Origin of the sequence: Borreliella japonica, assembly GCF_030438115.2 — a bacterium.
GTDB classification, from domain to species: domain Bacteria; phylum Spirochaetota; class Spirochaetia; order Borreliales; family Borreliaceae; genus Borreliella; species Borreliella japonica.
Genome location: NZ_CP124061.1, coordinates 1 through 57671 on the forward strand (window position 1 = coordinate 1; position 57671 = coordinate 57671).

66 protein-coding genes and 3 pseudogenes are annotated in these 57671 nt (G+C 27.0%); 48 read left to right on the plus strand and 21 right to left on the minus strand.

All coding sequences use genetic code 11. From position 1 onward, the window contains the following. Positions 1–254: 254 nt before the first annotated feature. Together QIA21_RS00265 and QIA21_RS00270 are read right to left on the minus strand one after the other, a co-directional pair. A complete protein-coding gene (locus QIA21_RS00265; RefSeq protein WP_301392653.1) occupies positions 255–1139 on the minus strand; it encodes a P12 family lipoprotein in 885 nt (294 codons plus the stop codon). Between the two features lie 536 nt (positions 1140–1675). Then, positions 1676–2384, minus strand: a pseudogene (locus QIA21_RS00270) (class I SAM-dependent DNA methyltransferase); the annotation flags it as partial. A 649-nt stretch (positions 2385–3033) separates the two neighbouring features. Between QIA21_RS00270 and QIA21_RS00275 the strand changes: the two are divergent. Together QIA21_RS00275 and QIA21_RS00280 are read left to right on the plus strand one after the other, a co-directional pair. After that, a pseudogene (locus QIA21_RS00275) lies at positions 3034–3518 on the plus strand (P13 family porin). Between the two features lie 326 nt (positions 3519–3844). Beyond that, complete coding sequence (locus QIA21_RS00280; protein WP_301392654.1) at positions 3845–4366, plus strand: BBA03 family outer surface lipoprotein; 522 nt, start codon at positions 3845–3847, stop codon at positions 4364–4366. 78 nt (positions 4367–4444) lie between these two features. Here the strand turns inward: QIA21_RS00280 and QIA21_RS00285 are convergent, their stop codons facing one another. The 3 genes from QIA21_RS00285 to QIA21_RS00295 all read right to left on the minus strand — a co-directional run bounded on the left by QIA21_RS00285 (position 4445) and on the right by QIA21_RS00295 (position 7541). Continuing rightward, on the minus strand, positions 4445–5305 hold the full coding sequence (locus QIA21_RS00285) for a S2/P23 family protein (RefSeq protein ID WP_301392655.1): 861 nt from the start codon (positions 5303–5305) through the stop codon (positions 4445–4447). Positions 5306–5406: 101 nt separating this feature from the next. After that, positions 5407–6669, minus strand: a complete 1263-nt coding sequence (locus QIA21_RS00290) for a hypothetical protein (RefSeq protein WP_301392656.1) — start codon at positions 6667–6669, stop codon at positions 5407–5409. Positions 6670–7076: 407 nt separating this feature from the next. After that, positions 7077–7541, minus strand: a complete 465-nt coding sequence (locus QIA21_RS00295) for a BBA07 family lipoprotein (protein ID WP_301392657.1) — start codon at positions 7539–7541, stop codon at positions 7077–7079. A gap of 171 nt (positions 7542–7712) precedes the next feature. Here QIA21_RS00295 and QIA21_RS00300 point away from each other — a divergent pair, with 171 nt between their 5' ends. From QIA21_RS00300 to QIA21_RS00365, 14 genes are all read left to right on the plus strand, one after another. Further along, positions 7713–8048 carry a contractile injection system sheath initiator gene (locus QIA21_RS00300; RefSeq protein ID WP_301392658.1) on the plus strand — a complete coding sequence of 112 codons (336 nt, stop codon included), beginning with the start codon at positions 7713–7715 and terminating at the stop codon, positions 8046–8048. Continuing rightward, positions 8045–8917, plus strand: coding sequence for a DUF276 domain-containing protein (locus QIA21_RS00305; RefSeq protein WP_301392659.1), 873 nt, complete (start codon positions 8045–8047; stop codon positions 8915–8917). Before QIA21_RS00300 ends, QIA21_RS00305 begins: the two co-directional genes overlap by 4 nt. A gap of 2 nt (positions 8918–8919) precedes the next feature. After that, a complete protein-coding gene (locus QIA21_RS00310) occupies positions 8920–9546 on the plus strand; it encodes a DUF735 family protein (protein WP_301392660.1) in 627 nt (208 codons plus the stop codon). Positions 9547–9599: 53 nt separating this feature from the next. Further along, positions 9600–10634 carry a DUF685 domain-containing protein gene (locus tag QIA21_RS00315; RefSeq protein ID WP_301392661.1) on the plus strand — a complete coding sequence of 345 codons (1035 nt, stop codon included), beginning with the start codon at positions 9600–9602 and terminating at the stop codon, positions 10632–10634. Positions 10635–10656: 22 nt separating this feature from the next. Further along, on the plus strand, positions 10657–10836 hold the full coding sequence (locus QIA21_RS00320; protein ID WP_301392662.1) for a BlyA family holin: 180 nt from the start codon (positions 10657–10659) through the stop codon (positions 10834–10836). Next, positions 10833–11252 (plus strand): BlyB family putative holin accessory protein, encoded by a 420-nt coding sequence (locus tag QIA21_RS00325; protein ID WP_091973357.1) that lies wholly within the window; start codon positions 10833–10835, stop codon positions 11250–11252. Before QIA21_RS00320 ends, QIA21_RS00325 begins: the two co-directional genes overlap by 4 nt. Then, on the plus strand, positions 11242–11607 hold the full coding sequence (locus QIA21_RS00330; RefSeq protein WP_091973360.1) for a BBA14 family lipoprotein: 366 nt from the start codon (positions 11242–11244) through the stop codon (positions 11605–11607). The genes QIA21_RS00325 and QIA21_RS00330 overlap by 11 nt, the downstream gene beginning before the upstream one ends. 200 nt (positions 11608–11807) lie before the next feature. Beyond that, positions 11808–12629 (plus strand): outer surface lipoprotein OspA, encoded by an 822-nt coding sequence (ospA, locus tag QIA21_RS00335; RefSeq protein ID WP_301392663.1) that lies wholly within the window; start codon positions 11808–11810, stop codon positions 12627–12629. Between the two features lie 9 nt (positions 12630–12638). After that, complete coding sequence (gene ospB, locus QIA21_RS00340) at positions 12639–13532, plus strand: outer surface lipoprotein OspB (protein WP_301392664.1); 894 nt, start codon at positions 12639–12641, stop codon at positions 13530–13532. A gap of 559 nt (positions 13533–14091) precedes the next feature. After that, on the plus strand, positions 14092–15288 hold the full coding sequence (locus tag QIA21_RS00345) for a plasmid maintenance protein (protein WP_301392665.1): 1197 nt from the start codon (positions 14092–14094) through the stop codon (positions 15286–15288). A gap of 47 nt (positions 15289–15335) precedes the next feature. Further along, entirely contained in the window at positions 15336–15920 is a 585-nt protein-coding gene (locus QIA21_RS00350; RefSeq protein WP_091973371.1) for a DUF226 domain-containing protein, read from the plus strand. After that, the gene (locus tag QIA21_RS00355) at positions 15896–16648 is read left to right on the plus strand and encodes a ParA family protein (protein WP_301392667.1); all 753 of its coding nucleotides are present in this window, start codon (positions 15896–15898) and stop codon (positions 16646–16648) included. The genes QIA21_RS00350 and QIA21_RS00355 overlap by 25 nt, the downstream gene beginning before the upstream one ends. Positions 16649–16677: 29 nt before the next feature. After that, the gene (locus QIA21_RS00360) at positions 16678–17223 is read left to right on the plus strand and encodes a chromosome replication/partitioning protein (RefSeq protein ID WP_301392669.1); all 546 of its coding nucleotides are present in this window, start codon (positions 16678–16680) and stop codon (positions 17221–17223) included. Between the two features lie 789 nt (positions 17224–18012). Next, positions 18013–18444: a DUF261 domain-containing protein gene (locus QIA21_RS00365; RefSeq protein WP_301392672.1), complete on the plus strand. Its 432-nt coding sequence runs from the start codon at positions 18013–18015 to the stop codon at positions 18442–18444. Positions 18445–18594: 150 nt separating this feature from the next. Here the strand turns inward: QIA21_RS00365 and dbpA are convergent, their stop codons facing one another. The 3 genes from dbpA to QIA21_RS00380 form a co-directional block, all read right to left on the minus strand. Then, on the minus strand, positions 18595–19164 hold the full coding sequence (gene dbpA, locus QIA21_RS00370; protein WP_301392673.1) for a decorin-binding protein DbpA: 570 nt from the start codon (positions 19162–19164) through the stop codon (positions 18595–18597). Positions 19165–19382: 218 nt separating this feature from the next. Continuing rightward, positions 19383–19757: a DbpA/DbpB family decorin-binding adhesin gene (locus tag QIA21_RS00375; RefSeq protein ID WP_363323795.1), complete on the minus strand. Its 375-nt coding sequence runs from the start codon at positions 19755–19757 to the stop codon at positions 19383–19385. 471 nt (positions 19758–20228) lie between these two features. After that, on the minus strand, positions 20229–20519 hold the full coding sequence (locus QIA21_RS00380) for a hypothetical protein (RefSeq protein ID WP_418905518.1): 291 nt from the start codon (positions 20517–20519) through the stop codon (positions 20229–20231). 124 nt (positions 20520–20643) lie between these two features. On the opposite strand from QIA21_RS00380, the gene QIA21_RS00385 reads away from it, so the two are divergent. From QIA21_RS00385 to QIA21_RS00405, 5 genes are all read left to right on the plus strand, one after another. Then, positions 20644–21237 carry a hypothetical protein gene (locus QIA21_RS00385; RefSeq protein ID WP_301392678.1) on the plus strand — a complete coding sequence of 198 codons (594 nt, stop codon included), beginning with the start codon at positions 20644–20646 and terminating at the stop codon, positions 21235–21237. 3 nt (positions 21238–21240) lie between these two features. Further along, complete coding sequence (locus tag QIA21_RS00390; RefSeq protein WP_301392680.1) at positions 21241–22593, plus strand: PBSX family phage terminase large subunit; 1353 nt, start codon at positions 21241–21243, stop codon at positions 22591–22593. Between the two features lie 299 nt (positions 22594–22892). Beyond that, entirely contained in the window at positions 22893–23309 is a 417-nt protein-coding gene (locus QIA21_RS00395) for a hypothetical protein (RefSeq protein WP_301392682.1), read from the plus strand. 132 nt (positions 23310–23441) lie between these two features. Further along, the gene (locus tag QIA21_RS00400; protein WP_091973400.1) at positions 23442–23636 is read left to right on the plus strand and encodes a hypothetical protein; all 195 of its coding nucleotides are present in this window, start codon (positions 23442–23444) and stop codon (positions 23634–23636) included. A gap of 175 nt (positions 23637–23811) precedes the next feature. Continuing rightward, the gene (locus QIA21_RS00405) at positions 23812–24351 is read left to right on the plus strand and encodes a hypothetical protein (RefSeq protein WP_301392685.1); all 540 of its coding nucleotides are present in this window, start codon (positions 23812–23814) and stop codon (positions 24349–24351) included. A 146-nt stretch (positions 24352–24497) separates the two neighbouring features. Here the strand turns inward: QIA21_RS00405 and QIA21_RS00410 are convergent, their stop codons facing one another. After that, positions 24498–26084: a peptide ABC transporter substrate-binding protein gene (locus QIA21_RS00410; protein WP_301392687.1), complete on the minus strand. Its 1587-nt coding sequence runs from the start codon at positions 26082–26084 to the stop codon at positions 24498–24500. Between the two features lie 392 nt (positions 26085–26476). Here QIA21_RS00410 and QIA21_RS00415 point away from each other — a divergent pair, with 392 nt between their 5' ends. The 19 genes from QIA21_RS00415 (at position 26477) to QIA21_RS00505 (ending at position 40309) form a co-directional block, all read left to right on the plus strand. Then, positions 26477–27118 (plus strand): hypothetical protein, encoded by a 642-nt coding sequence (locus QIA21_RS00415; protein WP_301392689.1) that lies wholly within the window; start codon positions 26477–26479, stop codon positions 27116–27118. Positions 27119–27226: 108 nt separating this feature from the next. Next, the gene (locus tag QIA21_RS00420) at positions 27227–27865 is read left to right on the plus strand and encodes a hypothetical protein (protein ID WP_301392691.1); all 639 of its coding nucleotides are present in this window, start codon (positions 27227–27229) and stop codon (positions 27863–27865) included. A gap of 319 nt (positions 27866–28184) precedes the next feature. Further along, entirely contained in the window at positions 28185–29429 is a 1245-nt protein-coding gene (locus QIA21_RS00425; RefSeq protein WP_418905519.1) for an anti-CBASS protein Acb1 family protein, read from the plus strand. Between the two features lie 11 nt (positions 29430–29440). Further along, a complete protein-coding gene (locus QIA21_RS00430) occupies positions 29441–30040 on the plus strand; it encodes a DUF1357 family protein (protein ID WP_091973413.1) in 600 nt (199 codons plus the stop codon). A 57-nt stretch (positions 30041–30097) separates the two neighbouring features. Continuing rightward, positions 30098–30706, plus strand: coding sequence for a DUF228 domain-containing protein (locus tag QIA21_RS00435; protein ID WP_301392696.1), 609 nt, complete (start codon positions 30098–30100; stop codon positions 30704–30706). 16 nt (positions 30707–30722) lie between these two features. Further along, entirely contained in the window at positions 30723–31640 is a 918-nt protein-coding gene (locus tag QIA21_RS00440; RefSeq protein ID WP_301392697.1) for a hypothetical protein, read from the plus strand. Between the two features lie 3 nt (positions 31641–31643). After that, entirely contained in the window at positions 31644–32096 is a 453-nt protein-coding gene (locus QIA21_RS00445; protein ID WP_301392698.1) for a DUF3890 domain-containing protein, read from the plus strand. Continuing rightward, positions 32093–32467: a hypothetical protein gene (locus QIA21_RS00450; protein WP_091973422.1), complete on the plus strand. Its 375-nt coding sequence runs from the start codon at positions 32093–32095 to the stop codon at positions 32465–32467. The genes QIA21_RS00445 and QIA21_RS00450 overlap by 4 nt, the downstream gene beginning before the upstream one ends. Next, a complete protein-coding gene (locus QIA21_RS00455; RefSeq protein WP_301392699.1) occupies positions 32464–32811 on the plus strand; it encodes a hypothetical protein in 348 nt (115 codons plus the stop codon). Before QIA21_RS00450 ends, QIA21_RS00455 begins: the two co-directional genes overlap by 4 nt. Next, the gene (locus tag QIA21_RS00460; RefSeq protein WP_301392700.1) at positions 32808–33347 is read left to right on the plus strand and encodes a DUF764 family protein; all 540 of its coding nucleotides are present in this window, start codon (positions 32808–32810) and stop codon (positions 33345–33347) included. Before QIA21_RS00455 ends, QIA21_RS00460 begins: the two co-directional genes overlap by 4 nt. 34 nt (positions 33348–33381) lie before the next feature. Then, complete coding sequence (locus tag QIA21_RS00465; protein WP_091973431.1) at positions 33382–34449, plus strand: DUF787 family protein; 1068 nt, start codon at positions 33382–33384, stop codon at positions 34447–34449. Then, a complete protein-coding gene (locus tag QIA21_RS00470) occupies positions 34449–34871 on the plus strand; it encodes a DUF1463 family protein (protein ID WP_091973434.1) in 423 nt (140 codons plus the stop codon). Before QIA21_RS00465 ends, QIA21_RS00470 begins: the two co-directional genes overlap by 1 nt. 42 nt (positions 34872–34913) lie before the next feature. After that, entirely contained in the window at positions 34914–35405 is a 492-nt protein-coding gene (locus QIA21_RS00475; RefSeq protein WP_091973437.1) for a DUF1473 family protein, read from the plus strand. After that, positions 35398–35613 carry a DUF1322 family protein gene (locus QIA21_RS00480; RefSeq protein ID WP_091973440.1) on the plus strand — a complete coding sequence of 72 codons (216 nt, stop codon included), beginning with the start codon at positions 35398–35400 and terminating at the stop codon, positions 35611–35613. The genes QIA21_RS00475 and QIA21_RS00480 overlap by 8 nt, the downstream gene beginning before the upstream one ends. Positions 35614–35621: 8 nt before the next feature. Beyond that, the gene (locus QIA21_RS00485; RefSeq protein WP_301392704.1) at positions 35622–36998 is read left to right on the plus strand and encodes a hypothetical protein; all 1377 of its coding nucleotides are present in this window, start codon (positions 35622–35624) and stop codon (positions 36996–36998) included. 19 nt (positions 36999–37017) lie between these two features. Next, positions 37018–37581 (plus strand): DUF792 family protein, encoded by a 564-nt coding sequence (locus tag QIA21_RS00490; protein WP_301392705.1) that lies wholly within the window; start codon positions 37018–37020, stop codon positions 37579–37581. A 36-nt stretch (positions 37582–37617) separates the two neighbouring features. After that, on the plus strand, positions 37618–38397 hold the full coding sequence (locus QIA21_RS00495; protein WP_301392707.1) for a hypothetical protein: 780 nt from the start codon (positions 37618–37620) through the stop codon (positions 38395–38397). Positions 38398–38805: 408 nt separating this feature from the next. Next, the gene (locus tag QIA21_RS00500) at positions 38806–39750 is read left to right on the plus strand and encodes a DUF693 family protein (protein WP_301392709.1); all 945 of its coding nucleotides are present in this window, start codon (positions 38806–38808) and stop codon (positions 39748–39750) included. Then, positions 39734–40309 (plus strand): DUF777 family protein, encoded by a 576-nt coding sequence (locus QIA21_RS00505; RefSeq protein WP_301392712.1) that lies wholly within the window; start codon positions 39734–39736, stop codon positions 40307–40309. Before QIA21_RS00500 ends, QIA21_RS00505 begins: the two co-directional genes overlap by 17 nt. 55 nt (positions 40310–40364) lie before the next feature. On the opposite strand, the gene QIA21_RS00510 is transcribed toward QIA21_RS00505, so the two are convergent. The 5 genes from QIA21_RS00510 to QIA21_RS00530 all read right to left on the minus strand — a co-directional run bounded on the left by QIA21_RS00510 (position 40365) and on the right by QIA21_RS00530 (position 44206). Beyond that, a complete protein-coding gene (locus QIA21_RS00510; RefSeq protein WP_301392713.1) occupies positions 40365–41579 on the minus strand; it encodes a hypothetical protein in 1215 nt (404 codons plus the stop codon). Positions 41580–42116: 537 nt separating this feature from the next. Next, entirely contained in the window at positions 42117–42335 is a 219-nt protein-coding gene (locus tag QIA21_RS00515) for a hypothetical protein (protein ID WP_301392715.1), read from the minus strand. 97 nt (positions 42336–42432) lie between these two features. Then, the gene (locus QIA21_RS00520; RefSeq protein ID WP_301392717.1) at positions 42433–42735 is read right to left on the minus strand and encodes a hypothetical protein; all 303 of its coding nucleotides are present in this window, start codon (positions 42733–42735) and stop codon (positions 42433–42435) included. A gap of 38 nt (positions 42736–42773) precedes the next feature. After that, entirely contained in the window at positions 42774–43220 is a 447-nt protein-coding gene (locus QIA21_RS00525; protein WP_301392718.1) for a hypothetical protein, read from the minus strand. 362 nt (positions 43221–43582) lie between these two features. Continuing rightward, complete coding sequence (locus QIA21_RS00530) at positions 43583–44206, minus strand: hypothetical protein (protein ID WP_301392720.1); 624 nt, start codon at positions 44204–44206, stop codon at positions 43583–43585. A gap of 246 nt (positions 44207–44452) precedes the next feature. Here QIA21_RS00530 and QIA21_RS00535 point away from each other — a divergent pair, with 246 nt between their 5' ends. Continuing rightward, positions 44453–44629, plus strand: coding sequence for an Lp6.6 family lipoprotein (locus tag QIA21_RS00535; RefSeq protein ID WP_301392722.1), 177 nt, complete (start codon positions 44453–44455; stop codon positions 44627–44629). A gap of 127 nt (positions 44630–44756) precedes the next feature. Here the strand turns inward: QIA21_RS00535 and QIA21_RS00540 are convergent. From QIA21_RS00540 to QIA21_RS00555, 4 genes and pseudogenes are all read right to left on the minus strand, one after another. Beyond that, positions 44757–45728 (minus strand): annotated as a pseudogene (locus tag QIA21_RS00540) (complement regulator-acquiring protein); the annotation flags it as partial. Between the two features lie 177 nt (positions 45729–45905). After that, entirely contained in the window at positions 45906–46634 is a 729-nt protein-coding gene (locus QIA21_RS00545; protein ID WP_363323796.1) for a complement regulator-acquiring protein, read from the minus strand. Positions 46635–46940: 306 nt separating this feature from the next. Then, positions 46941–47681, minus strand: a complete 741-nt coding sequence (locus QIA21_RS00550; protein ID WP_363323794.1) for a complement regulator-acquiring protein — start codon at positions 47679–47681, stop codon at positions 46941–46943. 32 nt (positions 47682–47713) lie between these two features. After that, positions 47714–48064, minus strand: a complete 351-nt coding sequence (locus QIA21_RS00555; RefSeq protein ID WP_301392726.1) for a hypothetical protein — start codon at positions 48062–48064, stop codon at positions 47714–47716. On the opposite strand from QIA21_RS00555, the gene QIA21_RS00560 reads away from it, so the two are divergent. The 3 genes from QIA21_RS00560 (at position 48045) to QIA21_RS00570 (ending at position 51393) form a co-directional block, all read left to right on the plus strand. Continuing rightward, complete coding sequence (locus QIA21_RS00560; protein WP_301392728.1) at positions 48045–49205, plus strand: complement regulator-acquiring protein; 1161 nt, start codon at positions 48045–48047, stop codon at positions 49203–49205. The genes QIA21_RS00555 and QIA21_RS00560 overlap by 20 nt on opposite strands. A 171-nt stretch (positions 49206–49376) precedes the next feature. Continuing rightward, entirely contained in the window at positions 49377–50243 is an 867-nt protein-coding gene (locus QIA21_RS00565; protein ID WP_301392730.1) for a complement regulator-acquiring protein, read from the plus strand. 163 nt (positions 50244–50406) lie between these two features. After that, entirely contained in the window at positions 50407–51393 is a 987-nt protein-coding gene (locus QIA21_RS00570; protein ID WP_301392731.1) for a complement regulator-acquiring protein, read from the plus strand. Positions 51394–51521: 128 nt separating this feature from the next. On the opposite strand, the gene QIA21_RS00575 is transcribed toward QIA21_RS00570, so the two are convergent. After that, the gene (locus QIA21_RS00575; RefSeq protein ID WP_301392722.1) at positions 51522–51698 is read right to left on the minus strand and encodes an Lp6.6 family lipoprotein; all 177 of its coding nucleotides are present in this window, start codon (positions 51696–51698) and stop codon (positions 51522–51524) included. Between the two features lie 247 nt (positions 51699–51945). On the opposite strand from QIA21_RS00575, the gene QIA21_RS00580 reads away from it, so the two are divergent. The 4 genes from QIA21_RS00580 to QIA21_RS00595 all read left to right on the plus strand — a co-directional run bounded on the left by QIA21_RS00580 (position 51946) and on the right by QIA21_RS00595 (position 55788). Continuing rightward, positions 51946–52569 (plus strand): hypothetical protein, encoded by a 624-nt coding sequence (locus tag QIA21_RS00580; protein WP_301392720.1) that lies wholly within the window; start codon positions 51946–51948, stop codon positions 52567–52569. Between the two features lie 362 nt (positions 52570–52931). Then, the gene (locus tag QIA21_RS00585; RefSeq protein WP_301392733.1) at positions 52932–53720 is read left to right on the plus strand and encodes a hypothetical protein; all 789 of its coding nucleotides are present in this window, start codon (positions 52932–52934) and stop codon (positions 53718–53720) included. A gap of 97 nt (positions 53721–53817) precedes the next feature. After that, on the plus strand, positions 53818–54036 hold the full coding sequence (locus QIA21_RS00590; protein ID WP_301392715.1) for a hypothetical protein: 219 nt from the start codon (positions 53818–53820) through the stop codon (positions 54034–54036). 537 nt (positions 54037–54573) lie between these two features. Continuing rightward, complete coding sequence (locus tag QIA21_RS00595; protein ID WP_301392713.1) at positions 54574–55788, plus strand: hypothetical protein; 1215 nt, start codon at positions 54574–54576, stop codon at positions 55786–55788. 55 nt (positions 55789–55843) lie between these two features. On the opposite strand, the gene QIA21_RS00600 is transcribed toward QIA21_RS00595, so the two are convergent. Next, the gene (locus tag QIA21_RS00600; RefSeq protein WP_301392712.1) at positions 55844–56419 is read right to left on the minus strand and encodes a DUF777 family protein; all 576 of its coding nucleotides are present in this window, start codon (positions 56417–56419) and stop codon (positions 55844–55846) included. After that, complete coding sequence (locus tag QIA21_RS00605; RefSeq protein ID WP_301392709.1) at positions 56403–57347, minus strand: DUF693 family protein; 945 nt, start codon at positions 57345–57347, stop codon at positions 56403–56405. Before QIA21_RS00605 ends, QIA21_RS00600 begins: the two co-directional genes overlap by 17 nt. Between the last annotated feature and the right edge of the window lie 324 nt (positions 57348–57671).

The window sequence follows — 57671 nt, forward strand, 5'->3', positions numbered from 1 at the left end:
TAATAATTTTTTAATAGTATAAATATTTTAACTCTATAAATATAAATTAACCCTCAATAACTCAACATTTAAACATTTAACCTAAAAACTAAAACCTTAGCCCAAAAAACTCTAACTTTTAAATTGAATTTTTCACGAAACTTAAACTTTGCCTATAAAACTAAAACTCAAAATTTTTGAACTTTTTGCAAAAAGTAATTAGAGTCTTTTTAAAAAGACTCTAATATTAATATTTTTATATATTTTTTTACCTTTTACCCATTAACACTTGCTAAAACGGTTTTTGCATTTTCAATAAGCTCTTTTATATTTTTCTTGATGCCTAGTGCCTCATTTATTTTTAAAGAAGAAGCTTCTAAATTACTTAAAGAGCTGCTTGCATCCATTTGAGCTTGTCTAGATAATTGTAATGCATAAGATGCATTTTTTTTGCTCTCCAATCTTTTAATAATACTTTCTTTTAACCTTTTTTGAGCGCTATCAAAAAAGAACTCTGCAGATCTTATTTCATTTTCTGCTATATCGATCTTATTTATAAGTTGATCAGGTTCAATATGTTGTTTATTTAACTCATTTTGCAATTGTGTTAATCTCCTTATCTTATCTCTGTTGTTCTTATAATTTTCCATTAATAATGTTTTTTTATTTTGAATCTTTCCTATCACATCATAAAAATCATATTTTATTAAAGCATATTCATCTTTAAGTACACACACATTCTTGATTAACTCAGAAAATCCAGAGTCTCCAAGAATATTCTCTAGATATTTAATTGATTCATCTGCTTTCTTTTCTTCATTAGTAGAAGGAATTAAATCCTCTTTTTTTTGAACATGCCCAATTGAAATATTTGATATACCAATCTTATTATTCAATGATTCCAAAGACACCCCAGACTCTACAGGAACAATTAAATCCTCTAAATCATTAAATTTCCGTTCTCCAAAATTTTTAGTAAAAACTTTTTGCTTTTCTTGATTACTATATAAATTATTAAAAGCATCTTCCTGAACACTATCTGAAAATTCTTTTACATCATTGTTATTTTTTTGTCCTTTATTACCGGATAATTTAGAATCTAGATTACAAGACATCAAGCCTATCATTAATAATACATATAAAAGCAAATTTTTTTTCATAAAAATACTCTCCTCTTCTCCAATCAAGAATACATATCATAAATAATAATTATTCTTAATTAAGATTATATATCACTTTGTTTAAATTACAATAAAGTATGAATATAATTATTGATATTTTATATTTATGCTTATTAAGAATTCGGAAAATATCTGATAAACTGTGAACTACTATTTCTATAATCTAAAAGATTATAGAAATAGTAGTTCACTAAAACATTTAGAATGTTTACAAATTATTTAATGTATTTTTTCATTTTTTGAAACAATATTGTTATAACTTAGTTTAATAAGAAATTTGATTTCTTAAATTTGGAAATCCGATGTACACAGAATCTGAATATCTCCTCCACCCCCCATTTACCAATATCCATAACATATCTAGCAAAGCCTTCTTTTAAGTTATTTGATTAAAAGAAACAGTAACAACAATACAATAATATTTATTTTATTTGCCCTGGGTCTAAAGCTAAACTCTGCAAAATAATCACCATGTACTTTATCTTCGATTACTGAAAGATCGCAAATTATTGAAAAAGAACGCTAATCATTGTTCTTTCATTTGAGTTTCTTGCAAACTTTCTAAAGAATACTCTTTCAGTTTGACATTGGTTATCCTTAGCTAATACTTTTTCTAAGTCTTCTTTACTTATCCACAGCAATTTAGAACTTTCTTTTGCACCTTTATCTTGAAAAAATCTTGAATTAAATTGGTGAATATTAGCCCCCACAATATAGAAATATACGGTTTTCATCATTGCATTCTTTTATTAAAAATTTGAGCTTATTCATAGCTGTTGTGCTCAAACCCCCTATGAAGTTCATACAATATTCTGAAAAAAAAAGTACTAAATCGACTAAACATCTTATCAATAAGCTTAAGCTCAGCGCTATCTCTAAATTTTATTATTGACTCTTGAATAAGAGATAGTCTTTTGATTTGAGCTATATCCAATTCAATTCCCTTATAAGCATTTTCATTACCTTCTTCCAGATCACTGGTTATTTCTTTCATGATATTATCGCACTCTGAATAACAAATTTTACTCTAAATTTTGTTGTGGGTTCTTTAGTATTACTGATCTGAAATATTGCAAATTTGCAATCGGAGTTCATGGCCCTAAACCTTTTCTGATTTTCAAACTGATACACATAATTAAGTTTGTAATTTAAAAATATATGCTTTCTCAGTGTCTTAGAGATGAATTCGCACCACAAACCGGAAGGGATCAAATAAATTACATTTACTATTACAAACTATATCTAAAATTTTTTTCTTAATTATCGTGAATGAAAAATTATAGTTATAGACAACTTCTCTATTTGAAAAATCTAGTAATTAACTATATAACAAAAGATATAAAATAGTATTAGAATCGGGACACCACTGCTAATACTACAATGATACTTTTAATATAAATTGCTACTTGTTAGCATTATTATATCAAATAAGCTTTTTAACTTCTTGGTCAAAAAATCTCAAAGAGTATGTATAACTGGTAGATAGTACTATTTTTGTAAAAAAATTGTAACTATATTAAGTTACAATTTTAGTCTCTAAAGCTATATTGAAAATTGAATTTACACATTTTTTACATTTTTTAATCCTTATAGTCTTGTTGTCATCCTTATATCAAATAATTAAAAATCTCTTTTTAAAATCTTTCTATTTTGTCTTTAATAATAACAAACATTATAAAAAATGCATCAAATTTGGGTTTCAAAACAAAAAGCTTATTAATCGCTTACTTGCAAAGTAAAATTACAAAGTAAAAAATTAATTTTAGCAAATTATATTTTTTTTTGCTTGCAACAAACTGATATTAATTTATTATAAATTGCGCTAATATTTTATTTGTCAAAACTAAACTTATTACTAGGAGATAATAAAAACATGAAAAAAATTTTCACATTAATACTAATTTTTGGTTTGACAATCCAAATCTTTGCCACAAAAGATAAGCAAACTAGAATTGAAAAGGGTATTGAAAGTTTCAATAAATATGATAAAGAAAAATAAATCCAATAGGACCATTTCTTTTGAATTTATTTTTACCTTTTGGAATAGGATCTTTTGTCCAGGAGAATTATATTGGTGGTAGCTTTGTACTTGGATTTAATTTACTAGGAGCAGTCCTTTGGGGAACAGGAATTATTCTTAACAATCGTGAAACACAATTAACCGGATCCATACTAATAGGAGTAGGCGCAAGCATGTTTGTAATATCCTATGTAACCTCACTTATTATTCCATTTACATTTGCAAATTGGTACAATGAAAATCTTAAAAAAAGACTTAGCGCTGAGCTTGCAGGTTTTGAACCCAATTTTAATATTGGAATAAGCGGAGTCCAACTGTCTTTTAAAAAAAGTTATTAAATAAATATAAGACAACAATTTTTTAGATCTAATATTAAAAATCAATAATCCTAGGAAGAAAGCATTTATCTAGATGCTTTCTTCCTAGGATTATTGATTGAACGTAAAATATCTTTAAAACTCTTGAGAATACCAAAAACTCTTACAAAATTAAACTTATATGATGTTTAAACCCAATTAAGAAAATATTCTATATGCTAAATTAATACAATATTTTTAACAATTAATAATTATAATTATTAATTAAAATGTTCTAAACATTGTATTAAAATGATATAATTTTTAATTATTATTAATAATTAAAACTACTTTTTAAGGAGACTATTTTGAAAAAAACTATTTTTATATTTACCATATTAGCATTTTTGTTTAATTGCACAAACAAAACTAATGACGACGGACTAAACAATGGACTAGATGAAGAATCTCAAAAATTACAATCCAAATCAAATCTAGTTGATGAGGATAGAATTGAATTTAGCAAAACAACGCCTTTAGAAAAATTAATAAGCAAATTAAATTTAAACTATACTGAAAAAGAAACACTAACATTCTTAACAAACTTATTAAAAGAAAAACTAGTAGACCCAAATATTGGCTTACATTTTAAAAATACCGGTGGGGATGAAAGCAAAATAGAAGAAACTGTATACAAATTTCTATCAGATCTAAAAGAAGATGAAATAAAAGAAATGCTTGCAAAAATTAAAGAAAATAAAGATACAAAAGAAAAAGATCCTGAAAAGTTAGCCACTTATAAAACTGTAATTGCTAGCGGATTCGATGGAATTTTTAGTCAAGAATCAAATTCCAAAACCATATTCAACAACCTTAAAGACGCTGCATAACGCCAAACCAAATCTAAGATTTGCAATTCATTTTTTAAAGCTAGCGGTTAAGAACACCGCTGGCTTTAAAAATATTTTTTAGTCAATCAATGAATTAAATGTAAGACTTTTATTTTTTATATTAGGATATTTTTCAATTATTTTTTTCATAGTAACATTAAAAAGCTTAGAATCAAGTGAAATTCTGTAAACTTTTTCATTTTGTGGATACTGCTTAGACTTAATGGTGATCTCAGCAATCATACCGCTCCAAATTTCATTACTATAAAGAGAAGAAAAAGCCTCAACTACTTTTTTAGGATCACTAGAACCAAAAGGATATGCGGTTACAAGCCCAGATTCAACTGATTTTTCCAACATTGGAATTCCTCCAAAAAATCCAGTCTTATTTTCATTAAAATTTATATTGCTTCCCTTGCTTATCAATTTAAATCCAGAAACAGAATAAAGCGGATCACTCTCTCTAGTAGTCTCAAAAACAATCAAAGGCATAGCATAAGAAATGTAGCTTCCATCAACAGGAGAAACAAGATATGAATACTTAATACCCTTAAGCTCTTTAATAAAACTTCCACTCTCATTAAACAAATCTCTAGCTTTAATTTTTATCCAACGAACATAAATTGGAAGAAATAACACAGTAATTGATTTTGTTCCTTCTAAAAATTCTATTTGGTTGTAATCAATAAATTTATTTTTATTCTCAAGCGCTTTTAAAGTCTCATAATTTTGAAAATCAGACACCAAACCAGAATCACCAGACAACAGCCTAAAATTCATTAAACCTAAGTTCATCTTCTCTTTACCTGAAATATCTGAACCTGGAATATCTAATCCATTTTCTCCAATAAGCCTGCTACCCTCTTTCTCCATTTTTGAATTATTATCTAAATGACAACCTAGAATTAAAACCACAACGGATACAATGAATCTCTTCAAAACGCTCCCCCTTTAAAACTTTTCTCTAATATTAAAATTTTTAAATTTATATTATTAGAAGCAAATGTAGAGCAACTAGAGAAAAAGGCAAAATGAAAAACTTAGTGCCTACTAATCTCTTTTATCAAACTGTTTAAAATGCGATTTACATAATCATAAAGTTTTTTATCCTTACCAATATTGTTGTAATAAAGTTTAAAAATTTCTAAAAAAGTATTTCTAACTTTAAGAATTGATACTCTTCTGTTTTTATTCCTAATTAAGCCTAATGCTTGTTTGAAAGATTTACGTGATTTTTCCATTTCTTTTAAAAAAGCAGCAACATCATAATTTAATGTTATTTCCTCTAGCTTTCTTAATATCAATCTGGAATATTCCTTTCCAAGTCTTTTAAACAAATCGTCAAGATTCTCAAAATCTAATTCTCCATCTAGCAAAACTCTGCAAAATTGCAACGTTTCGTCTTCTTCATCTGTTAAATTACGCTTCCAATTTAAATGCCAATCAAGCTCTGACTTTGTAGTAAGAGAAAAATTTTTTAATTCAAGAAGCTCTTTGCTAACACTGCTAATTTGTTGATCAATTGTTTTTTCAAGAGCAACAAGAATGTCTGAGTTTGAACCATTGGCATTAATTTTAGTCAAATAAAACTGTTGACACAAATTCATATCTAAAAGAGAAATTTCATCTTCTCTATCACTCTTATCAGAATAATTTTCAATCAATCGCACTAAAATGCTCATTTTAGAAGACAAATCTCCCCATCGCTTTTTTCCTATATCAATCAAAAATTGATTAACATCTTTTTCACTGTATCTATACTTTGCCAACACTTCATCATTATTTAAAAGCCATCCACCAAGAGCATATCTATTCTCATCATTTTGCAAAGATTTCTTGAAAAACTCAAAATTTTTGTCCTCTTCTAAGTTTAAACGGGGAATCCAAATCTCATCATGAGCATTTTTCAGCAAAGCTTTACCGTGTCTTGACTTACCAATACTACGCTTTGGATAAGTTTTTTGCAAAGACCCAGAATTATCTAAATTAGACAAATCATCACCAGTCTGATCCAAGTCTAACGACATTGAATTTTCAGAATTTTCCAAAATCTTCAAATCTTTTTTAAGGTCTTTAAATTCTTTTGAACTTGCTCGGCCATTCTTTTTGTTCTTTTTGCTTTCCAAATTCAAATTGGAGTCTTTAAGCTTATTATTTTCAAGCTCTAAAGATTTTTTTTCATTACCTATTAAATCTTGTTTATTGTTAGAAATGGTAGTTTTTAAATCTTCTTCTAAAGACTTGCTATTACAATTAACAAAAAGCAGAAAGCTAATACCAAATGCAATTCCTATTTTATTCATAAATTAAATTTCCTCTATTTAATTATAGATTTAAATAAAAATATAGCTCACTTTACATACACTAAATGTATACATTATTTTAATTCTTACCATACAAGAAATTAGGACTAAAATTATTTTAATAATTATTTTTTTAAAATAAAAAAACGAATTAAAATAGCGATAATAAAGCATTAAGCCTAAATTATTCTAATAACACCTTTTAAAATAATATGGTATTAATAATACCATATTATTTTAATACGTTGAAAATTTCACAAGTAAATCAAAAACATTAACGTCAACCAAATCATTATAATTTAAATCTTCAATTCTAGACGTACTTACAACACAATAAAAAACAAATATAAACAGAAAGATTAACTCCCCTTTGAAGAGTTAATCAAACATTAATTAACACAAGAAAGTTAAAACGAAGCAGATACATCATAGTTTTTCACAAGATTACAAGCCTCTTCAATGTTTTTAGCAGTTGTAAAAGATTGTCTCAAATTATCTATGTAAACTTTTTCAACTTGTAACAACTGCTGCTTAGCATTAGCAACATTTGCATCATTTGAGCGCTCAAGAGCTATTTTGGCATTTCTTTTGGCTTGCAAACACTTAACAACAGTGGCAAGCATTTCTTTTACTTTGTCTTCATTTAAATTAAAAATTTGATTAAACTTATCAGGATTGCTATCAAGAACCACTTGTTCAATAAAAAACAAAGCTTCTTTTTGGTCATCATTTAAAGAATCAACAAAAGACGTTTTAAACTCTCTATTTACTGCGCCATTAGAAGACTTTAAAGACCTTCTCCTAATATCAGGATAATTAAATTCTTTACAAGAAAAAAATAATAAAATAAAAAATAATAAAATATTTTTCATACGATCTCCCACACCGTGATTACATCAATTAATTAAATTTAAAAATTTAATTAATTTTTTTTAAAAAAAATATAAATTATAATATATCTCAACATTTAAAATAATAAACATTTTATAAAACTTTATAGCAATATCGAATAAAATATGTTAGAATGATCTTGGTAGTTAAAAATGGATATTAAAATTGACGAAAAATTTAATATAGTATTTAGCAATGATCTTAAGTTAGCAGAAAACATTGAAGAGCAAAAACAGCGTTTATTCTTTTATCTTAAGACACCAAAAGGCAGTTTAAAAGAAAATCCAAATTATGGGTTTGACTCTAACTTTTACTTTAAAATTTGCAAAGCTAATAAAATAGAATCTATTAAAAATTTTTTCTTAAACCTTTCAAAAGAACTCAAAATAGATCTTATTAATGTTAAGCCAAGTATTAATAATAAAACAATAACAATAAAATTTTTCTTTTTAGGAAAAGACACTTTAAAAATGGATTTTAAAATATGAGTATAATTTTCGATAAAAACTTAGGAATTTTGGAAAAAACAATAGAAGAAATTCAAAATGAAAAAAAACATACTTTAAGGACAAAATATGGCATAAACATTAAAGATAATTCAATTTACGACATAATAAACTTTCCAAGCTCAAGCATTGACAAACAAATATCAGAAGTCTTAAAAGAACTTTTTTTAAAAATAAAAGAAAATGGAAGCTATTTTAATGCACTCAAAGAAGACTTAAGTACTCCTAAAAGCTCAACTTACGAAGCTGTAAGAAAAGCTTTGTTAAATGTTTCAGGCGTTAAGCACATAAACATTTTAAGTGGACCTGGAACAATTAATCTCTATTTAATACTAGAAGACAATTGTTTTAAAGACAAAGAAAAAAATCAGATTAAAATTGAAACAAAACAAAATATTTGGCAAGCAATATACTATACAGCGCCAAGCGGAACTGTTTTTAAAGGTGACATTGAGATTGAGTTTTTAAACAAACACAATCAAAAAAAAATATACAAATTCAGCCTGGGTGAAAAAAAATATGCATATCTAAAAGCAATCTATAAAACAGAGGCAAAAGACGCAATCTACAAAGAAATAGATGCTCAAATTAGAGAAATTTACAATAAAATATTAACCGAAAAATACATTGAAATGGGAACATCTCTTAGATACCAAGACTTTCTTGCACCAGTTAGCATTATCAGGGGAATAAAAGAACTAAAAATTGGAACTTGTATTAAAAGTGATGACACAAAAAAAATCACAGAACTTAGTGAGAGTGATTTTAAATTCAATAAAGACGAAAACGCCAAAGAAAATGAAATCATTATTTTTGATACAAATAAAAGACTGCTTATTAATAGAGAATAAAAATGAACAAAGAGATACCAAAATTTTTAGAAAATACCCAAATTGAAAAGTTCATTTACAATGAGCTTGATTACAAAAAAGAAATATTAAAAGAACTAAAAGAACTGCTTGAAAACTTTAAAACAATCAATGTTAAAGACAGCATTAACTCTAAGTATATTGCATTACTAATGCTTTCAATATTTAACGCCTTTCACTTTAAAAAAGAGCTAGACAAAAATCTTGTCAATTCTTTAAACGCCATTATTTTTGCAATCAAATCTATTGGCACTGACGAGAGCTTTATTGTGCTGTTTAAAGCTTTTTTGCATGCAAATGTAGAAGTAAGCTCAAACGAAAATACTCCAGGTGAAATAATAATAAAATTGCTTGGAAACATTAAATCTCCTGTTGAATTTAACATTGCAGCGAAAAACCAAAAGAATCTAAAAAAACTAACTGTAAAACACGCTGGGTTTAAAAAAACTCTTGTTTCCAACTATATGCCTAAAGATTACAAAAATTCGGTATATGAATTTATTAAGATATTAATTCCTATAGGAAGAATAGTAAAAATAATAGACAAAGAACAAATAGAAATAAAAAGCACAAGAATACAAAAATTTTATAAAGTAGATAATTTTTTTTGATCTACTAAAGTATAAATAAATTTAAAACTAAAAGAAATTTAAAAGGAGAATTTATGAATACCGACGAACCACAAGAAAGCGTACAAATAAAGGATTTAAATAGAAAAACAAAAGTTAATCAAAGTGATCTTATTCCTGTTGATGATATAGTAGAAGATACTTGTGCAATCACATATAAACATCTCCTAGAACAAATACAAAACGATACATTTTACAACAGCGAATTTCACTGCTTTAAAAAAGCAATAAAAGAGGTAATTAGCAAAGAACTCTTAGAAAACAAAGAATATATAAAAAACATTTACATTAAAGTAATCTCAAAGCTTTTAGGGCTAAGTACACCACTTGAAAATATAGATTTTGATACTGTTTTTAGAAAAGTTAAATCTACGTTTATTTCAAGCTTAAAACACACAAACACAAAGCTACCTTCAAACAAAATTTCAATTTATAACTCAACCACGAAAGATCTTGAACTTATTCAATTTGAAATCTTTATTGAAAGCTTAAAAGAAGTTCTTGCAGAAAAATCTGAAATAAATCAACTCAAAAACGACTTAACCAATTATTTACAAATAAAAGATTTTACAGATAAATTTAAAGACTCTTTCAAATCAATACCTAAAAACACTTTTGACACAAAAAATGAACAACTTGTAAGCTGTTATCAAAACGGAATTCCACAAATCGTAAACACTCCTATTTGGTGGCAAGGAAAACCACATGACTTTGGGGGACTACATACAATAGTCGATGACACTGCAATACTAGAATTCCAATATAAGAATAAAGCCACAACCATTGTACTTAAAAATAAAAGCAGCGCATCAATCGTGATAAACGAATCATACAAAGACAACTACATTTACTTGCAAATTGACGCGGAAATTAGGCATTCAAGCTCAACAGAAGATCACAATAAACAATTTTACCTTCAATTTGCAAAAAGCTCTGCCAAAATACTAATAGCCTCATTCTCTTCGCAAAACATGCCCACACTTAAAACACCAATTTACAATGGTTGGTACTACGTTGGATCAGGCAGCCTGAACAAAGGACAATTGATGCCAATACTAAACAAAGTATAAAAATAAATTAAAAGGAGATATTATGGATACAATACTTATTTTTTTGTCAACAATTGACAACACAAAACTCATTATATTAGGAGGATTTATAGTGCTAGCAATAATGCCAATGATTTTAGCAATAAAGCCTCAGTTTAGAGAAAATTTAAACTTGCTCATAGAAAAGCTCTTAAAAAATATAAATAAAAAGGAAACAAAATGAACAGTAAAATAAATATCAACTTTGGTGTTGAAGCTTTAAACAATTTATATGATTTTCTAAAAAGTAGTGATTCTCCAACAGAAATCAGAGTAGAAAAGGGAATATATTTAGGACTCAATCTTTACAACCTAATAATGAGCATCTACAAAGAAAAAATCAGCACTCTTGAGAAAGAAGAATCAATAAAAATATTAAATGAAATTGAAAATATTAATAATAAAATTACTCAACTTATATCAAGCATTAATGACGAGAGAGATGCAAATATTATTGAAAATTTAAGAGCAGAAAGAAACCAACTAATGGAAATCAAAACCAAAACACTCCAAGAACAAATAAAAGGATTCTCAGAAGATTTGCAAAACAGCTCTAGTAACAATGAGAAAGACTTAAAAGGAGATAAAATTGAAAATTAAAAATTCCTCTTTTTTATTTTTATTAAGCATGCTTCTAATCTTTTCATGCTCTACAATAGCAAACCTTCCAGAAGAACCACCATACCCAAAAGAGTCAACATTAAAGGCTTTAAGCCTATATGAAGCGCATCTTTCAAGCTACATCATGTATTTGCAAACATTTCTTATAAAAACTAAACAAAAAGTAAATAATAAAAATTATCCTGAGTTTGAACTTTTTGACACCAGCAAACTAGAAAAAGATCAAACTCTAAAATCAATCAAAACAAACATTTCTAATTTAAAAAATTACATTGACAAAATAAAACCAATTGCAATGCAGATTTACAAAAAATATTCAAAAAATATACCTTAAGGTTGTTTGATTTTCCTTTTTTCCAAAAGTCCCAATTATGGGACTTTTTTAAAAAAATAAAAAGTCTATATTTGTTTCATACTTAATTAAAATTAATATCATTTTATTTTTTTTTAATTTTCTATTTGTTATTTTTGATCTTATACTATAATTGTATTTGTATTAAGTTATATTAATATAATATAAAAGGAGAATATATTATGAAAAAATATTTATTGGGAATAGGTCTAATATTAGCCTTAATAGCATGTAAGCAAAATGTTAGCAAGCTCGATGATAAAAACAGCACTTCAGTAGACTTGCCTGGTGGCGTGAAAGTTCTTGTAAGCAAAGAAAAAGACAAGGACGGTAAATACACCCTAATGGCAACAGTAGACAAGCTTGAGTTAAAAGGAACTTCTGATAAAAACAACGGTTCTGGAACACTTGAAGGTGCAAAAACTGACAAAAGTAAAGTAAAATTAACAATTTCTGACGATCTAAGTAAAACCACACTTGAAACTCTAAAAGAAGATGGCAAAACATTAGTATCAAGAAAAGTAAACTCTAAAGACATGTCATCAGAAGAAGAAAAATTCAATGACAAAGGTGAATTAGCTGAAAAAGTAATTCTAAGAGATAACGGAACCAGACTTGAATACACAGAAATAAAAAGCGATGGAACCGGAAAAGCTAAAGAAGTTTTAAAAAACTTTACTCTTGAAGGAACTCTAGCTAATGACAAAACAACATTGACAGTCGTAGAAGCAACAGTTACTTTAAACAAGCACATTGAAAAATCTGGAAAAATAACAGTTGATCTTAATGATACTTCAACTACTGCTGCGACTAAAAAAACAGCAGAATGGGATCCAAATAATTCTACTTTAACAATTTCTATTAACAACAAAAAAACTACACAACTTGTATTTACAAAGCAAGACACAATAACTATGCAAAAATACAACACAAATGGTGACGCTTTAGAAGGTGTAGCAGTAGAAATTACAACACTTGACGCACTTAAAAACGCTTTAAAATAAGGAGAATTTATGAAACAATATTTACTAGGATTTGCTTTAGTATTAGCTTTAATAGGATGTGCACAAAAAGGCGCTGAGCAAAAAAACACTTCACAAGATCACAATGATCAAGAAATTTTTGATTCCAGCAAAGTATCAAAGGACTCTAAACAATCTATTCCTTTGACAACAGAAAACTCTGTGTCTTTATTTAATGGTGATAACATTTTCATAAGCAAAGAAAAAAATAACGCTGGTAAATATGACTTAAGAGCGGTGATTGACAAGATCGAATTTAAGGGAACATCTGACAAAAATAACGGATCTGGAAGTCTTGAAGCTTTAAAAGCTGACAAAAGTAAAATAAAAATATCTATTTCTGACGATCTAAATTCAGTAACTACAGAAACATATGATGCTGGCAACAAAAAGGTTTCAAGCAAAGTTATTAAAAAACAAGGATTGCTAACAGAAGAAAATTTCAAAGCTAATAAATTAGACTCAAAAAAAATAACAAGATCAAACGATACTACACTTGAATATACAGAAATGACAGATGCTGAAAATGCTGTAAAAGCAGTAGAAACTCTAAAAAATAGCATTAAGTTTGAAGGAAATCTTGTAGGTAACAAAACATCAGTTAGCGTAACAGAAGGTACTGTTACATTAACAAGAGAAATTCAAGATGGAAAATTAAAAATCTTCTTAAATGACACCGCATCTGGTTCTAATAAAAAAACAGCAACATGGCAAGAAACTGCTCAAACCTTGACAATTACTGTTGATAGTAAAAAAACTAAAAACCTTGTGTTCTTATCAGATGGTACAATTACAGTGCAAAATTATGACTCAAATGGTACTAATCTTGAAGGCAAACCAAAGGAAATTAAAGATCTTGCAGAACTTAAAGCTGCTTTAAAATAACATATAAATAAACCTCCTACAAAGGAATTATCCTATAGGGGGTTACATATTCCAATCTAAAAATTGAATTTATATATTTTTCAATTTGTTACTTCTAGAAAAAGTCTCTTAAGAGACTTTTTCTCTCTTTATAAGAGAAAAAACAATAATATACAAATCAAACCATTTGACTTTTTAAAATCAAAATAAAAAGCTCTAATAAACTAAATGTACAGCTAAAATTAAGAAAACTAATGGGGCTAATTCCTTCACTCAAGTCTAACTCTTGAATGAAGGATAAAATAAAAAAATAATCTAAATTCTTAATAAAATTAAACCCATCGCTAATAAGCTTACTATTTTAAATAAAAATTAACGCGTAAAAATAATTTACTCTTAATATAAGTCAATTCTTTTTTATATTTTATTACAAAAACTTAATTTTGTAAAGTATATTTAACAAATATGCATTAAATATACTTTTTTTTTATTTTTTATATAAAAATACTTTACTTTTTTAAGAAACTGTACTATTAATTAATTTAGAATTAAAGAAATTACTTATATTAGGAGTATAAAATTGAAAGAATCAAAACAAAAATCACTAAACACTACAAAAAAGGTAAAAAAAACTACAAAGAATTTCCAACACAACTTGATTGTATTAATCTCTACTCTCAACTTTATAAACTCAAACTTTAAAAAATACACACAAAAAAACATACTCTATTTTCTAAATAAAAACCTTGAAAGGAATAAACAAAAACCCATAAAACTAAAAACACTACAAAACTATTTATATACACTAGAGAAAAAATTTAAAGTCACACTAAACTACTGCAAACATTTGGGAAAAAATTCTGGAAGTGAAACTTACTATAAACTGAAATATGAAAAAGAAAAATGCTATTCAATAATTAATACATACTTTAAAGAAAAAACAACTAATAAAATTAACGAATTTATGCAAAGAATAAAAAAATTCAATCAAATAAATGGTAGTGTTAAATGGGAGTGTATTAATAATACTAATAATATATATAAATATAAAGAATATAGAAATATATACCAAAATTACAAAAAAACAACAAATAATGACATGCTAAAAAAATATTTAAGCAAGTGTAATTTTAAGACAGAAATTCCAAATCTAATAATGGCTTTAGAAACTACACATAAGTCTAAAATCTACCATTTAAGAAACCTAAAGCATATTGAAAACGATCTAAAAGAAATAGATGCAAAAAGCATTGAAAAGCATCTATCAAATGTAATAAAAGAAAACAAAAATAACCCGGGATACCTATGTAAATTTTTTAAAAACAACGGATACAAAAAGCTAATAAATAAAATAAAAGAAAAAAATAAAAAATACAAAAACAAAAAAGAAATTTTAAAAAAAATACTTGAAGAGAAAATAATAGATTTAGAAAATGAGAAATATAAAAAAGAAGATCTCGATAAGTTTTTCAGCAAAACGTACGAAATTTACAAAACAAAGCCACATTTCATAATAGAACACAAAAAATATCCAGATTTAGATAAGTTGGTCAAAAGGGCAAAAACAGAAGTTCCAAAAATTCAAGACAAAAAAGAAAGACTTAAAAGTATAAAAAACAACATTTTTAGTATATTATTAGAACAGTTAAGGCATAAAGTAGATAATGATAAATTAATTCCTACTTTAAAGACATTCATTGAGAATGAGCCCGATCTTAAATATAGCAAGGTATTTGATAATTCCTACTATAATGATTTGATTAAAATAGTGAGCTGAAAATAAAATGCAAAGTTTAGCTCTGTTATTAAGGAAAAAGGAAAAAAATGACGGCTTTACTTGAACGATTAAAGCAAAAACAAAAAGAACTAAAATTAAACATAGATAATAAATCAAAGTTTAAAAAAGAAAAAAAGGCCAATGTCTTTTCTAAGATTGAGGAGGTTAAAGGTAGAAAAATATACCATACTAAGATTTTTAATGACTTTTATACATTTGGAATAAGTAAAAACGAACCCACAAAATTTTTCCTTTCTTTAAGGGGAATCTTTAACATAGAAGACATAAGTATGTTTCATTTATTCTCTTTAAGAGAAGACGATGAATTTATAGGAATTTATTATGGAATAAGAAAGCTTGATAAAGCATTTATTGTAAAGAATTTCAACAAAAAAGAAACTTATACCTTAAGAAAATGTGAATATATTGAATTTAAGTTTAAAAAAGGGTCTGTTTTTTGTTATTTAAACGGTCTTCATATTTTACTTAAAAAGGATAGGGTCAATAGCCCTTATTACAACACGCTTTTAAATATTCTTCTAGAATTAGAAAACGAACTATACATTTTTTATAACAAAAAATTATCAAAAGGGGGAATTATTCCTGAATGGATAAAAAAGAGACAAAAGTAGTAACGATTGCAAGCATAAAAGGTGGTGTTGGTAAGAGCACAACAAGTTTAATTTTTGCTACATTACTTTCAATCAAATGTAAAGTTCTTTTAATAGATATTGATACTCAAGCTTCAACAACAAGTTATTTTTTTAAAAAAATTAAAGACAGCAATGTAGATCTAATAAACAAAAATATATACGAAGTATTGATATCAAATTTACATATAGATAATGCATTAATAACTATTAACAAAAACTTGGATTTAATTCCAAGCTATTTGACATTACATAAATTTAATTCAGAGTCTATTCCTTATAAAGAATTTAAATTAAAAGAACAGCTGAAATTACTTAGCAATCATTATGATTATATAATACTTGATACGAATCCCAGCTTAGATTTTACTTTAACAAATGCTCTTGTGTGCAGTAATTATATAATAATACCAATAACAGCAGAAAAATGGGCAGTTGAGAGTTTAGATCTTTTTACTTTTTTTATGAACAAGCTATTATTAACTTTGCCAATGTATTTGATCAATACTAAATTTAAAAAAAACAACACTCATAAGGAACTTTTAAAGGTTTTAGAAAAAAATAGTAATTTTTTAGGGACAGTGTCTGAGAGAGAAGATTTGAACAAAAGAATAGCAAAAAATGACATATTTGATTTGACGAAGGATTACATAATAGAGTACCAAAACACGCTTACTGCGTTTTTAAATAAATCAGGTTACGTACACTAAGTGTACTCAGTTGTAAAGGAGAAACACAAGTGGATATAAAAATAAATAAAAGAAATTTATCTGAGAGTGTTAGAGAAGAAGAACAGGCGCTTGTTCATTACAACAAGCTTAAAGAAAAATTAAAAATCAATTTTCAAAAAGAAATTTACTGCAAACTAGAAGCAATGAAAGTTTTAAAAGAAATTAAAGATAAAGAATATTATAAACTTGACAACTATTCTAGTTTTGATGATTTTGCAAAAGACTACAGACTTGCTAGAACTCAAACATATAAATATCTCAAAATTGCAACAGCAATAGAAGAAGGGTTAATTGAAGAAAAGTATGTAGTTAAAAACGGGATTAATGAGACAATTTGTTTGCTTAAAACAAAAGAAAGTCCGAGTTTAAAAAAATCTAACCAAAACCCAATAAAACCACTAAGATTCCAGCTCAAAAAGGAAGAATCTTATTCTTTTTATAAAAAAAATGCTAAGCTTACTAGCTTTCTTTTGGAAAAAATTTTTTTTGAGGAAAAAGATTTTTTATTAAAAATAATTGAAGAATTTGAAACTTCAAGAAGCAAACGAAAATGAAATATTTATTTGCAAAACTTGAAAAGTTAGTGTATACTTTATAGGTACAGACTGACACGCAATGTGTCGCTCTTAATATAAGGACCTGTTACCTTAAAGGGTTTATTGGGGATTCTTTAGAAAGAAAATCCAATAAACCCTTTAACTTTTGATTGGAAGTTTTTATTTTTAAGAGTAATTTTAGAAAAATTTAGAAAAATTTAGAAAAGTATTTACAAAACACAAATTTTTTTATACTATAATATTAGTAAAAAACTTATATTAGGGGTTAAGATGATAAGGCTTAATAAGATTAAAAGGAAAGAATGTTACAAATTTTTAATTAAAGCTTTTGCTATTAAAACAATGTGTTTGAGTGGCTTGGTTTTAGTAATATTAAAGATTATTCTTAAAACCAAATATTTTCTTATTAAGCTTTTAGATTCTAAATTGAGATTTATTATTGATGTGCAGTCCATTAAAATGTAAAAACAAAATATTAGATTATCAATGTTTTAGAGATTTTAATGGCGTGTCTTTATAAGAGATCTCAAATGTTTGTTCTTTGTAAATAAAAATGGACAGGCATGTTCAGTTATTTAAAAATTGTATTTAAAAATTGTTTATTTTAAGATACATGAAAAACAAATTGTGAGTACACTCACAATTTGTTTTAAGTTTTTTATTCAAATATGAGTAAAAGTAAAGCACCAAAATTCATAGTTTTAGCGACTTGATTAATGGGTTTCAAGGAGTTTGATTTTAAATAGTAAACATTTTTACGATTTAAAATCTTAGGAGAATTAAAAAATGTTTATTGAAAAAATATTACAAAGCAATAAAGATCTGTTTAAAGACATTCAAAAGTCTGGATGTTATTTTTTGTCTTTGCACTATTGGATATTTATTTTGACAGGTTTTGATTTTAAGGTAAAAGACGTTAATTTAAATTATCAACGGTTTTTGGAATTAGGTTACATTAGAAATGATTGCTATATTTTAAATCCATGTAAGATTCTTGAGTGTTATAAAATATTTTCTAAGGTTAGATATGAAAATCCGCTTTATTTTCCTGTAGCTGGTAAAGAGTTTGAAATAACAGCGATTAAGCCAAAAGATCAGGCTTTTGTTCATTTTATTGCAATGGATAACAATAAAGTGCTTTATGACAGTCTTGATTTAAAATCTAAAGGAAAGAAATTTAAAATAGTATCAAAAAGAATATTTAATTATTTTATTTGAAAATGTTAATGTAGTTTTTTATTAATATTTTTCGTAGCATTATTAATGCAAATGCATTGTAAAAATTATATTAGACTTATTAAGTCCAAACAACCTAAAACCGGTTTTAGGTTGTTTGGACTATTGTTTAAAGTTAGGTATAAAAAGTGCTTATCTAGAGGAACCATTGCTAGTATTATTATTTTTATCTTTTTTCTCAAGGGCGTCTTTATTTTTTTTATGAACATTTTGCAATTTTTCTTTCATTGCTTTTGCAATCTCAAGAACCCCTTCAGCTGTATTTGGAGGAGTTTTTTCAGCTGCCTGTGAGACTGTTCCCGTCATATTTTGTATTCCAATCTTTTCTAGTGATGCTGCGGCTTTAAGCATTAAGTCATTCATTGCTGAGAATTGGCTGCTACTTCCGCTCTCTTTAATGCTGGTAGCTTCCTCTTCTATTGCTTTTAGGAATCTTTCTGCAACAGCAATAGCTCTAATTTTTGCTTTAAATATGAATGGGTTTTCTGATACTTTAGCGCCTGTCGCTTTATCTGTGTGAGATTCTAATTTTACGCCTTGTTCAGCAGCCTCTTTTGTAATTTGATCTATTTCATCTTGAATGTTTTGAACTGATGATTCTAATTTAACTTTCATTTCTCCTGTTAAACCACATGCTATAAAGAGTTTAACAAGTAAAGTTAATTTAAGTAAATTTTTAAAATTTTTATTATATTTAGTCATACATTATCCTTGTTCTTGAATTTAAATTTAAACAAAAGTATTAAATAAATATTAAATTGTAAAATTGAGACTCGCTAAAATTTTATTTTTAACGCATTCTAATTACAATATTTTAAGATTTATTTCTTTTTTTTGATTTTATTGTTTTTTTTCTCCTCACCGTTAAGGTTTTGTTTTTTCTTAATCTTTTCTAGATTATTTTCTATTTGCACCTTAGTCTAAAGCAATCTTTCGACTGTGTTTATAGGATTTTTTTCAACTTCCACTAAAACGGAGTCTTTTGCTTTTATTCCAATCTCTTCTAATGATTCTACGATTTCAAGCATTAAATCAAACATATCCGAGAACTCACTACTGTTTCCATATTCCTTAAGTTTTAAAGCTTCTTCTTCTATTGTCTTAAGAAATTTTCTTGTTGCATCAATGGCTTGTACTTTTGCTTCTCTTAAGGTTAATCCTCCGCTTGTCACTTTAGAACCGGTTTCAGTGTTTGTAAAAGCTACAAAATTTACACCCTTTTCAGCGGCTTCCTTTCTTATTTGCGAAATTTTGTCTTTTACATCCTTGGAGGATGATTTAAGTGCTATCTTTATTTCTTCTGTTTTTTTCCGTTAATTCAAAATTACAGGATGTCAACAGAGCAACAAACAAAGCTACGATTATTAAATTAAATTTTTTCATTTTATTACCTCCTTATTAAAATATTTAATATTAAATTAAATTTTAGCCCATTTTATTGGAAATAAAATGGGCTAAAATGACCAATAAAGTTAAAATAATTTTTGGATTTGTGCTATAATTCGAAAATTATTTTAAAGTGTATTATTTTGAATTGTTTTTATTGGGGGCATAAATTTGTTTTATGCAAATTTAGCAATAATATTGTTTGGAGTTACAAGCTAGTTTTTGATTTTAAGATTCAAGCCAGTTTGACAAAATATTGTAAATTAATTATTTTCTAAATAAAATCAAAGATCTAAAAAAATTAGGTCTTAAAAAGAAAAGAGAAGCCATGCTCCCGCAATTTATTGGCTTCTCTTTTGACTATTTTGACTGTTGTTTAATTAAGGAGAAGGAGTAGCAGGTTTAGAGACGGCATCTTTTAAGCCTTTAAAAAATCGTCCTGTTTTTTGTGCTCCAGAGACTATTTTATTTTTTCCTTTAACTATTATGTCTAGTAAACTTTCATTAGATGTGTTGTTGCCAGCAGCTTCTATTAACTGTTTTAGTGCTTCATTTTGTTCGGTAGCAACGATTTCCTTGATTCTTGTTTCTTGTTCTTGGGTAAATCCCCTGTTGTCCATATTGCAGGATAACATTAGTGCTGGCAGCAAAATATATTTTATTTTAAACATTTCTTTCTCCTTTACCATTTATTTTTATTCTATTTAAAAAATATATCTCACTAATTTAATTATTCCTAATGAAAAACATTTAATTTTTCTTGAGTTTTTAAAAAAATTTAATTAAAATAAAATAATGATATTTAAAAATAGAAAAGAAGAATATATTTTTTTATTTAAAAAAGGTTTAAAAGATTTAGACATTGCTGAAATTTTGGGTGTTGACGAATCTTTTGTGGCAAAAGCTAGAAACAAATATTTTAAATCCAATGATTTTGTTTGTAAAAGTGATCCTTTTTCTAGTGACTCAGCAGTAAAGAGTATTTCTAGAGCATCTTTTAATGAGGATAATTTTAACAATTTAATACTACTTACTACAAAAAAGGCTTGTGAGTTGGAAAATGCTAAAAACGAGACTGAAAGACTATTTTACGAGATAGTTTGTTCTTTTATTGATTCTCACAACAGATATAAAAATCTTAATTTGAAATCAATAAAAAAAGATGTATTAATCTTGGATTTAAAAATTAGCAAGCTTCAATGCGAGATTGATAGCAACAAAAAAAAAGGTTTCAAGGGTAATGAAAGTTTTGAAATAGAGCTTGCTGATAAGATCAAAAAGAGAGAAGATCTTGAAAAGGAGCTTATTAATATTTGCATGAGAGAGGATTATAATGCCCTTGTTAAACTTAAATCTATTTTAAATAGTAAGAATTTAAAATTGGGGTAAAATTTGAAATTCTTGAAATCCTTAACATTTCTTAATCTACAAAAAAAGTTTAAAAATAAGTTCAATATTAATATTTTGGATTATATTAAGCCAAAATCAACCAATATTTGTTTTAAAGATTTTGAAAACAAATATTTAACCGATAAACAAAAAGAAGTGCTTGTTGATATAGAAAGTCACGATTATTCAAAAGTAATATTTAGTGGTGGGATTGCAAGCGGTAAGACGTTTTTAGCTTCATATTTGCTTGTTAAAAAGTTAATTGAAAACAAGTCTTTTTATGAGAAAGATACTAATAATTTTATTATAGGCAATTCTATTGGTTTGTTAATGACGAATACTATAAAGCAAATAGAAAAGATTTGCGATTTGTTAGGAATTGATTATCAAAAAAAGAAAAGCGGTGAATCTTTTTGTAAAATAGCAGGGCTTGAGCTTAATATTTACGGGGGTAAAAACAGAGATGCTTTTTCTAAGATTAGAGGGGGCAATAGTGCAATAATTTATGTAAATGAAGCAACAGTAATTCACAAAGAAACTTTGCTTGAGGTTCTAAAAAGGCTTAGAAAGGGTAAAGCAATCATTATTTTTGATACAAATCCCGAAAGTCCAGCTCATTATTTTAAAACAGACTATATTGAGAATACAGATGTTTTTAAAACATATAATTTCACAACGTATGACAATCCTTTAAATTCAGCAGATTTTATTCAAACTCAAGAAAAGCTTTACAAACATTTTCCTGCTTATAAGGCCCGAGTGCTTTATGGGGAATGGATTTTAAATGAATCTGCACTATTTAATGAAATGATTTTCAATCAAGATTATGAATTTAAAAGTCCAATAATGTACATTGATCCTGCATTCTCGGTAGGAGGAGACAATACGGCTATTTGTGTTTTAGAGCGCACTTTTGAGAAGTTTTATGCATATATTTATCAAGACCAAAAACCAGTAAGTGATAGCCTAATGCTAGGCTCCATTCAAGTTTTAATAGAAAATTTCAATGTAAATACTGTTTATATTGAGGAGAGAGATAGCACCAAAGGAGATGGAATTTTAACCAAGACAATTCTTTTTCTGAGAAATAAGAGCATTTGCTATTTTAAAGTTGCTCCAATAAAGCCTTTGAGCAATAAATTTAAAAGAATTTGTGCTCTTATTCCTTTATTTGAAAGCCAAAAAATAGAATTTTTAAAAATAATAAGCAAAAATGTAATAACTGATATTTACAGCTATAAAGGAGACGGCAAAACAAAAGATGACGCACTTGATTCTCTTGCGAATGCTTATCTTCTTTTAACGCTAAGTTATAAAGAAAAACTATTTCATTTCGGCAAGTTTAAATATTTATGATTTGATCTAAATTTTAGTTATCAATTTTCATTTTTGTTTAATAGATATTTAAAATTTTTTATTTCTTTTGCTGATTTTGGTTAAGGTTTGCCTTAACTTAAGGCTAAGTAAATAAATTTAAAGTAATTAAATTTATTATTTAAAAAATGCAACTGTTTTTAAATAATTTAAAGTTAAGATTTAATCTTTTAAAAGTTTTGAAAAATTGATTTTTAGTTTAATTGTTTGGGAAATTTTATTTATATGATTTATAATAGATTTTCTATAAATTTTTAAAATTTTTATTTTAAGGAGTTGCTATGAGAAATAGATTTTTTTTTATGTATTTATTCTCAGCTTTGATTTTTTTGCTTAGCTGTAGTGCATTTTCAGGTGCTAAAGACAGAGAAGTATCAAATTTGACAGATGAGCAAAGGTTAAAGATTATAAACACTATTAAAAGCAAATTAGGTGGTGACTCTAAAAAAATAGCTAGGGTTGATAAATATTTCTATCGATTTAGTGATTCTAAAAGAGATGTTATTTTGCAATTATTTTCAATTGGATTTGAATACATAAACTCTAAAGAATCACAACCCACAGAATCAGAAAATAGAAAATCTGATTTAGATGCTTTAAAAAACGATTTTGAATCTAAGCTCAAACAGCTTAATTACACAGTAGAGGATTTTGAGAAATTATCAGATGAATTTAATAAGTTTGTTGAATCTGACTAGTGAAACTTATTTAAGTTAACAAAATTTAAATAAATTTATTTTAAAAATGTGTTATTTAATATTTTTTTTAATTTAAAAAGACCAATCAGGCATTTTTTTATCTATTCAAATGTATTTCAAGGAGAGAGAAATATGAGAATGGCTTTTTTTCTTTTTTTTTTAATATGGCTTTTTGGTTGTAGTTCTACTAATAGTCAACACAATAAAGATTTGTTATCCGGCAATAAAAAGAAAACCTCTGATTATAACAGAGAATATTATCAGAAGAACAGAGAAAAACTTAAATTAAGGGCTAGAGAGCGATATCGTAGAAACAGAAGGAATTAAATCAAACAAAAAGATCAAATATAAAGAATTAAACTTATTAAAAATTTTAAAGTAATTTTAATATTAAGCAATATATTTAAGTTGATTGGTGAATTTATGTAAAAGATTCATGTTTTTAGTTATTTAAATATTTTATGGTTTTGAAATAAATTGAATTTTAATTAGGAGAATATACATGAAGAGATATACTTATGTGTATATATTGGTAATAGTGGTAAATTCTTGCTATTTAAATGATTTCTCTAGTATGAAGAAAGGCAATCTTAATAAATATGATTTAAATTTTACTGAATTCTCTTTAGCTGAAAGAGAGAGCGCTATTTTAAAAATTCAAAGAAAATTCAAAAGTCTTACCGACAGAATAAGCTCTAGAATCTCTAATTATAGTGAGATTAAAGTTAGTAATTTCTTTAGCGAATATAGTGAACAAAAAATTAATCTTTTAAATAAAATATTAGAGATTTTAAAAATACAGCATGGTTTAATGGAAAAAAGTAGCAATAGTTTGAGCAAGCTTAGTATGTTAAGCGGAGGCGATCATGCTGTTTTTGATCCACAGCCAGAGTTACGACTTTTAAATCAAAAATATTCAGATATAGATGAAAAATTAAGAGAAATATGTAATTACATTCTAAGCAATAGCATTGATTTTAATAAGGTTTTAAAGGATTTGGCTTCTTTAAAAGAAAGTTCTTTAGTGCTAATGCAAAAATAAGCTTCAAGTTTATCTTATAATTTTAAAACAGAAACAGTTTTAAGTTGAGCAAGTAAAAAAAATAAACAGTTATTAACTTATACGGTTATTAAAAAAGTTTTTTGTAAATAGAGCCTAAAATTAATGACTCTATTTACAAAAATCATCTATTCGTCTAAAGGTTGTATTTCTGATAAAGCAAATCTTTCTGAATTGTTTGTGTTCCATCCCGTCCATTTATCATTTTTAAAAAGATAGTTTCCCGCAACATTGTATATTGGAATTACTGGGTGATCATTTTCAATAATTATTTCTTCAATCTTTTTAAATAATTCTAATCTTATTTTTTCGTCCGTTTCGATCTCAGATTTACTTATCAGTTCGTCAAGTTCAGGATTTGAATATCCATAAGATGCAAGATGTGAGTTTTTAGTTTCAAATATATCAAAGAATGCCATGGGATCTAAATAATCTCCTTGCCAGGACCTTATTGAGATCTCATATTGTCCTTTTAGAATGTTTGATATATGGCTATTTAGTGTTTCAGGCTCAATTTCTACATCAATATTTAAAACTTTTTTCCATTGGCTTTGAATAAAAGTAGCAATTTCTTTTTCAAGTTCATTTTTAGTGTATCTTATTGTAAGAGTTGGAAATTTTTTCCCATCCGGATATCCAGCATCGGCTAAAAGTTTTTCTGCTTTTCGTGGGTTGTATAGTTTTAATTTTTTACCATAATTATAATTATTAAAGTTGGGGCTTACTTTTCTTGTTGCTTTAAAGTTGTTATCAAGTGCTCTGTAGACCAATGTTTCTCTGTCGATTGCAAGAGACAATGCTTCTCTTACTTTTGCGTTGTTAAGAGGTTTTGCATTTGTGTTTAATGAAAAAAAACCAATTTCGTTAATGTCAGCTGAATAAAAGTCTTCTCTTAAGATAAGTTCATTAATAATGCTTAACGGGATACTGTTAAAAACAGCATCTATTTCGTTGTGTTCATACATGCTATAAATTCTGCGGGCGTCGTTTATAGTAACAAATGTAATCTCGCTAATAGCAACGGTTTTAGCATCATAAAATTTTTTATTCTTTTCAAGAGATATTTCTTCGTTTAAGATTCTTCTTTTTAGTTTAAAAGGCCCGCTTGTAACCATATTTTCTGCACTTGTCCATTTATTTCCAAACTTTTTAACAATGTGAGTAGGAATAGGTATAAATATTGGGTTTGTAAGCATATCAAGAAAATATATTGTTGGTTTGGAAAGAGTTATTTCTAAGGTTTTCTCATTAATCACCTTTATTCCAACTTCATCTGCATTTGATTTTGTTGTGTGGAATTCTTTTGCATTTTTTATTTTTGATGTTAATAGGCTAATATTTGGTAGATCTTCAGTACTTTCTAGGGCCATTATGTACGATTCTTTAATAGTATCTGCTGTTATTTTAACTCCGTCACTCCAATAAATGTCGTCTCTTAAATGGAATGTATAGCAAGTGTTGTCTAAAGAAATTTCCCAATTTTTAGCAAGTCCTGGTCTGTATCCACCTGTTTTAGGGTCACCCCTTAAAAGCCCTATAAATAGTTCATTTATAATTAAATTGTCCAATTTGTCGCTGCAAAACTGTGGATCAAGTGATGTTGGTTCGTTTCCAATTCCAACCCCAAAGAGAAGATCATCTTTTGCTTTAGAAATTGTGCACGAGATTGCAATTGTAATGAGTAGTGTTAAAAGTAATATTTTTTTTATTATCATATTCTTTATTCCTCTTCTTATTTCCAATAATTAATTTATTTTATAGCAAATTATATTGCATTTTATTTTTTTAAAATGCAATATACGATTTTGCTAAACGTCTTAAAAGGCTTGTTGAATATTTACTGTTAAGTTTAAAACTACAAATGAGGCCCTTAAAGCCTCATTTGTAGTTTTAAAGAAGTTTTCAATGAATTGTTGAATTAATTGTTGATTTATAACAATAAGCAAGTATATATCTCTCTTTGGTTTTTTCAAATAAATTTGAATCTTTATTTAGGTTTTATTTTTTTAAAGAATAAATAGCAAAATAAATACAATTAATTTTATTTTATGTCTTGAGAATGCCAGAAAATGAACTATAATTACGGCATATTTTATGGGAGGTTTTAATGAAAAGGATTCATATTTTATCGATACTATTATTAGTATTTTCTTGCAAACAATACAGTGTTGTTAAGTCACTCACAGAAGTTTATTCTGAGGATGATGAGCCTATTGTTGTTAGCGATAATCTAGCGGCTAAAGATCTGGTTGCTCAAGGGCCTACTTTAACATCACAGGAAGCTGAAAAATTAGAGGCTTTAAAAGTCTTTTTAAAAGACGCAATGTGTGCTAATGGTAGAGAAGAAAATTTAAAGGCCGAGTACGACAAATCCTACAAAGAATTTTTTGATTGGCTTTCTAAGGATGTTAACAAGCAAAAAGAGTTTGTAAATTCTTTTAATAATATTTGCGGCATTGTCGCTAAAGCAGTAGATGCAAGTAAAAAAAGATCTACTAATCAACAATCTTTAGATTTTAATGAATATGTTTGTTACAAAATTAAACATAGCAAAGGTGAGGCTTTAAGTTTATTTTTCCAAAAGGTAGCTGATGCGTTTGGCACTGAAGAGTACAAAAATAAAGATGATCAGAGTAGTCAGAAGCCTGAGAAATGTAATGAAGAGATTTTTAAAGTAATTAAAAGAATATTTACTGAAAGCGAGAGTAACAATGAATTGAAAAATTTAAAAAGTTATGGCAATGTTTAATCATTTAAGATGTGCTTGTGTTGCAAGGCAGGTTCTAGCAAGAGCTTGTCTTTTTTATTTTTTAAGCGTCCTTTAAGTAATTTTGTAAAGATTATGTTTGTATAGGCTATGGACGATAATAACAACTCAAAGATCAATTTTCAAAATTTTAAATTCAATAATGTTGAATTTGCTGAAGAATTAGCAACTCAAGTTATCAAGTCTTCCTTAGCAATAGAGACTAATTTAAATAAAATTTTAAAGACAGTAAATTTGCAAGAGGCTTGTTTAAAGGCCCAGGAATCAAAAATGAAACTTGTTTCTACGATTAATCTAGCTAAAAAACTAAACAACCATTTACTCTTAGAATTTGATAAAATTCCTTTTGATTTTGATATTCCTGTAACATTTAGCATTGTCGATAAGATTTTAAAAGTGTTTTATTGGACAATAGTCAATTTTGATTCTCATACAGTAAATGAAATTGAATCAATAGGGTTAAAAGAGATTGATTTTTTATATGAAGAAGAAGAAGGAATAAAATCAGCAGAAAGAGAGATTAGTAGCATTAAAAATTTCAAAGAAAGAGAATTTCTTTGCAAACTACTTTTGGTTATTAAATCTACATTTAAAGCAGACAAGGCCTTAATAAAAGCAATTAAGGCGTCTCTTTTAGCAACATCTTTGATTGCTCAACGAGGAATAAAAGGTAAGCAGATTTTGTTTTTATGTTTAGCTTATGTTAATTTGATTTTCGAATGTGTTTGAATATTAAAAAGATAGAGAGCTAGCTCTCTACCTTTTTAATATTTATTGGGATTGGATAAAGTATTAATTTAACATGCTTTTTAATATTATTTTACAATATTAATCTATTAACAGTGCGTGCAAAAGTAAGTAGAATATTTTGTAAGTTTTACTTATATTCTTAAATTAATATTAGCATAAATATTCTAAAACTTATTAGTTTTTTATAAAATTTTAAATGAATTTTAATATTTTAATTTTGTAAATATTAATTATTTGATAAAAATTATTAAATAATTAATATTTGAATAAAAAACAGTTTTTGATATAATAATATATAATGATATTTAAAAAAATGATTAATGAATTTAAAATGGAAATAAAAAACAAAGAATCTAAAATTAATCCTATTGATGTTTACAGATATTCAATTTTTTTTAGAAATTACATAGAAAGTACAGCTGAAGATGCATTAAAAAATGGAATTAATTTAAGCTTACTAGAAACTTCTTGTTTAAAAGAAGGCAGAGAGTTTCTTTTGAATTTAAAAGTAGAATTAAAGGAAGCTCTTCTTGAAGCAATGATAAGCTATAGATTTAATGGAGCAGGTTATATTTTAGTAAAATCCAAAGGAGAGGATGAAGATTTAAGTAAAAAGGTTAACAGTGAATTGCCCATAGGTTTTAAATATTTGGATTTTAAAAAAATTATTAACAAAAGAGAGTCTGATTACATAGAGTATCTCTCAAGTTCAAAAGATTTAGATGGTGCTGTTGATAAAACAAGGGTTGTAAAAATAGATAAAAGTAGAGTCATAATTTATGAAAATTACGACCATGTTTTATGCTCACACGAGCCTGTTTATACACAAAGTTTACTTCTTAATATTTGTCTTTTAGAACAAATTTATTCAGAAATAGAAAAAAGAATAAGAAATTATAATTTTTTGTTTTACAAAGATGAACATTTAGTAGGACTTGTTGAATCTTTAGAACTTGCAAAAGAAGAAATTAGCGTTTTGGCAAATAATAAAGGCAAAATATTTTCTAACTTTTTTAAAGGTCAAGAGCCAAACAAAAGTTTCTCAGCATTAAGTAGTGCTTCTGATAAACTTAGCAGAGAGCTTGGCAAGATTAAAAGCACTCTAAGTAATGATGGAATTTTTTACACAGCATCAGAGAATGCTCATTTGGAGGTCATAAAATATGATCTTGAGTTTTTAAAAGACGCATTTGAACTTGTTAAAGCAAAAATTGGTGCTGATACCAAAGAGCCTTTAACTAGAAGTTTTAATGAGCAAGTCAAAGGACTTGGTAGCAACGGCAAGGGAGATAAAAGTAATTATTACGACTATTTAAAAGGCGTGCAAGAATCTGTTGCTAATGCGTGCAATCTTAAGCTTAACAAATATTACAGATTAAATATGAAATTTAATGAGCTTGAAGTTTTAAGCTATGAGCAAAGACTCGAGAGAGACAATTTACTTCTTGATGTTTATTTTAAGTATTTAGAGTTAATTAAAAATGAAAATCTAAGTCATGAGGCAAGAGAAAATTTAAAAGAACAATTAAGTTTAGTTATTTAAAAGGAGTAATTATGGAAAAAATGGCTTCTAGTTTGGATTACAAAAGTAAAAGCAACCAAGAAGATTTAAAGGATTTAAGTATAAGTAATGAAGCTTTAAGCAATGCTTTGATTCATGAGTTTTTAGAATATAAAAATCTTAAAAGCAATAATAATTCAATGGGTAGTTTTTCTCACAATGATCTAAGAGAATCTGTTGAAATAAATAAACTTGCAAATGATAATTTAAGTTTTGAGTATAATACAGAAAATCTTTTAGCAAAAGGATATTCTTTAAAAGAGGTTGTAAAAGGCCAAGCTGAAGAGCTTATTAGAAAGTATGTACAATCAACTCAAATCTTAGCAATAGCTGGAACTAACAATCTTGATGAGATTGATTCGTCTTCTCGTTCAATACTAATAAGGGTTGCAAAGACTAATATTGATCAGAATAAGAATGCAGAAAATTCATACAAAATAATAAATTTTCAAAGAATAAAAGCAAATGAAGGAAATAATTTAAGAAACAAAAATGCATTTTTTAATACATTTCATGATTTAAGAAAAGCAATGCTTAATGAATGGGAAGAGCTTAAGAGTGAATTTTATTGTAATAAAAAAATATTAGCTTGAATTTTTGTAGTTTAAGCTTTTAATAAAAAATAAATTTAAAAAAGGAGATATTTATTAATGAGTGATTCAATTGATTTTAAAAAAGAGATAGAAAAACTAAAAGCATCAAAAGTAGAACTTGAGAGTCAGCTTGAAAGTTTAAAAAAAAATCAAGCTCAAAAAATTGTTTTAGACAAATTGCAAAGTGTTAATGTTGGTAGTTACCCTGTGTTTGAGAGCTTTAAATTTCAAGATGAGGGATTTTATTTTGCTCAAAAAGGTGGACTTAAAAGCTCTTCTGCTGATAAGTTTGAAAATTACCAAGCTTTAGATTTTTGCTACAAATGTGGGGTTAAGCTTATTGTTAATGGTTCACATTTACAAATAGCAAGAGGCGGCGGCAGCGATCTTTATGGGGTTTGTGTCGACTTTGATGATTTTTCAAGAACCGGTACAGTTGTTCCAATGACATGCAGTTTTGAGTGTGTTTTAATTGCTAAGGACAAAACGATTAAAGCAGAAGATAAATTAATAATAAACCAAGAAGGGTTTTTAGAAAAAGCTTCTCAGAAAGCATCAGTTATTCACGCTTTAGCATTGGGATCTGCTGAAGAATTTAAAGACAGAAGAGATGTTTATGGTGTTAGAGTTCTTTTTTTAGTCAAGCAAATAAAAGATGCAATTTAAAATAGGAGAATTTAAAATGGATGAGAGTATATTAAATAACGAAGAGTATGTAAACATAGTAAGGGATGTTTTATTAAAGGAGTCCCCAATTCCAGAATATTATCATTTTTTAGATTCACAGCAAATAGAGAGTAGCAATATTTCTCTTGGGAGCGATAGAATTATTAAGTGGTATTCTAATTTGACAGACATTCCTACATTAAAAGTTAATGATTTTAACACAGTTTCAACAATAAAGTTTCAAAGACAAATAGTAAAGATTAATTATTTGCCTTTTCAGTATGCATTTACGTACTACGCACCAGATGGAAAATTCAGTGTGGAGGCAAACACAAATATTAACATGAGAGAAGGACTGCTAGGAGCAATAATTGAGATACAAAAGTTAATGAGTGCTCATTATTTAAGGGGTGGACTTGCGCTTTCAAGAAACAATAAAAGAACTCTTCTTGTTGATGAGTCTAACAATGAAACTATGTATGGACTTTTGAATCTTCCAAACCAAATAGACAAAACAGTCAATCAGACAAACATATTAGACCAAATAAAGTCCATAAATGATGATCTTGGAAAGATTAATTTAGAAGATGAGAGAAAAGTGCCTTTTAAAATACTTACAACTAGCAAAATCAAAGGCCGTTTACTAGAAAGACTCCCAAACAATAATTATTCATACAAAGACATGCTTTTTGATTTTATAAGTGCAATTAATAATGATGCAAATATTGAGCTTGAGACTACAAATTTGTTAGACGATGAAATTTTAATATATCCAAGAAGCAGTAAACTACTTCTTTTAAGAGACGGTCATCAACCGATATTAAATTCATACACAGAAGTTTCAAGTAGTAATTTTAGAACAAGTTTTCTTGACTTTTCTATTGGAACAATTTTGGCAACAAAAAATTCAATCCTTAGAATAAAATTGAGCTAAAAAATGAATGAAAGCAAAATAGATACCAATCAGTCTTTAAGTTTAAAAACTTTGGGTGCTGAGAATCCAGAATCAGGTTTAAAAGAAGTATATGAGCGAGTACTTGAGCTTTTAATGCTTGATTTTAAAGATCTGAGCATTAAAGAATTTTCTTTATATTTGAATTTACTTGAAAATATTTTAATTCTCAAAAGAATAAGAATTGAAAGTTTAAATGATTCTACAATGTTTGTTTTAATTTATTATTTTGTTGGTTGTGAGTTAAAAAAACGAAATAGATTGAAAGGTTTTAATTTAAATTGCATCAAGTCTGAAAAATTTAAAGAGATATCATTGGAATATTTTCCCACAGCTTTAAGTAGCAGCAGTTGTGGGGGTGATTTTTGTAAATGCTTGGATAGTTTAATAGAAGAGCTAAGAGTTAAAAAAGACTCTTTAATAGGGGTAGTTAAATGAAATCTTTAGAGATGATTAATACGGGTTTAAGTAATATCATAACAACATATTCTCAAGATCTTTTTTTCTGTAAATTTAGAACAATCAAAGATCCAATTAATGCATCTTATGAGGTTAGATTTAAAAGTTCTGATGCTGTTGGTTTTAAAGGAATGTTTTTGTTAATAAGTCCAGAAGAAGCAGTTGAGATTGAAGGTGTAAATATTTTTGATAAAAATAGTTACGCCAAGGTGTATACTCTTGAGAATTTTGAATTTGAATATGGAGATTTGGTTAAGGCTTGCGATGATTTTTATTCGATCTTGGGGGTTCAAAAGAACTACAAAGAGGGTCTAAATTACAGCATGTTAGTTTTAAGGAGTTCTTGTTGAGTATAAAAATTAGGTTTAAAGACATTTGTTCTTTTAATGAAAATAGTATTAATATTGGATCAGAAGAACTTGATAAAGAGATTACTTTCAAATTAGCAAAGGCTGCTTACAAGGATTTTTATTCTAATATTTTTTCAAACAAAGGAATAAAAATAGCTTTTAGAAAATCTATTCAAAAAGGACTTGTTGAGATAAAGGATCAGTTTAGAGTTTTTTGTAAAAATTATTTACTCAGCAGGCAAGTAAATCTTAAGACAAAAAGAGCTTTTAAGGTTAAAGAATTTAAAAGTTTAACTTTCAATACTGAAAAACTAAGTCTTTTAAAAGAAAAGGACAGTTCATGATTGTAGGACTAAATGAATCTGTACAGTTTTTAATAAAAATACTTACAAAATTTAAAAAATATTTAGATCTTAAAGAAATAGAATTAGAAATCTTAAACACTTACAACCACCCGTATTTGGAAAAGTTTACTACAAATGTTAGCAATTTAATTGTATTAAAAAGCGAGTCTTTCGAAGGGCTTACTCCTAGAAACTTAAGGGGTAGAAATTTTTGTAAAATATCTAATGAGTTTAGATTAAGGTTTTCGCTTTATTTTTTAAGTTTTACTTTATTAAAAGCCTACAGAAATTCTTATGAGAGCATGTGCAAAGTGTATGAACACTTTTTGGAATTTTTACATGAGAATAGATTTAGGTTTGAGTTTGTAAAAGAGCTTGAGAGTGGTTCTTGTTTGCTTTTGACTTATTATTTGTGTTCAATTAGTAATTTAAATAATGATGGGCTACTTGGTGTTTCGAATATGCAAAGCAATATGTGTTTTAGTTTTAATCAGATTTTTGTTGCAAATATACAAGTTGTAAAACAAGAAAGATAAATATTTAAAAAAAGAAATTAAAAAAGGAGGATAAATGCCAAAAGATACAATAAGCGTTAGTTTGGTTCAAAACAGACTAACTGCCAATAAAATTAATTATTACAATCCGCTTTTAATTTACAAAAGCAGTGTTTTAGCAAGTAAATACTTGGCATTAAGTGTTACAAATTTTGAAGAATTGCTTAAAAAACTTGAGATACAAAAGGTTCAAGAGGCTGATTCTTCTAAGAAAAAAATAGCAGAGGAGGAGTTAAAAGTTTTACAAAAATCAATCGGCGATTTTTTCGGACAAGATGGACTTAAGTCTGTTGATTTTTATGTTTACAATCAGATTAAAGAGATTAAAGATTTCTTAAAATCTAATTTGCATCCGTTTGTAGTTTTTGTAAATGAAGCAGGAGATTTTATTAGTAGTGATTTTGAAGTTATTAGAAAAGCTTGCAATTTTATTGTAATTTCTACTAAAGACGGCAACTTGCCAAATTTTTTAAAAAAGGACAAGGTTGAGCTTAGAAATGTTATTGCTGTTTACAGTGGCAATGAAAATTTGCATCTTAAGTTTGTAGCAATGTATTTGCATCAAGCAAGTATTTTTCATGCTGTTAATCCTTATGGGATGATTTTAAATTCTGCTCCTATTTATGATGATTCTTTGATTGATTCTCTTAGAAAATCCAATATTAATTTTTATTCTCTTTTAAATGAAACCGGAAATGATGGCATTTTGGCTTTCAAAGAAGGGGTTAGTCTCTCAGGCGATCTTATTGATGAGGTTTTTACGCTTTATTACATTAAAAATGAAGCAATCAAAGAGCTTATTAGGATCTGGAATAAAAACAATAGAGCTAACAGCAAGCTTGGTGCATTGAATTTGGATGGTAATTTGCCAAACGAATACACAGCAGGGCTTGAATGTTTTTTCCACGAACTTAAAGAGATGGGGCTTATTATCTTTTACAAAGAGATTAAACTTAAGGTTAACTCTTCTCAAGGTCTTAGTTTAAGCTTAGAAGTTGCGCTTAAATATAATGACAGTTTTAATAGTGTTAATTTAGTGATCACTTCACAAGAGATAAATGAATATTTAAGGAGAGCATCATAATGAGAGAATATTATTCATTAGATTTAATATTTTTTAGTTTTAATGACAATTTAATAGACAGAGGTACTATTGAGTACAGTACAGAGCCTAATATAATGGCTAAGGCAAGCACAGAAGACAGAAATTTTCCAATTCCAAGCTTTAGAGATCCAAGAACTGTTGTACATATTTTTGATTTAGAAGTAAGCAAAGGATCTCTTGATTACAAACTTTTAACAAAGCTAAGCAATGAGCAATTTTACGAGAATGTACCAAAAGCTCAAAAGTTAAAAAGATTAGTGTTTAACGATCAAATGGGATTGAAAATTATTTCAAATAGTGCATTTTTTGCAGAAATCCCAACTAGAAAGTATTCATCTGATAATGATACGGTGAAGTTTACAATTCATGCAATCAATTGTGATGTTCAAAAAGCAAGTTGATTGGACAATAAAAATGTTTTAATTAAAGGATAAGAATTTAAAATGAGATATAAGCTAAAAATATTAACCAGAGCTAAAACACATACATACGTTTTAAAAGATATTCCCATGTATGAGTGGGACAGTGTCTTGGGATTTGATGTTGAAAGAGATGAGCTTATCAGCAAGCTTAACGATCTGCAAACATTAAAAGAAATAACCAAATTAATGATCTCAAGAGGGTTTTTAGATGAATTTTATGAAATCCTAAATAAAGAGAGAAGATATTCTGAGCTTTATAAGTATGCTCTTCCCACAATTCTTTTTTCAATTCAATATTCACTTTTTGAAACAATAGAAGGGTTTAAACAGCCCGGTTTGGTTTACATTGAAAGTTTTCAAGATAAAAATGGCGATTACGTTAAGTATGACTACATTGATCAGCGATGGAGTTATGATTTTTTAATTTCAAGTAGCAAGTCTTTAAGCTTAAATCAAGAAGATTTTTTAGAAACCAATCTTGATCCTTTATTGCAAGAAGGTGTTAATGAATAAGTCGATTACAACTAATTATTTTAAATACATAGACTATTTGACAAGAGAATCTAATAAGTATTATTTTCCTATTGTAATGGGCATTTGTACCTACAAAGATGTTAAAAAAATGAGCTACAAAGAGCTTTTAGAGGTTACCCGAGTAGCTAATTTAAAACTTAACAAGGAAATATACGAACAGTTTTTGTCCTTTAGCGGCATGCTTTAAAGGTTTTTATGTACGAAGAAAACAATAATGAAGATAAATTTGCAATTACATTAGAAGGTGTGCTAGACAGAAATGCCACTAAGAGTAATTTAGAAAAAGAGCTTTTAAGTTTAAAAAAGGAAAATTTCTTCAATAAGATTAGCTTAAGTCCAAAAAGTAGTAAGGATTTTTTATTTTCAAGTCTTGAAAGACTAAAAAGTCTTGAAAGGCTTAAAAATGACAATCCGCAAAAATCAGTAGATTTTAAATCTTTAAATGGTTTTAAAAGTAATCCTTTTAAAGATTACTTTAGCCTTGATTCTCAGAAAAATAGTTCAAAGGGTGTTTTTAAGGATTTGGATTTAAAATACAAAAGAGGTTTTGCTTTTAAGTATTTGGATGTAAATAAGAACAATCTTGGCCCTTATTTAAGGCCGGAAGTAGATAAATTAGATTTAAATTTTAACAAGCAATATTCATATTTTAAAACTGAAAATATGAAAAATGCTTTTAAGCAAAATTTTATTCATAATTCTAGGGAAGATCAAACTAATGCAACTCTTAAAGATTTTAGATTAAATTCTGATCTTGATAAGATTCAACTTAGTTTTGCCAAGGATGATTTGCAAGAGCCATTATTAAAAGATGAAAATAATCAGAATATTTGGGAAAATTTAATATCTTTTAGAAATTTTTCAAAAGATTCAGTTTTGGTTGATTTTTTTAATATAAAAAATAGTTTTGATGATTTTAAATTGCCTTTAAAGGAATTAAAAAATTTAAAAGACAAAAAGATTTTCCAACTAAATCTTGAAAATTTTATTTGCAAAGATAGTCAAAGAGAAAGTGTAAATAAAATGCTAAAAGGGCAGAGATCTTTTGAAACAGAGTTTGAGAGAAATGATTTTTTAAGAAAACTTTATGTTTTTCAAAGTTCACAAAATTCAAATTTAAATGATCTTTCTTTTATGGTTGAGCTTGTAGAGAAATTGAAAAACGAAGGTTATGCAAAAAATGATTTGAAAGCTATTAGCCTAATAAGCGATTTTCTAAGTGGCCAGAATAATTTAGAAAAAGTTTTAAGCAACAAATCAACAATTTCTTTAAAGAATGAGTTAAAAGGTGAGCCTGAAGTTTTAAATAGCAATAAAATAATAAACAGTGTTTCTGATCTAAAATTAGATCCACTTTTGGAAAAAACTTTAGAACTTTTAGAATGGGCTAAAAGTTATGATTTTAGTAGTAGCGTATTAGATCCTTTAAGAAATACTTTTTCAAATCTTGGCAATATTTTAGGACAAGCCTTTGAAAGCTTGCCTTTGGTTGAGTACATGACAAATCTGCTAAGAGATGGTGGTGGCAGATTAAATTTAAGAGAAATTGATGATGATTTTAGAATGCCTTAGTAAATAAAAGAGGTTTTAAGTGATTAAAGAGCAAGTTACTAAGTTAATAGAAAATGTTGTAAATCAAATTTCAAGTTTAGCAAGTAGTTCTAATTTTGTTTTACTTTTCCCAAGGCTTGATTTTAAAGGACTTGGGTACATTCCTCAGCTGTTTTTTATTTTTGTAAAGCACGATCTAATAGAAGAAAATCTCTCAAGTGTAAGTTCAGACCGTGCGGTAATTGATTTTACGAATACAAAAAGTGAATATGTGAACTTTAACATTACAACAAGGCCTGAGATTGTAACAATAAATAAAGGGATTTTGTCATCTATTTATGACAAAACTTTGCTAAGAGTTTTAAAAGAAACCCCTTTTATGAACAGTGCTTTAGAATTTAATAGTAATTTTATAAAAATGCAATTTAGGCAGAGATTTAACTTAGGAGTTTATTATAGTATGTACAGTCCTTCAGTGGGATTTCACAAGGTGGTAAGTATTAACTCATTAAAGCTTAAAGACACAGTTTATCTAGAAGAAATAGAAATTAGTTTGCAAGTAAAAATTTGCAAAACATTTAATATTTTAACTTATAAAGGTTAAAATATTAAATGCAAGCTAAATATTGGGAGAATATTAATGAGACAATTTAAGCTTATTTTAATATTTATTTTGTTTATTGCGCCAACAATATATGCGGGTGTTGTAAGACCATTTGATTTTAGAAAATGGAATTTTAAAAAAGACATAGATTTGGCTTATGTATTAATGTATGATGCTGATAATGGGATTTTAACCAAATCTCAAGATAAAGCCGGCAGCATTAAAAGTCAAGAAATATTTGCTAAACTTAAGAAGTTAAATGTTTATTCTGATAGTTTGCAGAAAACAATAAAAAATAGACTTGTTAGGAGTAGATTTCAAAAAGAGGTACAATTACCGCTGCTTAAGATCTTTAGAAAATATAAATATTTAACAAAAAAATATAAAAATAAAATTTTGATCGAAAATCCGGAATATACAAAACTTATTGTAGAGAGAAATATTAAAAAAGTTAGTTTTCTGGAAAATTATTTTCAATCTATGCTTAATAAGAATGTAAAATCTAGTGAAAAGATCAAAAAAAGAATAGATTCTAATCATAGTAGTTTGAAGTCTTTTAAGGGTAGTAAAACCAACAACTCTTTTAGATCTAAGTTTTCAAACTCCAAAACGTCAAAAAGACCGTATGTTTTAAAAGAATGTGACAAAAAACCAATCTTAAGTAAGTATGATCTTAACCAATCAGATGACGAGCTTTCAGACGAGTTAGAGAGTGATAAATCAGATGAGTCAAAGAGTAATGAATCAAATGATTTTGGTGAAGAGGTTCAAGGCGAAGATGAGTTTTTTGATCTTCAAGAACATGAATTTAGCTAAATTTTTTAAATTTAAATATTTTTATTTTTTATAAAGCTTTTCAAGCTAGAATAATTTTTATTTGGAGAATATTAATGAGACGATTAATTTTAATTTCTTTTTTTGTTTTAAGCATTAATGCGTATTATTAATGCGTATTCTTACAATCTTCAAGATGATGAAGAGATTGCGGTTAAGTTCTTGTACGAAGAAGCAAAAATTATTGGCAATTCAACAGAAGAAACAGAATGAGCTTCTGTTGAAACTTTAATACTAATCATAAGATCTTGTTCACAGGTGTAGAGGTCGCAGTGATGGTTGTTTATAAATCAAATCTAGAGTAGAAGATTTAGAGTAGAAGATTAAATTTTGCTGGTATTTTGATTTATCAATTTTGTTACTTTTAAAAAGGAGTTTTATTTAAAAAAGATGTTAATATTTCAATACGATTTTAAGATTGAATTTTACAATTCAGTTGATTCTAAAAACAGCATTGGTGAAAGGCTTGCAGGCTTGAGGCCTAGGGTTGTTATTGTTACTCAAAATGGTGCTCCCGATTTGAATATTGTTATTCAAAATACATATTCTGAGAATAATTTAATAATTAGTAAAAAAACCAAACTTCAAATTTTTAATGTGCCTTTAAATTTTTCTGATTTTAAGACTGCAGATATTGTAAAAATTTATTATAAGAAGTTTACTCATCAACAAGATTATCAATTTATTATGGCTGGGTATTTAGCATCACCTGTTGAGAAAATTGGTGGGCTTGAGAATTTTAGCTTTGAGTGTGAATTATATCTTTTGTCCAGAGCCACTTTTTTAGAGAGGAAGTTTGAGTATAGAAATTTTAAAGGTAGTACTGTTGCTGATGCAATAAAATATGTGTTTAAGAATAAAGCAATTTTTTGTATGAATGAACTTGAAAAAACAAGAGTGATTAGCAAGAGTTTTGCTTGCAACTCACCAAAAGGTTTAATAGAATACTTGAGGCGACAAGGATACGTTGATTTTGTTGTTGTTGACATTGGAAATCTCGGGCAAGATGTTGATTCAAAATTTATTTTTACTAATTTTGGGCAATTTATTTCTGGTGAGTACAAAAGGCTTGAAGATTACGGACTTTTGTTTGTACCCCAGCAACAAGATGCTGGAAGCTTTAATACAAGTTTAAGCTTGTATCAAGCTCAAGTGATGTTTACTCACAACATTAAGATTGGAGACAATCTAAGCTTTAAAGACAGACATGGAAATAATATTTACTGTAAGGTTAAAAATACTAGCGCCAGACTAAGTAGCACTAGAGAGTGCGTTTTAAATCTTGAGCTTTACTCTGAGGGTGAAAAAGGGGTGTATTATGAACAACAACAATAATAATGGTTATGTAAGGTCAGGCAGTTTAAATGTGTCTTCTGTTGGTGTGTTAAAGCAATATCTTTTTGAAAATATTTTTATTTGCAGAATAGGTATTATTAAAAGTTTTGATTGTGAAACTCAAACGGGGGTTGTTGTTATTAAAGAGTATGAAGGGTTAAAGATTAGTGCTAGAAGTATATCTAACTTTAATCTTGATTTAGTAGAAGAAGATGAAGTTGTTTTGCTTCAAAGTAATTTTAATATTTTCCAAGAAAGCGATAATAATCATTTTGACAAAAATTATTATTACATTTTAAGTGTTCTTAATCCTAAAAAGATTGGCATTAAGCTTGATGGGCTTAATGTGAACTTGCAAGAGCTTGATACACAAAGCGAGAATATAAAATTTAAAGCTAAAAAGCTGATTATTGATGTAGATAATATTGAAATTAAAGGCAATTTAAAGATCAATGGAATTAAGTTCGAAAATCATGTGCACAGTTCTGGAACTCTAACGTATGTTAATGGTAGTGGTTTGCCAACAACTGCTACTGGAAAAACGGGTCCTCTTGCTTGAAGTGGCATAAAAAAATCAATACTAATTCATAATTTAGCTTAAGCTTGGTGTGTTGTTAATGAGTTTGTTGATTATTGCTTTCTACTAATAATAAGATCAAGCTTTCTACTTGATTTGCAAACTCTTTTGTTGCGGCAATTATTTTGCTTATTTGGTTGGTTGTTAATTTAGGTTGAACTTTTAGTTGTTCTTTTGTGGTTTTGTATTCATTTTTTACTTTTCTAAATTTTTCAGCTAAAACTTTATACTCTTTAGCGACTGATTTGTTGTAAAGCTTTGGGTTTGGGTGAAACTTTGATCCCAAGTCCCAGTTTATTTGACTTGAGTTTTCTTTTTCTTGCCATTCGTTAGCAGCATCTATGACTTGCTTTATGGTGCTTATTCCTAAGGGATCTTTAGTGTCTTCGAAAATAAGCTCACTTTTTTTTAGCTCTTCAAGCAATTTATTTTTTGTTTTTTTTGTATTCCCAGCATTAATATCGTTTTCATTGTTTTCGGTTGAGCTATTTGTTGTGTTTGGAAGGTTTTTCTGAGCCTTTGGTAAATGCTCATTCTCAAGAATTCTAGATTTTTCTAAATTTTTTATTGCATTTAATGCTTTCTCTAGAGATTTTCTAACTTGTTCTGCGTATTCTTTTGATATAAAGTTAGAATTTCTGCTTAAATATTCGTGGTTTTGGAATTGATTTTGTGTGGGGGTTTTTGTAGTATCTTTTAAAGTGTTATTTTCTTCTTTTTGATCAAAAATTTTGTCTTTATTGTTAATATTGATCTCTTCTTCAATTATATTAAGCATTGTTTGCTCGTTGGTGGTGCTTGAAATTTTGAATTCTACTGTAGTTGGATTTAAAGATTTTTGCATATTTGGGTCTAATTCGTGTTCTGCAATTTCATCAGAAGCCCCTATTAACAATAATTTTTCTTGTATTTTTGCAATTTCTTTTTCCGATTTGACCGCATTAATTTCTTCTAGTGTTTCTGGTGGTATTAAGCTTTCAGATTCAGATTTTAAGGAAAATTCTTGTTTTCCAGGTTCAATTTTTTCAATTTCTAAAATAGGAGGAGTATTTTGATTTGTGTTTGTTTTAACTTCTTTTTTAAAGCCTGATTCAATTTGTAAGCTATTTTTAATGACTTCTGAAATACTTTTTAATTTAGATTCATTTAAGGCTTTGTTTTTATCATTTGTGTCCATACTAGTATTGCAGCTAATAATAAGCAGTAGCAATGCAAATACTAAATTTGAAGCTTTTCTAAGCTTGTCTTTCAAAGCCTTACACTCCTTTTAAAACAAGAATATTGAAAAACATTATACTACATTTTATTGGATTTTTATTTTTATTTTAAAATCAAATAAAATCAAAATTAAAATAAAAAAATCCCCTGTTAAGGGGATTTAAGGGGGGTATCATAGATTTTATATTATTTTTAAATTTTTTATTCTTACTGTTTTGTAGAAATTAAATACTTTTTAGTAGTTTACTTTGGTGTATTTGTAATTTGATGTCTAAGTAGTAGTGTTGTTTTAATTATTTTTCTAAAATTCTCAGTACATTTTCTTACTACTCTCTTCTTTTTCTTCTTTTTATATTGACGCGGATTTGCTTTGTACTAAGTGTACATCATACTTTAAATTTTTCAGATTTATTAATAAAGGAGAACATCGGGTATATTCGATGTTCCTTTGAATATATTAAAATGTTGAAATGTAAGCTTGAAATTTTAAATACTAAACTAACAAAATGTTTTAAAATATTTAAACGACTTTAGTAGTTTACTCGATCTCTTCTTTTTTTTCTTCTTATTATTATTCTTCTTCTTCTTCTATTTCTTCGTCATCTAGAGGATCAGCATTTTCTTTTATTGCTGGTTTTGAGTGTAAATTTTGTTTTTTTTCATCTTTTTCTTCTTGGTCTGAGTCTTTTACCATATTATTAAGAATAGAGTCTATTAAAAATCCACGACCAATTGCGCTACAAGACATCATAAATACTAAAAACGAAATAAATATTATTTTTCTAACCATTTAATCATTCCTTTAACCTAAGCAACTTAAGTATAAGTATATACCATAAAATTATAATTATCAATTAAATAGATATTATTTTAAAGTTGAAATAACTTTAAATATATTCTTTTTGAATTACTAATTTCAGATTATTTATGTTTGTTAGTATTTCTAAGATTTGAGTGAAATTTTTATTTATTTTAAAGATTTGATTGTGAGGCAATAGATCTAATTCTATGTTGTTTTCGCTAATAGACACTTTATTGTAATCTATTGAATGGTAATCGTCTTTGTTTTTTATTTGAAATCTATAGATAGGATTTAAGTATTGTTCACTTACATTATTTTTAATAATATCTTTAAGACCTAGTAAAACATAATTTTTAGGTTTGTAGAGATCGTTTGGGGGATTGAGCATAATGTTAATGATATTGTTATTATTTTGGGATTTAAGGTTTAAAACAAATAAAAGGTCTTGATTTTGGAAAAAATCCTCAATATTTTGAATCTCTTTAAGTTTTTTGAAAGGTATTTTTTTAAATTTTTTGAGTCTAATAATTTTTGATTTATTAAGATGCTAAGAGACTCTACTTCCCCTTGTGTAGATAAGATTTTGTCTTCTGCTTCTTGAAATTCATTTTCTCTGTTGATGCTAAAATCAATAGAGAATGTTTGAATTGGATAAGCTTGTTTGTAGTAATTTGCAATTCTTATTGGGTTTTGATTTGATTTTCTTATTTCTAATCTTTGAATTGATACTATGGGGATTATTTTTGCTTTGGGTTTTTTTTCTTGAATTGTTTGCTCTTTTTTTGAGCTTGTTGATTTTCTTTCTTTGGCGAAAAACAGCTCGCAAGATAAAATCAGAATTCCTAGTAAGATCAAAATAACCTTTTTGTCCATTTATTTATCTATTCCTTATCCTTTATGTATTTATTATACACCATTAATGATTATTATTATTGTATTTAAGTTTTATTAATTAAAAATATTTAAAAAAAAGGAGTAGGCATTGATTTTTACAAAAAGAAGTTCTCTAATGCAATAAAAGAACTTCTTTGGAGGTAGTTAAAAGTGTGCTATTTTATATTGCTTTTAATGGCTACAGTTTTGGCAACTGTTTTAGCTATTTTTAAATATAGCTCAATTTTTAAAAGTTGAATTTTTCAAGTGTTTCTTAAATTTATAAAAAGAGGCTCGTAGTGGGGAGCCTCTTTAAAACGTGTGTGGGAAGTGTTTAATAAATTTATTTTTATTTATTAAGATTAATAAATAAATTCTTTTAATTTTGAAGCATTGGTTAATATTTTTAGAGTATTGAAAATGTTTTGGCTTACTTTAATGTAATATTTTTTATTAGAATAAGAAGAGTAGAAAAGTTTAAGCTTACTCAAGCTTTTTTGAAATTTGGTAAAGTTGAGATATTTCCAGCTATGATTGGTTGATACGTAAAATGAGCTTCCAAATTGCAAATCACCAGATTTGTTGTTAGCCAAGATTGCTTTGTTTATGCTTAATAAGCTGTGGTAATGAAACAAGGGCATTAAATTAATTTCCCTTTTTTGTTTATCTTCGAAATTTAAACAACATCTTATGTAGTTATTTTCATAAAAATAATTAAAATCTTTATGGTTTTTTAATTTAAGCAGGTTTTTTAAACCCGCTTTATCCATATTATTTTTGTGAGCCAATATGCTTATTGATTTTAGTTTGCCTTTTGTAGTTGCAATTTTATCGTATTGTCCCAAATACTGTGCTTCTGATTTTACTTCAATTTTTGCATTTGATTCTATATTGTAAGTTCTAATGTAAAATTGTGTACAAAGAATAGCGTTTAAGGGCTTTGTATATTGGCTTTTATGAATTAGATTATTTTTAACTTCATTCATATTTATCTCTTGTAATACTTAGATTGTTTAAATTCTTATTTAAAATACTCAAAGTTGTGTACATATAAATTATTTAATTATTCCTCAGTCCAAATTATTTATATAAATTATCATTTTATACAAATTTTATCAATAGTTTTTATATTATTTTATAATATTTTTTTTGAAATAAATAATCAATTAATATTGATTATTTTAAAATTATATTTTAATATAGTATAAATTTTAAATAAGGAGAATTAAATAATGACAAAATTAATGTACGCTATATTTTTAAGCACAATATTATTTATTGCTTGCGAAACTACAAGAATTTCAGATGAGATGGAAAATACTAGCGATGACGATTCAAAGGTTACAGCCCCAATGCAAGATAAGTCTATGAAATCAACTAAAAAATCTATGAAGTCAATTAAAAAGTAATAATCGTTACTTTTAGATTAATTTAAAATAACACTAATAATTTTTTTAAAAAAACTTTTTTATTTGCTTAAATGTAAAAAAAGAGACCTTAAAAGGTCTCTTTTTTCTTTTGGAGAGTAAATCGGAATTACTGAATTGGGGCAAGAATATTAGTAGTTGTATTTACCAAATTTAAAATTATATTGTGAATATCTGCTAATAGAGCTTTTGAATTTTTTAATGTTAAGTTTTCATTTAATTTTAAAAGATCGTTTCGTAATTCGGGATTAGTATTGTATTCTTTAATAATGTCATCTACATCTTTTAGCCATTTTTCTTTAAGTGTTGTAAGTTGATTAAAATCATAGTAGAGTGTTTTTAAATTAGATTTGTTTAGATGTTGTAGCTTGTCTTTTACAGTTAATATTTTTGCGCTGATTTCTTCCATTGTTAATTGAATGCTAAAGCCTCTGTTTATAAGCATTTCTTTAATCAAGCTTAGGTAGTTTAAATCTTGGCTAAGTTTTGATAAAATTTTTCCAAGATTTAAAATTGTGCCTTCATTGAAATTTAAAGATGTATAAAACATTCTTCTTTCATCTAAATATACGTTTTCATCAAAATGAACTGTTGAATTTGCATTGAAAAATATTTTGCTAAATATTTCTTTTTTCATTCCAAATTGATCATCAGGTTCGCCCTTGTTAGAATCAATATCTCTTGTTTGAATAATATTCTCAGATCTCTCTAGTATTTTTTGTATCAACTCTTTAGCCTCAGGATCTATTATTTGCTTTGGAGCATTAGCATTAGCATTAGCATTAGCATTAGCTTTGTTAGGTTGTTGTAAAGCTGCTAAGTTTTGTTTGTTTTTAATATTGCCAGCTGCGATTTTTGCTGGATTTTTTAAAACATTAATAGCAGCAAGCAGATTATTTGTTTTTGGTTTGTCATGTTGAGTGTTTTTAGACACTTTTTCAATGTTTGATGAGTTATTTTTAATTGTTTTTGGTTTTACTTTTTTACTTTGGTTTTCTTTATTATTGTCTTTAACGACCTCTTGTGAGCAAGAAAGCAAAATTATCGCAGTTAATATATGCAATAAAAATATTGTAATTAATTTATTTTTTTCAAAATGTTATCCTTTAATAAAAATTTTAAGTAATTATTATTAATTAATAATTTTAATTACCCAATTAATAACTTTAATTCAAAATTGTTATTGTACAAAAAAAATCGAAAAAAAAGAGAGCTTAAGCTCTCCTTGGGTAGAGGTTTTATTTTTTTTCATAAATTTTTAAATTTTATTACATTTAAATAATGTGTCTAGGTGAATTAGTGCTTGCTCAGATCTTGAGCAAATAGAAATTATTTTATCTTTATATAGTTCTTGGATATGGTCTTTTAGCTTTTCTGTATTGTATTGTAGCTCTAAAGTAGCATTTGAACTTTTAATCAATGTTTCTATTGTATTTAGCCATTCTTTTTTTATTTCGACTAAATCAACAATTACAGCGTAAATTTCTTCTAAAGTATTTTTATTAAAAGTATTTTCTTTTAGCGTATTTATGTTAATTGATAAATCTTCAAGTGCAACTTCAAATCTTTGTTGAATCTGTATGCCCCTTGATATTTTTTTTATTGTATCATGGGCTTTTGGGTTCTTGTAAAGCTTGTTTACAATTTCTGCTAAATTGAAAATGTCAGTAGTGTTATAGCTTAATGATGAATAAAATTGTCTTCTCATTTTTTGAGATTCTGTTAAGCTTGAATTCATTTTTTCTCTGAGTTTTTCTCCATTTTTAGAGTTTATTTTGTAAACATTGATTAGCTCAAACATGCTATTTTTTAGTCCAAATTGGCTAGGTATTTCTGTTTGAAGCCGGTCTCTTTTTATTATTGGCATTTCTCTTGTCAAAATTTCAGAAAGCTTGTCAATTAGATTTGTTTTGTCTTTTATGGGAATCTTTAGATCTTTTGTTGATCTTTGATCTACTTGTTTTTTGTGTCTTTTTGAAGATTTAATTCATTGTCTTTTGTTTCTGTAAATTTTGTTTCTGTAAAACTTGCTATTTTTTTTGATCGTCTGAGTAGTTTAGTTTGCAAGAGAAAAATGTTATTATCCCGGATGTTATAAATATTGATAATTTTATTTTATTCAAAATTTGATCCTTTAATAAAAATTTTAAGTAAAATTTAATTATTTAAAATTAATACTTAATTATTTAAATTTAGTTCAAATTTGAAATTAAACAACCAAAAAAAGAAGGGATAAAATCCCTTCTTTTTTTAAAATTGTTGTTAAATAATTTATTTTAGTTTTTTAAATAAATTATTTAAATTCTGTTATGCTAATGTATAAGTCAAGAACAGACTGGCGAGCGTTTTGCATTTTATCTAAATACTTAGTTTTAATGTATTGTGCTAAAGATTTAGAATCTTTTAGGCTTGAATTTGAGCTTGCATTGGAAATAAGAGCTTCAACTTGTTTTGACCATTCTTTTTTTCCAGTTAATATTGTATTTAATTTTGATTCAAGCTCTTTTATCTTGATGTCAAAATTAAAGCTACTAATTTTATCGTTTAAAAACTCTTGGTTAAGGATTTCAATTTTTTTCTCTAGTTCTTCTAGTGCAAGCTCGAAAGAAATTTGTATTCCAAGTCCTGATATTATTAATGATCTGATTAAGCTGTGATTTTGATCCTCTTTGTAAAGTGTTTCCATTATTGATCCAAATTGTGTAGTTTTTAGTTGATCAAAATTCATAATAGCATAGAATTTATTTCTTTCATTTTCTGCTTCTGGTGTGTTAGAGCTAAGCTGTGGCGCATAACTTCGATCAAAAACTGAAATATTTGAAATGACATCTAGCAGAGCAAATGCAGAATCTTTCATTTTAAATTGATCGTAAGTTTCTCTAAATCCGTTGTTGTTTTTTATTTTGTTTTTTTCTTCAGAAATTTTTCTAAGAAGGTTATTTCTTGATGTTTGTGATTTAATGCTAGATGCTTGGACAAAGCTTGACTGAGCTTGTTTTAACAGCATGGAAGAATTGTTGCTTTGCAAGTCCATTAAGTTTAAGTTTGTGTGGATATTTGATTCATCTAAACTGTAGGTTGTATGTTTTTGAGGTTTTTTAATTTTTTGTTAGGAATTTTTGTACCTTTAGGCCCAGTTTTAACCTGGGTAGGTGCTGTTTGTTTTGCTGGCGTAACTTTTGCTTTTGTTTTTGCATTTTTTATATTTTCTTTGGGTAGATCTGTTGGGGGAGTTGCTTTAAAATGTAAAATTTGCAGTTCATGATCTTTTGTTGATTGCAGTTGGTTTTGTAGCTCTGCTACTTCGGCAGTGTCTGTTTTGTTTTGCTCAGCATTTGAGTTTGTTTTAATTGTTGTTGCTTGATTATCTGTTGCGCTATTGAGAAGTTTTTCTATTTTGTTTTTATCTTCTTGCACAATTGATGCTAATCTAAGTAAAGAAAATAAAAACAAAATAGAAAAACTTCTCAATAGCGCAACAGATAATCAAGCAACAACAATTAAAACAAACTCAAATGCTGAGCAAAACAAAACAGACACTGCCGAAGTAGCAGAGCTACAAAACCAACTGCAATCAACAAAAGATCATGAACTGCAAATTTTACATTTTAAAGCAACTCCCCCAACAGATCTACCCAAAGAAAATATAAAAAATGCAAAAACAAAAGCAAAAGTTACGCCAGCAAAACAAACAGCACCTACCCAGGTTAAAACTGGGCCTAAAGGTACAAAAATTCCTAACAAAAAAATTAAAAAACCTCAAAAACATACAACCTACAGTTTAGATGAATCAAATATCCACACAAACTTAAACTTAATGGACTTGCAAAGCAACAATTCTTCCATGCTGTTAAAACAAGCTCAGTCAAGCTTTGTCCAAGCATCTAGCATTAAATCACAAACATCAAGAAATAACCTTCTTAGAAAAATTTCTGAAGAAAAAAACAAAATAAAAAACAACAACGGATTTAGAGAAACTTACGATCAATTTAAAATGAAAGATTCTGCATTTGCTCTGCTAGATGTCATTTCAAATATTTCAGTTTTTGATCGAAGTTATGCGCCACAGCTTAGCTCTAACACACCAGAAGCAGAAAATGAAAGAAATAAATTCTATGCTATTATGAATTTTGATCAACTAAAAACTACACAATTTGGATCAATAATGGAAACACTTTACAAAGAGGATCAAAATCACAGCTTAATCAGATCATTAATAATATCAGGACTTGGAATACAAATTTCTTTCGAGCTTGCACTAGAAGAACTAGAGAAAAAAATTGAAATCCTTAACCAAGAGTTTTTAAACGATAAAATTAGTAGCTTTAATTTTGACATCAAGATAAAAGAGCTTGAATCAAAATTAAATACAATATTAACTGGAAAAAAAGAATGGTCAAAACAAGTTGAAGCTCTTATTTCCAATGCAAGCTCAAATTCAAGCCTAAAAGATTCTAAATCTTTAGCACAATACATTAAAACTAAGTATTTAGATAAAATGCAAAACGCTCGCCAGTCTGTTCTTGACTTATACATTAGCATAACAGAATTTAAATAATTTATTTAAAAAACTAAAATAAATTATTTAACAACAATTTTAAAAAAAAGAAGGGATTTTATCCCTTCTTTTTTTGGTTGTTTAATTTCAAATTTGAACTAAATTTAAATAATTAAGTATTAATTTTAAATAATTAAATTTTACTTAAAATTTTTATTAAAGGATCAAATTTTGAATAAAATAAAATTATCAATATTTATAACATCCGGGATAATAACATTTTTCTCTTGCAAACTAAACTACTCAGACGATCAAAAAAAAATAGCAAGTTTTACAGAAACAAAATTTACAGAAACAAAAGACAATGAATTAAATCTTCAAAAAGACACAAAAAAACAAGTAGATCAAAGATCAACAAAAGATCTAAAGATTCCCATAAAAGACAAAACAAATCTAATTGACAAGCTTTCTGAAATTTTGACAAGAGAAATGCCAATAATAAAAAGAGACCGGCTTCAAACAGAAATACCTAGCCAATTTGGACTAAAAAATAGCATGTTTGAGCTAATCAATGTTTACAAAATAAACTCTAAAAATGGAGAAAAACTCAGAGAAAAAATGAATTCAAGCTTAACAGAATCTCAAAAAATGAGAAGACAATTTTATTCATCATTAAGCTATAACACTACTGACATTTTCAATTTAGCAGAAATTGTAAACAAGCTTTACAAGAACCCAAAAGCCCATGATACAATAAAAAAAATATCAAGGGGCATACAGATTCAACAAAGATTTGAAGTTGCACTTGAAGATTTATCAATTAACATAAATACGCTAAAAGAAAATACTTTTAATAAAAATACTTTAGAAGAAATTTACGCTGTAATTGTTGATTTAGTCGAAATAAAAAAAGAATGGCTAAATACAATAGAAACATTGATTAAAAGTTCAAATGCTACTTTAGAGCTACAATACAATACAGAAAAGCTAAAAGACCATATCCAAGAACTATATAAAGATAAAATAATTTCTATTTGCTCAAGATCTGAGCAAGCACTAATTCACCTAGACACATTATTTAAATGTAATAAAATTTAAAAATTTATGAAAAAAAATAAAACCTCTACCCAAGGAGAGCTTAAGCTCTCTTTTTTTTCGATTTTTTTTGTACAATAACAATTTTGAATTAAAGTTATTAATTGGGTAATTAAAATTATTAATTAATAATAATTACTTAAAATTTTTATTAAAGGATAACATTTTGAAAAAAAATAAATTAATTACAATATTTTTATTGCATATATTAACTGCGATAATTTTGCTTTCTTGCTCACAAGAGGTCGTTAAAGACAATAATAAAGAAAACCAAAGTAAAAAAGTAAAACCAAAAACAATTAAAAATAACTCATCAAACATTGAAAAAGTGTCTAAAAACACTCAACATGACAAACCAAAAACAAATAATCTGCTTGCTGCTATTAATGTTTTAAAAAATCCAGCAAAAATCGCAGCTGGCAATATTAAAAACAAACAAAACTTAGCAGCTTTACAACAACCTAACAAAGCTAATGCTAATGCTAATGCTAATGCTAATGCTCCAAAGCAAATAATAGATCCTGAGGCTAAAGAGTTGATACAAAAAATACTAGAGAGATCTGAGAATATTATTCAAACAAGAGATATTGATTCTAACAAGGGCGAACCTGATGATCAATTTGGAATGAAAAAAGAAATATTTAGCAAAATATTTTTCAATGCAAATTCAACAGTTCATTTTGATGAAAACGTATATTTAGATGAAAGAAGAATGTTTTATACATCTTTAAATTTCAATGAAGGCACAATTTTAAATCTTGGAAAAATTTTATCAAAACTTAGCCAAGATTTAAACTACCTAAGCTTGATTAAAGAAATGCTTATAAACAGAGGCTTTAGCATTCAATTAACAATGGAAGAAATCAGCGCAAAAATATTAACTGTAAAAGACAAGCTACAACATCTAAACAAATCTAATTTAAAAACACTCTACTATGATTTTAATCAACTTACAACACTTAAAGAAAAATGGCTAAAAGATGTAGATGACATTATTAAAGAATACAATACTAATCCCGAATTACGAAACGATCTTTTAAAATTAAATGAAAACTTAACATTAAAAAATTCAAAAGCTCTATTAGCAGATATTCACAATATAATTTTAAATTTGGTAAATACAACTACTAATATTCTTGCCCCAATTCAGTAATTCCGATTTACTCTCCAAAAGAAAAAAGAGACCTTTTAAGGTCTCTTTTTTTACATTTAAGCAAATAAAAAAGTTTTTTTAAAAAAAATTATTAGTGTTATTTTAAATTAATCTAAAAGTAACGATTATTACTTTTTAATTGACTTCATAGATTTTTTAGTTGATTTCATAGACTTATCTTGCATTGGGGCTGTAACCTTTGAATCGTCATCGCTAGTATTTTCCATCTCATCTGAAATTCTTGTAGTTTCGCAAGCAATAAATAATATTGTGCTTAAAAATATAGCGTACATTAATTTTGTCATTATTTAATTCTCCTTATTTAAAATTTATACTATATTAAAATATAATTTTAAAATAATCAATATTAATTGATTATTTATTTCAAAAAAAAATATTATAAAATAATATAAAAACTATTGATAAAATTTGTATAAAATGATAATTTATATAAATAATTTGGACTGAGGAATAATTAAATAATTTATATGTACACAACTTTGAGTATTTTAAATAAGAATTTAAACAATCTAAGTATTACAAGAGATAAATATGAATGAAGTTAAAAATAATCTAATTCATAAAAGCCAATATACAAAGCCCTTAAACGCTATTCTTTGTACACAATTTTACATTAGAACTTACAATATAGAATCAAATGCAAAAATTGAAGTAAAATCAGAAGCACAGTATTTGGGACAATACGATAAAATTGCAACTACAAAAGGCAAACTAAAATCAATAAGCATATTGGCTCACAAAAATAATATGGATAAAGCGGGTTTAAAAAACCTGCTTAAATTAAAAAACCATAAAGATTTTAATTATTTTTATGAAAATAACTACATAAGATGTTGTTTAAATTTCGAAGATAAACAAAAAAGGGAAATTAATTTAATGCCCTTGTTTCATTACCACAGCTTATTAAGCATAAACAAAGCAATCTTGGCTAACAACAAATCTGGTGATTTGCAATTTGGAAGCTCATTTTACGTATCAACCAATCATAGCTGGAAATATCTCAACTTTACCAAATTTCAAAAAAGCTTGAGTAAGCTTAAACTTTTCTACTCTTCTTATTCTAATAAAAAATATTACATTAAAGTAAGCCAAAACATTTTCAATACTCTAAAAATATTAACCAATGCTTCAAAATTAAAAGAATTTATTTATTAATCTTAATAAATAAAAATAAATTTATTAAACACTTCCCACACACGTTTTAAAGAGGCTCCCCACTACGAGCCTCTTTTTATAAATTTAAGAAACACTTGAAAAATTCAACTTTTAAAAATTGAGCTATATTTAAAAATAGCTAAAACAGTTGCCAAAACTGTAGCCATTAAAAGCAATATAAAATAGCACACTTTTAACTACCTCCAAAGAAGTTCTTTTATTGCATTAGAGAACTTCTTTTTGTAAAAATCAATGCCTACTCCTTTTTTTTAAATATTTTTAATTAATAAAACTTAAATACAATAATAATAATCATTAATGGTGTATAATAAATACATAAAGGATAAGGAATAGATAAATAAATGGACAAAAAGGTTATTTTGATCTTACTAGGAATTCTGATTTTATCTTGCGAGCTGTTTTTCGCCAAAGAAAGAAAATCAACAAGCTCAAAAAAAGAGCAAACAATTCAAGAAAAAAAACCCAAAGCAAAAATAATCCCCATAGTATCAATTCAAAGATTAGAAATAAGAAAATCAAATCAAAACCCAATAAGAATTGCAAATTACTACAAACAAGCTTATCCAATTCAAACATTCTCTATTGATTTTAGCATCAACAGAGAAAATGAATTTCAAGAAGCAGAAGACAAAATCTTATCTACACAAGGGGAAGTAGAGTCTCTTAGCATCTTAATAAATCAAAAATTATTAGACTCAAAAAATTTAAAAAAAATACCTTTCAAAAAACTTAAAGAGATTCAAAATATTGAGGATTTTTTCCAAAATCAAGACCTTTTATTTGTTTTAAACCTTAAATCCCAAAATAATAACAATATCATTAACATTATGCTCAATCCCCCAAACGATCTCTACAAACCTAAAAATTATGTTTTACTAGGTCTTAAAGATATTATTAAAAATAATGTAAGTGAACAATACTTAAATCCTATCTATAGATTTCAAATAAAAAACAAAGACGATTACCATTCAATAGATTACAATAAAGTGTCTATTAGCGAAAACAACATAGAATTAGATCTATTGCCTCACAATCAAATCTTTAAAATAAATAAAAATTTCACTCAAATCTTAGAAATACTAACAAACATAAATAATCTGAAATTAGTAATTCAAAAAGAATATATTTAAAGTTATTTCAACTTTAAAATAATATCTATTTAATTGATAATTATAATTTTATGGTATATACTTATACTTAAGTTGCTTAGGTTAAAGGAATGATTAAATGGTTAGAAAAATAATATTTATTTCGTTTTTAGTATTTATGATGTCTTGTAGCGCAATTGGTCGTGGATTTTTAATAGACTCTATTCTTAATAATATGGTAAAAGACTCAGACCAAGAAGAAAAAGATGAAAAAAAACAAAATTTACACTCAAAACCAGCAATAAAAGAAAATGCTGATCCTCTAGATGACGAAGAAATAGAAGAAGAAGAAGAATAATAATAAGAAGAAAAAAAAGAAGAGATCGAGTAAACTACTAAAGTCGTTTAAATATTTTAAAACATTTTGTTAGTTTAGTATTTAAAATTTCAAGCTTACATTTCAACATTTTAATATATTCAAAGGAACATCGAATATACCCGATGTTCTCCTTTATTAATAAATCTGAAAAATTTAAAGTATGATGTACACTTAGTACAAAGCAAATCCGCGTCAATATAAAAAGAAGAAAAAGAAGAGAGTAGTAAGAAAATGTACTGAGAATTTTAGAAAAATAATTAAAACAACACTACTACTTAGACATCAAATTACAAATACACCAAAGTAAACTACTAAAAAGTATTTAATTTCTACAAAACAGTAAGAATAAAAAATTTAAAAATAATATAAAATCTATGATACCCCCCTTAAATCCCCTTAACAGGGGATTTTTTTATTTTAATTTTGATTTTATTTGATTTTAAAATAAAAATAAAAATCCAATAAAATGTAGTATAATGTTTTTCAATATTCTTGTTTTAAAAGGAGTGTAAGGCTTTGAAAGACAAGCTTAGAAAAGCTTCAAATTTAGTATTTGCATTGCTACTGCTTATTATTAGCTGCAATACTAGTATGGACACAAATGATAAAAACAAAGCCTTAAATGAATCTAAATTAAAAAGTATTTCAGAAGTCATTAAAAATAGCTTACAAATTGAATCAGGCTTTAAAAAAGAAGTTAAAACAAACACAAATCAAAATACTCCTCCTATTTTAGAAATTGAAAAAATTGAACCTGGAAAACAAGAATTTTCCTTAAAATCTGAATCTGAAAGCTTAATACCACCAGAAACACTAGAAGAAATTAATGCGGTCAAATCGGAAAAAGAAATTGCAAAAATACAAGAAAAATTATTGTTAATAGGGGCTTCTGATGAAATTGCAGAACACGAATTAGACCCAAATATGCAAAAATCTTTAAATCCAACTACAGTAGAATTCAAAATTTCAAGCACCACCAACGAGCAAACAATGCTTAATATAATTGAAGAAGAGATCAATATTAACAATAAAGACAAAATTTTTGATCAAAAAGAAGAAAATAACACTTTAAAAGATACTACAAAAACCCCCACACAAAATCAATTCCAAAACCACGAATATTTAAGCAGAAATTCTAACTTTATATCAAAAGAATACGCAGAACAAGTTAGAAAATCTCTAGAGAAAGCATTAAATGCAATAAAAAATTTAGAAAAATCTAGAATTCTTGAGAATGAGCATTTACCAAAGGCTCAGAAAAACCTTCCAAACACAACAAATAGCTCAACCGAAAACAATGAAAACGATATTAATGCTGGGAATACAAAAAAAACAAAAAATAAATTGCTTGAAGAGCTAAAAAAAAGTGAGCTTATTTTCGAAGACACTAAAGATCCCTTAGGAATAAGCACCATAAAGCAAGTCATAGATGCTGCTAACGAATGGCAAGAAAAAGAAAACTCAAGTCAAATAAACTGGGACTTGGGATCAAAGTTTCACCCAAACCCAAAGCTTTACAACAAATCAGTCGCTAAAGAGTATAAAGTTTTAGCTGAAAAATTTAGAAAAGTAAAAAATGAATACAAAACCACAAAAGAACAACTAAAAGTTCAACCTAAATTAACAACCAACCAAATAAGCAAAATAATTGCCGCAACAAAAGAGTTTGCAAATCAAGTAGAAAGCTTGATCTTATTATTAGTAGAAAGCAATAATCAACAAACTCATTAACAACACACCAAGCTTAAGCTAAATTATGAATTAGTATTGATTTTTTTATGCCACTTCAAGCAAGAGGACCCGTTTTTCCAGTAGCAGTTGTTGGCAAACCACTACCATTAACATACGTTAGAGTTCCAGAACTGTGCACATGATTTTCGAACTTAATTCCATTGATCTTTAAATTGCCTTTAATTTCAATATTATCTACATCAATAATCAGCTTTTTAGCTTTAAATTTTATATTCTCGCTTTGTGTATCAAGCTCTTGCAAGTTCACATTAAGCCCATCAAGCTTAATGCCAATCTTTTTAGGATTAAGAACACTTAAAATGTAATAATAATTTTTGTCAAAATGATTATTATCGCTTTCTTGGAAAATATTAAAATTACTTTGAAGCAAAACAACTTCATCTTCTTCTACTAAATCAAGATTAAAGTTAGATATACTTCTAGCACTAATCTTTAACCCTTCATACTCTTTAATAACAACAACCCCCGTTTGAGTTTCACAATCAAAACTTTTAATAATACCTATTCTGCAAATAAAAATATTTTCAAAAAGATATTGCTTTAACACACCAACAGAAGACACATTTAAACTGCCTGACCTTACATAACCATTATTATTGTTGTTGTTCATAATACACCCCTTTTTCACCCTCAGAGTAAAGCTCAAGATTTAAAACGCACTCTCTAGTGCTACTTAGTCTGGCGCTAGTATTTTTAACCTTACAGTAAATATTATTTCCATGTCTGTCTTTAAAGCTTAGATTGTCTCCAATCTTAATGTTGTGAGTAAACATCACTTGAGCTTGATACAAGCTTAAACTTGTATTAAAGCTTCCAGCATCTTGTTGCTGGGGTACAAACAAAAGTCCGTAATCTTCAAGCCTTTTGTACTCACCAGAAATAAATTGCCCAAAATTAGTAAAAATAAATTTTGAATCAACATCTTGCCCGAGATTTCCAATGTCAACAACAACAAAATCAACGTATCCTTGTCGCCTCAAGTATTCTATTAAACCTTTTGGTGAGTTGCAAGCAAAACTCTTGCTAATCACTCTTGTTTTTTCAAGTTCATTCATACAAAAAATTGCTTTATTCTTAAACACATATTTTATTGCATCAGCAACAGTACTACCTTTAAAATTTCTATACTCAAACTTCCTCTCTAAAAAAGTGGCTCTGGACAAAAGATATAATTCACACTCAAAGCTAAAATTCTCAAGCCCACCAATTTTCTCAACAGGTGATGCTAAATACCCAGCCATAATAAATTGATAATCTTGTTGATGAGTAAACTTCTTATAATAAATTTTTACAATATCTGCAGTCTTAAAATCAGAAAAATTTAAAGGCACATTAAAAATTTGAAGTTTGGTTTTTTTACTAATTATTAAATTATTCTCAGAATATGTATTTTGAATAACAATATTCAAATCGGGAGCACCATTTTGAGTAACAATAACAACCCTAGGCCTCAAGCCTGCAAGCCTTTCACCAATGCTGTTTTTAGAATCAACTGAATTGTAAAATTCAATCTTAAAATCGTATTGAAATATTAACATCTTTTTTAAATAAAACTCCTTTTTAAAAGTAACAAAATTGATAAATCAAAATACCAGCAAAATTTAATCTTCTACTCTAAATCTTCTACTCTAGATTTGATTTATAAACAACCATCACTGCGACCTCTACACCTGTGAACAAGATCTTATGATTAGTATTAAAGTTTCAACAGAAGCTCATTCTGTTTCTTCTGTTGAATTGCCAATAATTTTTGCTTCTTCGTACAAGAACTTAACCGCAATCTCTTCATCATCTTGAAGATTGTAAGAATACGCATTAATAATACGCATTAATGCTTAAAACAAAAAAAGAAATTAAAATTA

Excerpts from the sequence above, each read along its gene's own strand:
- QIA21_RS00265 (WP_301392653.1), bottom strand. The coding sequence starts at position 1,139 with ATGAAAAAAAATTTGCTTTTATATGTATTATTAATGATAGGCTTGATG.
- QIA21_RS00290 (WP_301392656.1), bottom strand. The coding sequence starts at position 6,669 with ATGAATAAAATAGGAATTGCATTTGGTATTAGCTTTCTGCTTTTTGTT.
- QIA21_RS00295 (WP_301392657.1), bottom strand. The coding sequence starts at position 7,541 with ATGAAAAATATTTTATTATTTTTTATTTTATTATTTTTTTCTTGTAAA.
- QIA21_RS00300 (WP_301392658.1), top strand. The coding sequence starts at position 7,713 with ATGGATATTAAAATTGACGAAAAATTTAATATAGTATTTAGCAATGAT.
- QIA21_RS00305 (WP_301392659.1), top strand. The coding sequence starts at position 8,045 with ATGAGTATAATTTTCGATAAAAACTTAGGAATTTTGGAAAAAACAATA.
- QIA21_RS00310 (WP_301392660.1), top strand. The coding sequence starts at position 8,920 with ATGAACAAAGAGATACCAAAATTTTTAGAAAATACCCAAATTGAAAAG.
- QIA21_RS00315 (WP_301392661.1), top strand. The coding sequence starts at position 9,600 with ATGAATACCGACGAACCACAAGAAAGCGTACAAATAAAGGATTTAAAT.
- QIA21_RS00320 (WP_301392662.1), top strand. The coding sequence starts at position 10,657 with ATGGATACAATACTTATTTTTTTGTCAACAATTGACAACACAAAACTC.
- QIA21_RS00325 (WP_091973357.1), top strand. The coding sequence starts at position 10,833 with ATGAACAGTAAAATAAATATCAACTTTGGTGTTGAAGCTTTAAACAAT.
- ospA (WP_301392663.1), top strand. The coding sequence starts at position 11,808 with ATGAAAAAATATTTATTGGGAATAGGTCTAATATTAGCCTTAATAGCA.
- ospB (WP_301392664.1), top strand. The coding sequence starts at position 12,639 with ATGAAACAATATTTACTAGGATTTGCTTTAGTATTAGCTTTAATAGGA.
- QIA21_RS00350 (WP_091973371.1), top strand. The coding sequence starts at position 15,336 with ATGACGGCTTTACTTGAACGATTAAAGCAAAAACAAAAAGAACTAAAA.
- QIA21_RS00355 (WP_301392667.1), top strand. The coding sequence starts at position 15,896 with ATGGATAAAAAAGAGACAAAAGTAGTAACGATTGCAAGCATAAAAGGT.
- QIA21_RS00365 (WP_301392672.1), top strand. The coding sequence starts at position 18,013 with ATGTTTATTGAAAAAATATTACAAAGCAATAAAGATCTGTTTAAAGAC.
- dbpA (WP_301392673.1), bottom strand. The coding sequence starts at position 19,164 with ATGACTAAATATAATAAAAATTTTAAAAATTTACTTAAATTAACTTTA.
- QIA21_RS00380 (WP_418905518.1), bottom strand. The coding sequence starts at position 20,519 with ATGTTTAAAATAAAATATATTTTGCTGCCAGCACTAATGTTATCCTGC.
- QIA21_RS00385 (WP_301392678.1), top strand. The coding sequence starts at position 20,644 with ATGATATTTAAAAATAGAAAAGAAGAATATATTTTTTTATTTAAAAAA.
- QIA21_RS00395 (WP_301392682.1), top strand. The coding sequence starts at position 22,893 with ATGAGAAATAGATTTTTTTTTATGTATTTATTCTCAGCTTTGATTTTT.
- QIA21_RS00400 (WP_091973400.1), top strand. The coding sequence starts at position 23,442 with ATGAGAATGGCTTTTTTTCTTTTTTTTTTAATATGGCTTTTTGGTTGT.
- QIA21_RS00405 (WP_301392685.1), top strand. The coding sequence starts at position 23,812 with ATGAAGAGATATACTTATGTGTATATATTGGTAATAGTGGTAAATTCT.
- QIA21_RS00410 (WP_301392687.1), bottom strand. The coding sequence starts at position 26,084 with ATGATAATAAAAAAAATATTACTTTTAACACTACTCATTACAATTGCA.
- QIA21_RS00415 (WP_301392689.1), top strand. The coding sequence starts at position 26,477 with ATGAAAAGGATTCATATTTTATCGATACTATTATTAGTATTTTCTTGC.
- QIA21_RS00420 (WP_301392691.1), top strand. The coding sequence starts at position 27,227 with ATGGACGATAATAACAACTCAAAGATCAATTTTCAAAATTTTAAATTC.
- QIA21_RS00425 (WP_418905519.1), top strand. The coding sequence starts at position 28,185 with ATGATATTTAAAAAAATGATTAATGAATTTAAAATGGAAATAAAAAAC.
- QIA21_RS00430 (WP_091973413.1), top strand. The coding sequence starts at position 29,441 with ATGGAAAAAATGGCTTCTAGTTTGGATTACAAAAGTAAAAGCAACCAA.
- QIA21_RS00435 (WP_301392696.1), top strand. The coding sequence starts at position 30,098 with ATGAGTGATTCAATTGATTTTAAAAAAGAGATAGAAAAACTAAAAGCA.
- QIA21_RS00440 (WP_301392697.1), top strand. The coding sequence starts at position 30,723 with ATGGATGAGAGTATATTAAATAACGAAGAGTATGTAAACATAGTAAGG.
- QIA21_RS00445 (WP_301392698.1), top strand. The coding sequence starts at position 31,644 with ATGAATGAAAGCAAAATAGATACCAATCAGTCTTTAAGTTTAAAAACT.
- QIA21_RS00450 (WP_091973422.1), top strand. The coding sequence starts at position 32,093 with ATGAAATCTTTAGAGATGATTAATACGGGTTTAAGTAATATCATAACA.
- QIA21_RS00460 (WP_301392700.1), top strand. The coding sequence starts at position 32,808 with ATGATTGTAGGACTAAATGAATCTGTACAGTTTTTAATAAAAATACTT.
- QIA21_RS00465 (WP_091973431.1), top strand. The coding sequence starts at position 33,382 with ATGCCAAAAGATACAATAAGCGTTAGTTTGGTTCAAAACAGACTAACT.
- QIA21_RS00470 (WP_091973434.1), top strand. The coding sequence starts at position 34,449 with ATGAGAGAATATTATTCATTAGATTTAATATTTTTTAGTTTTAATGAC.
- QIA21_RS00475 (WP_091973437.1), top strand. The coding sequence starts at position 34,914 with ATGAGATATAAGCTAAAAATATTAACCAGAGCTAAAACACATACATAC.
- QIA21_RS00480 (WP_091973440.1), top strand. The coding sequence starts at position 35,398 with ATGAATAAGTCGATTACAACTAATTATTTTAAATACATAGACTATTTG.
- QIA21_RS00485 (WP_301392704.1), top strand. The coding sequence starts at position 35,622 with ATGTACGAAGAAAACAATAATGAAGATAAATTTGCAATTACATTAGAA.
- QIA21_RS00495 (WP_301392707.1), top strand. The coding sequence starts at position 37,618 with ATGAGACAATTTAAGCTTATTTTAATATTTATTTTGTTTATTGCGCCA.
- QIA21_RS00500 (WP_301392709.1), top strand. The coding sequence starts at position 38,806 with ATGTTAATATTTCAATACGATTTTAAGATTGAATTTTACAATTCAGTT.
- QIA21_RS00505 (WP_301392712.1), top strand. The coding sequence starts at position 39,734 with ATGAACAACAACAATAATAATGGTTATGTAAGGTCAGGCAGTTTAAAT.
- QIA21_RS00515 (WP_301392715.1), bottom strand. The coding sequence starts at position 42,335 with ATGGTTAGAAAAATAATATTTATTTCGTTTTTAGTATTTATGATGTCT.
- QIA21_RS00520 (WP_301392717.1), bottom strand. The coding sequence starts at position 42,735 with ATGCTCAATCCCCCAAACGATCTCTACAAACCTAAAAATTATGTTTTA.
- QIA21_RS00525 (WP_301392718.1), bottom strand. The coding sequence starts at position 43,220 with ATGGACAAAAAGGTTATTTTGATCTTACTAGGAATTCTGATTTTATCT.
- QIA21_RS00530 (WP_301392720.1), bottom strand. The coding sequence starts at position 44,206 with ATGAATGAAGTTAAAAATAATCTAATTCATAAAAGCCAATATACAAAG.
- QIA21_RS00535 (WP_301392722.1), top strand. The coding sequence starts at position 44,453 with ATGACAAAATTAATGTACGCTATATTTTTAAGCACAATATTATTTATT.
- QIA21_RS00550 (WP_363323794.1), bottom strand. The coding sequence starts at position 47,681 with ATGGACTTGCAAAGCAACAATTCTTCCATGCTGTTAAAACAAGCTCAG.
- QIA21_RS00575 (WP_301392722.1), bottom strand. The coding sequence starts at position 51,698 with ATGACAAAATTAATGTACGCTATATTTTTAAGCACAATATTATTTATT.
- QIA21_RS00580 (WP_301392720.1), top strand. The coding sequence starts at position 51,946 with ATGAATGAAGTTAAAAATAATCTAATTCATAAAAGCCAATATACAAAG.
- QIA21_RS00585 (WP_301392733.1), top strand. The coding sequence starts at position 52,932 with ATGGACAAAAAGGTTATTTTGATCTTACTAGGAATTCTGATTTTATCT.
- QIA21_RS00590 (WP_301392715.1), top strand. The coding sequence starts at position 53,818 with ATGGTTAGAAAAATAATATTTATTTCGTTTTTAGTATTTATGATGTCT.
- QIA21_RS00600 (WP_301392712.1), bottom strand. The coding sequence starts at position 56,419 with ATGAACAACAACAATAATAATGGTTATGTAAGGTCAGGCAGTTTAAAT.
- QIA21_RS00605 (WP_301392709.1), bottom strand. The coding sequence starts at position 57,347 with ATGTTAATATTTCAATACGATTTTAAGATTGAATTTTACAATTCAGTT.